The 56,721-nt window shown below is 61.4% G+C and carries 52 protein-coding genes (1 of these 52 only partly in view); 38 read left to right on the top strand and 14 right to left on the bottom strand.

From position 1 onward, the window contains the following. Positions 1-253: 253 nt before the first annotated feature. The 5 genes from rpsP to PSAKL28_RS20980 all read left to right on the top strand — a co-directional run bounded on the left by rpsP (position 254) and on the right by PSAKL28_RS20980 (position 2,698). Positions 254-505 (top strand): 30S ribosomal protein S16, encoded by a 252-nt coding sequence (rpsP, locus tag PSAKL28_RS21000; RefSeq protein ID WP_038614163.1) that lies wholly within the window; start codon positions 254-256, stop codon positions 503-505. Between the two features lie 5 nt (positions 506-510). Then, positions 511-1,047 carry a ribosome maturation factor RimM gene (gene rimM / locus PSAKL28_RS20995; RefSeq protein ID WP_038614161.1) on the top strand — a complete coding sequence of 179 codons (537 nt, stop codon included), beginning with the start codon at positions 511-513 and terminating at the stop codon, positions 1,045-1,047. 3 nt (positions 1,048-1,050) lie between these two features. Continuing rightward, a complete protein-coding gene (trmD, locus tag PSAKL28_RS20990; protein WP_038614159.1) occupies positions 1,051-1,803 on the top strand; it encodes a tRNA (guanosine(37)-N1)-methyltransferase TrmD in 753 nt (250 codons plus the stop codon). Positions 1,804-1,845: 42 nt separating this feature from the next. Continuing rightward, positions 1,846-2,196, top strand: a complete 351-nt coding sequence (gene rplS, locus PSAKL28_RS20985; RefSeq protein ID WP_010220244.1) for a 50S ribosomal protein L19 — start codon at positions 1,846-1,848, stop codon at positions 2,194-2,196. Between the two features lie 94 nt (positions 2,197-2,290). Then, a complete protein-coding gene (locus tag PSAKL28_RS20980; protein WP_038616912.1) occupies positions 2,291-2,698 on the top strand; it encodes an acyl-CoA thioesterase in 408 nt (135 codons plus the stop codon). A 70-nt stretch (positions 2,699-2,768) separates the two neighbouring features. Here PSAKL28_RS20980 and PSAKL28_RS20975 read toward each other — a convergent pair whose 3' ends face one another. Then, the gene (locus tag PSAKL28_RS20975; protein WP_038614156.1) at positions 2,769-4,571 is read right to left on the bottom strand and encodes a cation:proton antiporter; all 1,803 of its coding nucleotides are present in this window, start codon (positions 4,569-4,571) and stop codon (positions 2,769-2,771) included. A 76-nt stretch (positions 4,572-4,647) separates the two neighbouring features. On the opposite strand from PSAKL28_RS20975, the gene xerD reads away from it, so the two are divergent. The 6 genes from xerD to PSAKL28_RS20945 all read left to right on the top strand — a co-directional run bounded on the left by xerD (position 4,648) and on the right by PSAKL28_RS20945 (position 13,883). Continuing rightward, on the top strand, positions 4,648-5,544 hold the full coding sequence (gene xerD, locus PSAKL28_RS20970) for a site-specific tyrosine recombinase XerD (protein ID WP_038614153.1): 897 nt from the start codon (positions 4,648-4,650) through the stop codon (positions 5,542-5,544). Positions 5,545-5,688: 144 nt separating this feature from the next. After that, positions 5,689-6,423 (top strand): bifunctional protein-disulfide isomerase/oxidoreductase DsbC, encoded by a 735-nt coding sequence (gene dsbC, locus PSAKL28_RS20965; protein WP_038614151.1) that lies wholly within the window; start codon positions 5,689-5,691, stop codon positions 6,421-6,423. Positions 6,424-6,504: 81 nt separating this feature from the next. After that, on the top strand, positions 6,505-7,809 hold the full coding sequence (locus PSAKL28_RS20960) for a homoserine dehydrogenase (RefSeq protein WP_038614148.1): 1,305 nt from the start codon (positions 6,505-6,507) through the stop codon (positions 7,807-7,809). Positions 7,810-7,836: 27 nt separating this feature from the next. Then, on the top strand, positions 7,837-9,246 hold the full coding sequence (gene thrC, locus PSAKL28_RS20955) for a threonine synthase (RefSeq protein WP_038614147.1): 1,410 nt from the start codon (positions 7,837-7,839) through the stop codon (positions 9,244-9,246). An 87-nt stretch (positions 9,247-9,333) separates the two neighbouring features. Continuing rightward, positions 9,334-12,936 (top strand): ATP-binding protein, encoded by a 3,603-nt coding sequence (locus PSAKL28_RS20950; RefSeq protein WP_051939506.1) that lies wholly within the window; start codon positions 9,334-9,336, stop codon positions 12,934-12,936. Positions 12,937-13,022: 86 nt separating this feature from the next. Beyond that, positions 13,023-13,883: an EAL domain-containing protein gene (locus PSAKL28_RS20945; protein WP_051939504.1), complete on the top strand. Its 861-nt coding sequence runs from the start codon at positions 13,023-13,025 to the stop codon at positions 13,881-13,883. Here the strand turns inward: PSAKL28_RS20945 and istB are convergent. Together istB and istA are read right to left on the bottom strand one after the other, a co-directional pair. Next, a complete protein-coding gene (gene istB / locus PSAKL28_RS20940; protein WP_003290589.1) occupies positions 13,880-14,635 on the bottom strand; it encodes an IS21-like element ISPpu7 family helper ATPase IstB in 756 nt (251 codons plus the stop codon). The genes PSAKL28_RS20945 and istB overlap by 4 nt on opposite strands. Positions 14,636-14,652: 17 nt before the next feature. Beyond that, on the bottom strand, positions 14,653-16,167 hold the full coding sequence (istA, locus tag PSAKL28_RS20935) for an IS21-like element IS1491 family transposase (RefSeq protein ID WP_019364253.1): 1,515 nt from the start codon (positions 16,165-16,167) through the stop codon (positions 14,653-14,655). Positions 16,168-16,295: 128 nt separating this feature from the next. On the opposite strand from istA, the gene PSAKL28_RS20930 reads away from it, so the two are divergent. After that, on the top strand, positions 16,296-16,871 hold the full coding sequence (locus tag PSAKL28_RS20930; protein WP_084589132.1) for an EAL domain-containing protein: 576 nt from the start codon (positions 16,296-16,298) through the stop codon (positions 16,869-16,871). An 8-nt stretch (positions 16,872-16,879) separates the two neighbouring features. Here PSAKL28_RS20930 and PSAKL28_RS20925 read toward each other — a convergent pair whose 3' ends face one another. From PSAKL28_RS20925 to PSAKL28_RS20915, 3 genes are read right to left on the bottom strand one after another with little or no spacing between them, the layout of a single operon-like run. Further along, positions 16,880-17,542 (bottom strand): response regulator, encoded by a 663-nt coding sequence (locus PSAKL28_RS20925; RefSeq protein WP_257011822.1) that lies wholly within the window; start codon positions 17,540-17,542, stop codon positions 16,880-16,882. Between the two features lie 43 nt (positions 17,543-17,585). Continuing rightward, a complete protein-coding gene (locus PSAKL28_RS20920) occupies positions 17,586-18,473 on the bottom strand; it encodes a TIGR02285 family protein (protein ID WP_038614140.1) in 888 nt (295 codons plus the stop codon). A gap of 47 nt (positions 18,474-18,520) precedes the next feature. Further along, a complete protein-coding gene (locus PSAKL28_RS20915) occupies positions 18,521-19,720 on the bottom strand; it encodes a CaiB/BaiF CoA transferase family protein (protein ID WP_038614137.1) in 1,200 nt (399 codons plus the stop codon). Positions 19,721-19,850: 130 nt separating this feature from the next. Between PSAKL28_RS20915 and PSAKL28_RS20910 the strand changes: the two genes are divergently transcribed. The 3 genes from PSAKL28_RS20910 to PSAKL28_RS20900 all read left to right on the top strand — a co-directional run bounded on the left by PSAKL28_RS20910 (position 19,851) and on the right by PSAKL28_RS20900 (position 23,444). Further along, complete coding sequence (locus tag PSAKL28_RS20910; protein ID WP_038614134.1) at positions 19,851-20,393, top strand: YaeQ family protein; 543 nt, start codon at positions 19,851-19,853, stop codon at positions 20,391-20,393. A 117-nt stretch (positions 20,394-20,510) separates the two neighbouring features. Then, positions 20,511-22,220, top strand: a complete 1,710-nt coding sequence (gene recJ / locus PSAKL28_RS20905) for a single-stranded-DNA-specific exonuclease RecJ (protein WP_038614132.1) — start codon at positions 20,511-20,513, stop codon at positions 22,218-22,220. A gap of 117 nt (positions 22,221-22,337) precedes the next feature. After that, positions 22,338-23,444: an NADH:flavin oxidoreductase/NADH oxidase gene (locus PSAKL28_RS20900; RefSeq protein WP_038614130.1), complete on the top strand. Its 1,107-nt coding sequence runs from the start codon at positions 22,338-22,340 to the stop codon at positions 23,442-23,444. A 107-nt stretch (positions 23,445-23,551) separates the two neighbouring features. Here PSAKL28_RS20900 and PSAKL28_RS20895 read toward each other — a convergent pair whose 3' ends face one another. From PSAKL28_RS20895 to ydcS, 6 genes are all read right to left on the bottom strand, one after another. Further along, entirely contained in the window at positions 23,552-25,414 is a 1,863-nt protein-coding gene (locus PSAKL28_RS20895; protein WP_038614128.1) for an NAD(P)-binding protein, read from the bottom strand. Positions 25,415-25,427: 13 nt separating this feature from the next. Then, positions 25,428-26,852: a gamma-aminobutyraldehyde dehydrogenase gene (locus tag PSAKL28_RS20890; protein ID WP_038614125.1), complete on the bottom strand. Its 1,425-nt coding sequence runs from the start codon at positions 26,850-26,852 to the stop codon at positions 25,428-25,430. 19 nt (positions 26,853-26,871) lie between these two features. Further along, positions 26,872-27,678 carry an ABC transporter permease gene (locus PSAKL28_RS20885; protein WP_038614123.1) on the bottom strand — a complete coding sequence of 269 codons (807 nt, stop codon included), beginning with the start codon at positions 27,676-27,678 and terminating at the stop codon, positions 26,872-26,874. Further along, entirely contained in the window at positions 27,668-28,582 is a 915-nt protein-coding gene (locus PSAKL28_RS20880; RefSeq protein ID WP_038614120.1) for an ABC transporter permease, read from the bottom strand. The genes PSAKL28_RS20885 and PSAKL28_RS20880 overlap by 11 nt, the downstream gene beginning before the upstream one ends. Position 28,583: 1 nt before the next feature. After that, entirely contained in the window at positions 28,584-29,624 is a 1,041-nt protein-coding gene (locus tag PSAKL28_RS20875; protein WP_038614118.1) for an ABC transporter ATP-binding protein, read from the bottom strand. 92 nt (positions 29,625-29,716) lie between these two features. Continuing rightward, the gene (gene ydcS, locus PSAKL28_RS20870) at positions 29,717-30,868 is read right to left on the bottom strand and encodes a putative ABC transporter substrate-binding protein YdcS (protein WP_038614116.1); all 1,152 of its coding nucleotides are present in this window, start codon (positions 30,866-30,868) and stop codon (positions 29,717-29,719) included. A gap of 215 nt (positions 30,869-31,083) precedes the next feature. On the opposite strand from ydcS, the gene PSAKL28_RS20865 reads away from it, so the two are divergent. From PSAKL28_RS20865 to PSAKL28_RS20790, 16 genes are all read left to right on the top strand, one after another. Further along, positions 31,084-31,812 (top strand): tellurite resistance TerB family protein, encoded by a 729-nt coding sequence (locus tag PSAKL28_RS20865; RefSeq protein WP_038614114.1) that lies wholly within the window; start codon positions 31,084-31,086, stop codon positions 31,810-31,812. A gap of 189 nt (positions 31,813-32,001) precedes the next feature. After that, positions 32,002-33,564, top strand: a complete 1,563-nt coding sequence (locus PSAKL28_RS20860; RefSeq protein ID WP_442604624.1) for a methyl-accepting chemotaxis protein — start codon at positions 32,002-32,004, stop codon at positions 33,562-33,564. A gap of 7 nt (positions 33,565-33,571) precedes the next feature. Beyond that, entirely contained in the window at positions 33,572-34,108 is a 537-nt protein-coding gene (locus PSAKL28_RS20855) for a chemotaxis protein CheW (protein ID WP_038614110.1), read from the top strand. Beyond that, the gene (locus PSAKL28_RS20850; protein ID WP_038614108.1) at positions 34,105-35,373 is read left to right on the top strand and encodes a CheR family methyltransferase; all 1,269 of its coding nucleotides are present in this window, start codon (positions 34,105-34,107) and stop codon (positions 35,371-35,373) included. Before PSAKL28_RS20855 ends, PSAKL28_RS20850 begins: the two co-directional genes overlap by 4 nt. Beyond that, the gene (locus PSAKL28_RS20845; RefSeq protein ID WP_038614106.1) at positions 35,370-36,032 is read left to right on the top strand and encodes a chemotaxis protein CheW; all 663 of its coding nucleotides are present in this window, start codon (positions 35,370-35,372) and stop codon (positions 36,030-36,032) included. The genes PSAKL28_RS20850 and PSAKL28_RS20845 overlap by 4 nt, the downstream gene beginning before the upstream one ends. After that, entirely contained in the window at positions 36,029-38,314 is a 2,286-nt protein-coding gene (locus tag PSAKL28_RS20840; protein WP_038614104.1) for a hybrid sensor histidine kinase/response regulator, read from the top strand. The genes PSAKL28_RS20845 and PSAKL28_RS20840 overlap by 4 nt, the downstream gene beginning before the upstream one ends. Next, entirely contained in the window at positions 38,311-39,324 is a 1,014-nt protein-coding gene (locus tag PSAKL28_RS20835) for a chemotaxis response regulator protein-glutamate methylesterase (protein ID WP_038614102.1), read from the top strand. Before PSAKL28_RS20840 ends, PSAKL28_RS20835 begins: the two co-directional genes overlap by 4 nt. Before the next feature lie 51 nt (positions 39,325-39,375). Beyond that, entirely contained in the window at positions 39,376-40,380 is a 1,005-nt protein-coding gene (locus tag PSAKL28_RS20830; RefSeq protein WP_038614100.1) for a response regulator, read from the top strand. A 1,034-nt stretch (positions 40,381-41,414) separates the two neighbouring features. Next, positions 41,415-41,816, top strand: coding sequence for a hypothetical protein (locus PSAKL28_RS20825; protein WP_038614098.1), 402 nt, complete (start codon positions 41,415-41,417; stop codon positions 41,814-41,816). 410 nt (positions 41,817-42,226) lie between these two features. Then, positions 42,227-43,322 (top strand): peptide chain release factor 2 gene (gene prfB / locus PSAKL28_RS27525; RefSeq protein ID WP_096335686.1). Its coding sequence is split into 2 segments (ribosomal slippage): positions 42,227-42,298 and positions 42,300-43,322, totalling 1,095 coding nucleotides; the frame shifts between segments, so codons are not numbered across the junction. Positions 43,323-43,407: 85 nt separating this feature from the next. Beyond that, complete coding sequence (gene lysS / locus PSAKL28_RS20815; RefSeq protein ID WP_038614096.1) at positions 43,408-44,910, top strand: lysine--tRNA ligase; 1,503 nt, start codon at positions 43,408-43,410, stop codon at positions 44,908-44,910. A gap of 101 nt (positions 44,911-45,011) precedes the next feature. Further along, on the top strand, positions 45,012-45,716 hold the full coding sequence (locus tag PSAKL28_RS20810; protein WP_038614093.1) for a TetR/AcrR family transcriptional regulator: 705 nt from the start codon (positions 45,012-45,014) through the stop codon (positions 45,714-45,716). Between the two features lie 28 nt (positions 45,717-45,744). Beyond that, positions 45,745-46,290 carry a hypothetical protein gene (locus PSAKL28_RS20805; protein WP_038614091.1) on the top strand — a complete coding sequence of 182 codons (546 nt, stop codon included), beginning with the start codon at positions 45,745-45,747 and terminating at the stop codon, positions 46,288-46,290. 24 nt (positions 46,291-46,314) lie between these two features. Continuing rightward, positions 46,315-47,592 carry a flavohemoglobin expression-modulating QEGLA motif protein gene (locus PSAKL28_RS20800; protein WP_038614088.1) on the top strand — a complete coding sequence of 426 codons (1,278 nt, stop codon included), beginning with the start codon at positions 46,315-46,317 and terminating at the stop codon, positions 47,590-47,592. Then, positions 47,564-48,487 carry an alpha/beta hydrolase gene (locus PSAKL28_RS20795; protein ID WP_038614086.1) on the top strand — a complete coding sequence of 308 codons (924 nt, stop codon included), beginning with the start codon at positions 47,564-47,566 and terminating at the stop codon, positions 48,485-48,487. Before PSAKL28_RS20800 ends, PSAKL28_RS20795 begins: the two co-directional genes overlap by 29 nt. Beyond that, positions 48,484-48,813: a PA3694 family proteiin gene (locus PSAKL28_RS20790; RefSeq protein WP_038614083.1), complete on the top strand. Its 330-nt coding sequence runs from the start codon at positions 48,484-48,486 to the stop codon at positions 48,811-48,813. The genes PSAKL28_RS20795 and PSAKL28_RS20790 overlap by 4 nt, the downstream gene beginning before the upstream one ends. A gap of 70 nt (positions 48,814-48,883) precedes the next feature. Here PSAKL28_RS20790 and PSAKL28_RS20785 read toward each other — a convergent pair whose 3' ends face one another. Beyond that, positions 48,884-49,216 (bottom strand): hypothetical protein, encoded by a 333-nt coding sequence (locus PSAKL28_RS20785; RefSeq protein WP_038614081.1) that lies wholly within the window; start codon positions 49,214-49,216, stop codon positions 48,884-48,886. 135 nt (positions 49,217-49,351) lie between these two features. On the opposite strand from PSAKL28_RS20785, the gene ppc reads away from it, so the two are divergent. From ppc to PSAKL28_RS20755, 6 genes are all read left to right on the top strand, one after another. Beyond that, complete coding sequence (gene ppc, locus PSAKL28_RS20780) at positions 49,352-51,979, top strand: phosphoenolpyruvate carboxylase (protein ID WP_038614078.1); 2,628 nt, start codon at positions 49,352-49,354, stop codon at positions 51,977-51,979. A 253-nt stretch (positions 51,980-52,232) separates the two neighbouring features. Further along, on the top strand, positions 52,233-52,883 hold the full coding sequence (gene adk / locus PSAKL28_RS20775) for an adenylate kinase (RefSeq protein WP_038614076.1): 651 nt from the start codon (positions 52,233-52,235) through the stop codon (positions 52,881-52,883). An 87-nt stretch (positions 52,884-52,970) separates the two neighbouring features. Next, entirely contained in the window at positions 52,971-53,645 is a 675-nt protein-coding gene (gene tsaB / locus PSAKL28_RS20770; protein ID WP_038614073.1) for a tRNA (adenosine(37)-N6)-threonylcarbamoyltransferase complex dimerization subunit type 1 TsaB, read from the top strand. Positions 53,646-53,775: 130 nt separating this feature from the next. Beyond that, positions 53,776-54,063 carry a hypothetical protein gene (locus PSAKL28_RS20765; protein WP_038614070.1) on the top strand — a complete coding sequence of 96 codons (288 nt, stop codon included), beginning with the start codon at positions 53,776-53,778 and terminating at the stop codon, positions 54,061-54,063. 3 nt (positions 54,064-54,066) lie between these two features. Continuing rightward, entirely contained in the window at positions 54,067-54,936 is an 870-nt protein-coding gene (locus tag PSAKL28_RS20760) for a DUF72 domain-containing protein (RefSeq protein WP_038614066.1), read from the top strand. Positions 54,937-54,969: 33 nt separating this feature from the next. Beyond that, a complete protein-coding gene (locus PSAKL28_RS20755; RefSeq protein ID WP_038614063.1) occupies positions 54,970-55,800 on the top strand; it encodes an isocitrate lyase/PEP mutase family protein in 831 nt (276 codons plus the stop codon). Between the two features lie 17 nt (positions 55,801-55,817). On the opposite strand, the gene PSAKL28_RS20750 is transcribed toward PSAKL28_RS20755, so the two are convergent. Continuing rightward, positions 55,818-56,438, bottom strand: coding sequence for a hypothetical protein (locus PSAKL28_RS20750; protein WP_038614060.1), 621 nt, complete (start codon positions 56,436-56,438; stop codon positions 55,818-55,820). A 98-nt stretch (positions 56,439-56,536) separates the two neighbouring features. On the opposite strand from PSAKL28_RS20750, the gene PSAKL28_RS20745 reads away from it, so the two are divergent. Then, on the top strand, positions 56,537-56,721 hold the 5' portion of the coding sequence (locus PSAKL28_RS20745; protein ID WP_038614058.1) for a class I SAM-dependent methyltransferase. It continues 595 nt past the right edge of the window; 185 of the gene's 780 nt are visible here — the first part of the coding sequence; the start codon lies at positions 56,537-56,539; its stop codon lies off the right edge, out of view.

Below are 56,721 nucleotides of genomic sequence, written 5' to 3'. Positions count from 1 at the left end.
TGCGATTTTTCTGACAAAACGCAATCGCGGGGCAAGCCCGCTCCCACCGAAGTGAACACCTTAGCCCATCGGGCGGGACACTGTTGCCTTATATAAGGCAGCGTTATTCGCAAATCTGCAGGCAGGCCTATTTGCCCCGGTAAAAAGGCATTTGCAAAAGTCCGGATATTCCTTGAGAATATGCGGCCTTTCGGGCACCCGTGTGCCCGCTGTGCATTATGATTTGCAGCACCGACTACAGGAACGATGTTCAATGCTAACCATCCGTCTTGCCCGTGGTGGCTCTAAAAAGCGCCCATTTTACACCCTGACCGTGACCGACTCGCGTAACCCGGTTACCGGTTCGCACATCGAGCAGGTTGGTTTCTTCAACCCTATCGCTCGTGGTCAGGAAGTTCGTCTGTCCGTTAAAGAAGACCGCGTTGCTCACTGGCTGAGCGTTGGCGCACAGCCGTCCGAGCGCGTTGCTCAACTGCTGAAACAAGCTGCCAAGGCTGCTGCCTGAGCACGATGAGCGCGACGCCAGAAAAAGCTGATGACTTGATCGTTGTCGGCAAGATTTTTTCGGTTCACGGCGTTCGCGGCGAGGTGAAGGTCTTTTCCTTTACCGATCCGATTGAAAACCTGTTGGATTACCGTAACTGGACGCTTCGGCACGAAGGGAAGGTAAAACAGGTCGAGCTGGTCAGTGGCCGTTCCACTCAAAAGGACCTGGTCGCCAAGCTCAAAGGCCTCGACGATCGTGATGAAGCACGTCTTCTGAGCGGTTATGAGATTTGTATCTCGCGTAGCCTTTTGCCCAACCTGCCTAGCGACGAGTACTACTGGTACCAGTTGGTAGGTCTGAAAGTCATCAACCAGGACGAACAGCTGTTCGGCAAGGTTGATCACCTGTTGGAGACCGGCGCGAACGATGTAATGGTGGTCAAGCCCTGCGCGGGCAGCCTGGATGATCGTGAACGCCTGTTGCCCTATACAGAGCAATGCGTGTTGAAGATCGACCTGGTTGCAGGCGAGATGAGGGTGGAATGGGATGCGGACTTCTAAGCAATGGCCAGCCTGCGCGTAGATGTCATTACGTTGTTCCCCGAGATGTTCTCGGCCATCAGTGAGTACGGCATTACCAGCCGCGCGGTGAAACAGGGGTTGTTGCAACTGACCTGCTGGAATCCGCGGGACTACACCACAGATCGTCACCATACGGTGGATGATCGGCCGTTTGGCGGTGGTCCGGGCATGGTGATGAAGATCAAGCCTCTGGAAGACGCCCTGGTACATGCCAGGCAGGCAACCGGAGAGGCGGCGAAGGTGATTTACCTGAGCCCGCAAGGCCGCAAGCTGACTCAGTCGGCGGTCAAAGACCTGGCGAAGCACGAATCGTTGATTCTGATAGCCGGTCGTTACGAAGGCATTGACGAGCGTTTTATTGAAGCTCATGTCGATGAAGAGTGGTCGATTGGCGACTATGTCCTGTCTGGTGGCGAGCTACCGGCGATGGTCCTGATTGATGCGGTTACGCGACTGCTGCCCGGAGCTTTAGGGCATGCGGACTCGGCGGAGGAAGATTCCTTCACCGATGGTCTGCTTGATTGCCCGCACTACACCCGACCGGAGGTGTATGCGGATCAGCGTGTTCCCGACGTGTTGCTTAGTGGCAACCATGCACACATCCGGCGATGGCGTTTACAGCAGTCCCTTGGGCGGACCTATGAACGACGCGCCGATCTTCTGGAAAGTCGCTCACTTTCTGGAGAAGAGAAGAAGCTGCTCGAGGAGTATCTCCGAGAGCGGGACGATAGTTAACGTATCGATGGTAGATCCGACGATTTACCTTAGGAGCACAGCATGACCAACAAAATCATTCAGCAGATCGAAGCTGAGCAGATGTCCAAAGAGATCCCGACCTTTGCCCCGGGCGACACCATCGTCGTTCAGGTGAAAGTGAAGGAAGGCGATCGTTCGCGTCTGCAGGCTTTCGAAGGCGTTGTAATCGCCAAGCGTAACCGTGGTCTGAACAGCGCTTTCACTGTTCGCAAGATCTCCAACGGTGTTGGTGTAGAGCGTACTTTCCAGACCTACAGCCCGCAAATCGACAGCCTGGCCGTGAAACGTCGTGGTGACGTGCGTAAAGCCAAGCTGTACTACCTGCGCGACCTGTCCGGTAAAGCCGCTCGCATCAAGGAAAAACTGTCCTGATGACAGTTTGACCGGCGGCTGCAGCCGCCATGCGAAAAAAGCAGCCTTCGGGCTGCTTTTTTGTTGTCTGCAATTTGTCCCAGATGTGAAGTTTATGAGCCCCAGAGAGCAGGAAATCGAACGCCGCACCGAACTGTCGGTGACCCGTGTCACCAAAGCGGTGTTCCCGTCCACCACCAACCACCACAACACCCTGTTTGGCGGAACCGCCCTGGCCTGGATGGACGAAGTGTCGTTCATCGCCGCCACGCGCTTCTGCCGTTTGCCGCTGGTGACCGTGTCTACCGACCGGATCGACTTCAAGCACCCGATTGCCGCTGGTTCCATTGTCGAGCTGGTCGGTCGGGTGGCTGCGGTCGGCAATACCAGTCTCAAGGTCGAAGTCGAGGTGTTTGTCGAAAGCATGAGTTGCGACAGCCGCGAGAAGGCCATTCACGGCTTGTTCAGCTTTGTTGCCATCGATGACGACAAGCGGCCGGTGCCGGTTCTACCCGGATTCTGAACAATTTATCGCGGGGCAAGCCCGCTCCCACTGGTGAGGTGATGCCGGTGGGAGCGGGCTTGCCCCGCGATCAGCTTCGCTCCGGCTGAATCAACGCCACCACCGTCCACCCAGCCCCCGGCTTGAGTACACTGTCCGGTCCGAACACATGCACCCAGCCACTGGCGTCCCGGGCAAACAGCAAGGTCGCCCGCTCGCCATGCAGGGCCTGATAGTCCTCCCAGCCAAAGGTCTCGGTCAGGTGGGTGCTGTACAGCTCGGCGCCCTGATGTAGCTGGTTGGCCAGTTGCACGTATGTCAGGGCCTGGGTGCCGAGGACGTGCCCGCGATGTTCATCGCTGGCGCGATGCTTGTCACTGCGCCGTGCCTCCAGGCCGCTGGCCAGCACGAACAGGCGCGCGTGGCCAAAGTCATGACGAAAACGTGCGCAGGCCAGGGTGTTCAGTTCTCCTGAAGGCGAAAGCCCGAGCAAGTGACCGAGGCCAACCAGGTCCAGGTGGGCGTCGGCATGCTGTGACGCCGGGTTGCCAAAGTAGGTCGGCAGCCCCTCCATGCGCGCGGCACGGATGTTTTCCCAGCTCGAATCGGTCAACAGCACCCGGCAGTCGAGTTGTTGCAGCGCCTTGGCAATGATCCGTGCAGGTGGGTTGGCACCGACGATCAGAAAGCCGCTGGGGGCGGGCTCGGCCACTTTCAGCAGGCGGGCCAGTGGCCGCGCCGTAGCGCTTTGCAGCACCACGGTGCCGATGATCACGGCAAAGGTCAGCGGCACCAGCAGCAGGGCGCCTTGGTGGCCGGCCTCGTGCAGGCGGATGGCAAAGATCGCCGACACCGCTGCCGCGACGATCCCGCGAGGGGCGATCCAGCTCAGCAAGGCCCGTTCCCGCCAGTTCAACTGCGAGCCCCAGGTCGACAGTGCGACGTTCAGCGGCCGGGCAATCAGCTGGATCACCAGCAACAGTGCCAGTACCGCTGGCCCTAGACCGATCAGGGCATGCAGGTCCAGCCGTGCGGCGAGGAGGATGAACAGCCCGGAAATCAGCAGCACGCTCAGGTTTTCCTTGAAGTGCAGGATCTGCCGGACATCCACGCCTTTCATGTTGGCCAGCCACATGCCCATGATGGTTACCGCCAGCAAGCCGGATTCGTGCATCACCTGATTGGCAGCAATGAAAATGCCCAGCACTGCAGCCAGCGACGCCAGGTTGTGCAGGTACTCGGGCAGCCATTGCTGGCGCATGACCTGCCCCAGTATCCAGCCGCCGGCGGCGCCGAACGCACTGCCGCAGAGGATCACCCCGGCAAAGGTTATCAGGCTCTGGCTCAGGCCGTTGCCCGCTGCACTGGCAATGATGAAGCTGTACACCACCACCGCCAGCAGGGCGCCGATGGGGTCGATGACGATGCCTTCCCAGCGCAGGATGTTGGCAATCGTCGATTTCGGTCGCACCACGCGCAACATCGGCACAATGACGGTGGGGCCGGTAACCAGGGTCAAGGTGCCGAACAAGGTCGCCAGCATCCAGTCGAAGTCGAGCAGCCAATGGGTGGCCAGGGTGATGATGAGCCAGGTAGACAGCGCGCCAAGGGTGACCATGCGCCGGACCACCGTACCGATCTCGCGCCATTGCGACAGGTGCAGGGTCAGGCTGCCTTCGAACAGGATCAGCGCCACGGCCAGCGACACCAGGGGCATCAGTAGCGGGCCGAACATCGCTTGCGGGTCAAGCCAGCCGAGGATCGGTCCGGCGAGAATGCCGCTGAGCAGGAGAAAGAGGATGGCCGGCAGTTTCAGGCGCCAGGCCAGCCACTGGCAGGCAAGGGCAGCGCCTCCGATGCCACCGAAGGTCAGCAATATCTGTTGCTCGCTCATTCCAATTCCCTATGCCGTCCGTGTTGTGGAAGACTAGCGGCAATTTTTCGTTTCTGTCTTTTGCCTTCGAGTTGTCATGCCCGCACTAGAGCATCCTCTGATCGACCAGTTCCTCGATGCCCTGTGGCTGGAAAAAGGCCTGGCCGACAATACCCGCGAGTCGTACCGCAGTGATCTGGCGCTGTTCAATGGCTGGCTTCAGGAGCACGGCGTGGCATTGCCTGATGCCGGGCGCGAGATGATTCATGATCACTTGGCGTGGCGCCTGGATCAAGGCTACAAACCGCGATCGACCGCGCGCTTTCTCTCTGGTATGCGTGGCTTCTATCGCTATTTGCTGAGGGAAAAGCTGATTGCTGTCGATCCGACCTTGCAGGTCGACATGCCACAGTTGGGCCGGCCGCTGCCCAAATCCCTGTCGGAAGAAGACGTGGAGGCGTTGCTGCAGGCGCCAGACCTGGGCGAGCCGATCGGTCAGCGCGACCGGGCCATGCTCGAAGTCCTCTATGCCTGCGGCTTGCGGGTCACCGAGCTGGTGAGCCTGACCCTGGATCAGGTCAACCTGCGCCAGGGGGTGTTGCGGGTGATGGGCAAAGGCAGCAAGGAGCGCCTGGTACCCATGGGCGAAGAAGCGGTGGTATGGATCGAGCGCTATCTGCGCGACGGGCGCAACGAGCTGCTCGGCGGGCGTCCGAGTGATGTGCTGTTTCCCAGCTTGCGCGGCGAGCAGATGACCCGGCAGACCTTCTGGCACCGGATCAAACATCAGGCTCAGGCCGCCGGCATCAGTAAAAGCCTGTCGCCGCACACCTTGCGCCATGCGTTTGCTACGCATCTGCTCAATCACGGTGCCGACTTGCGGGTGGTACAGATGCTGCTGGGTCACAGTGATCTGTCGACCACACAGATCTACACCCATGTCGCCCGGGCACGCTTGCAGGAACTGCACGCCAGGCATCACCCACGCGGCTGATCGCGTAGCGCTTGTATCGCCGGGGGCGGTCTGGGCGGGCATGATGTGGTAGGCTTGGACGGTTTGCATCAAGGGCCCTACGACCACCGTCCTTTCAGGACGTGCGTTGCTTGCCTGGCCCTTTGCCCGCCTTCAGGAGTTCCCATGCGCGTGACCCAGATTATCGCCACCGCCGCCCTGGCGCTGGTCAGCACTTTTGCCGCTGCCGCCGACAACGCCGAGCAGGCGATCCGCAAGACCCTGCAGTCCCTGGAAATCGGTGTGCCGGTCGAGAGCGTTGTCTCAAGCCCGTTGAACGGTCTGTACGAAGTCAAGCTGGAAGGCGGCCGTGTACTGTACGCCAGCGCCGACGGCCAGTTCGTCGTGCAGGGCTATCTGTTCCAGATCCAGAACGGCAAGCCGGTCAACCTGACGGAAAAAACCGAGCGTCAGGCCATCGCCAAGAGCATCAATGCTATTCCAGCCGCGGAGATGGTGGTTTATCCTGCCAAGGGCGAAACCAAATCGCACATCACTGTGTTTACCGACACGACCTGCCCGTACTGCCACAAGCTGCACGCCGAAGTTCCTGAGTTAAACCGCCGCGGTATTGAAGTGCGCTACGTTGCCTTCCCGCGCCAGGGCCTCGGCTCCCCGGGCGACGAACAACTGCAAGCTGTCTGGTGTTCCAGCGACCGCAAGGCCGCGCTGGACAAGATGATCGACGGCAAAGAAATCAAGGCTGCCAAGTGTGCCAACCCGGTCAGCAAACAATTCCAGCTGGGCCAGTCGATTGGTGTCAACGGGACCCCGGCCATCGTCCTTGAGGACGGTCAGGTGATCCCGGGTTATCAACCGGCGCCGCAGGTTGCCAAGCTGGCGTTGGCCGGCGGTAAATAATTCAACAAGCGAGCCGTCACCATGGGGAGACGGCTGTTATCACGGACGGCTTCGCGTCGTTCGTTCAATGGGGAGTTCACAGTGAAACCGGTCAAAGTAGGCATCTGTGGGTTGGGGACCGTCGGTGGCGGTACCTTCAATGTACTTCAGCGTAACGCCGAGGAAATCGCCCGCCGCGCCGGGCGTGGTATCGAAGTGGCACAGATTGCCATGCGTTCGCCAAACCCGAATTGCCAGATTACCGGTACCCCCATTACCGCTGATGTATTCGAGGTCGCAACGAACCCGGAAATCGACATTGTCATCGAACTGATCGGCGGTTACACCGTGGCCCGCGAGCTGGTGCTCAAGGCCATCGACAGTGGCAAGCATGTGGTCACCGCCAACAAGGCGCTGATCGCCGTGCATGGCAACGAGATTTTCGCCAAGGCGCGCGAGAAGGGCGTCATCGTCGCCTTCGAAGCAGCCGTGGCTGGCGGTATTCCGGTAATCAAGGCGATCCGCGAAGGATTGTCGGCCAACCGCATCAACTGGGTTGCCGGGATCATCAACGGTACCGGTAACTTCATCCTGACCGAAATGCGCGAGAAAGGCCGTACGTTCCCTGACGTGCTGGCCGAAGCCCAGGCGCTGGGCTATGCCGAAGCCGATCCGACCTTCGACGTCGAAGGCATCGATGCTGCGCACAAGCTGACCATCCTGGCCTCCATCGCCTTTGGTATTCCGCTGCAGTTCGACAAGGCTTACACCGAAGGCATCACCCAGCTGACCACCGCCGATGTGAACTACGCAGAAGCCCTCGGCTACCGTATCAAGCACCTCGGTGTGGCGCGCAGCACTGCCAACGGCATCGAGCTGCGCGTGCACCCGACGCTGATCCCGGCCGACCGCCTGATCGCCAACGTTAACGGCGTCATGAACGCGGTCATGGTCAACGGTGATGCCGCAGGTTCGACCCTGTTCTACGGCGCTGGCGCCGGCATGGAGCCTACCGCATCGTCGGTCGTCGCCGACCTGGTCGACGTGGTCCGCGCGATGACCTCCGATCCGGAAAACCGCGTACCGCACCTGGCCTTCCAGCCGGACTCGCTGTCGGCCCACCCGATCCTGCCGATCGAAGCCTGCGAATCGGCCTACTACCTGCGTATCCAGGCCAAGGATCACCCGGGCGTTCTGGCTCAGGTGGCAAGCATCCTTTCGGAGCGCGGTATCAACATCGAATCGATCATGCAGAAGGAAGTCGAGGAACAAGACGGCCTGGTGCCAATGATCCTGCTCACCCACAGTGTGCTCGAACAACGTATGAACGATGCCATTACCGCCCTGGAAGCCTTGCAGGATGTGGTCGGCAATGTCGTGCGTATCCGCGTCGAACAACTGAACTGAGCAGTCTTTGCGTTAGAGGATTAGGTCATGCGTTATATCAGTACCCGCGGCCAGGCACCGGCCCTGAATTTTGAAGACGTCCTGCTGGCCGGTCTGGCCAGCGATGGCGGCCTGTACGTGCCGGAAAACCTGCCGCGTTTCACCCAGGAAGAGATTGCTTCCTGGGCCGGCCTGCCATACCACGAGCTGGCCTTCCGGGTGATGCGCCCGTTCGTCACCGGCAGCATTGCCGATGCCGACTTCAAGAAGATTCTCGAAGAAACCTACGGCGAGTTCGCCCACGCCGCGGTCGCGCCGCTGCGTCAGCTAAACAGCAACGAATGGGTGCTGGAGCTGTTCCACGGCCCGACCCTGGCGTTCAAGGACTTTGCCCTGCAACTGCTGGGTCGTCTGCTGGACCATGTGCTGGTCAAGCGTGGCGAGCGTGTGGTGATCATCGGCGCCACCAGCGGTGACACCGGCTCAGCGGCGATCGAAGGCTGCCGTCGTTGCGACAACGTCGACATCTTCATCCTGCATCCGCACCAGCGTGTCTCGGAAGTGCAACGCCGGCAGATGACGACCATCTTCGGCGAAAACATCCATAACATCGCCATCGAAGGCAACTTCGACGACTGCCAGGAAATGGTCAAGGCCAGCTTTGCTGACCAGGGCTTCCTCAAGGGCACGCGCCTGGTAGCGGTCAACTCGATCAACTGGGCGCGGATCATGGCCCAGATCGTCTACTACTTCCACGCTGCCCTGCAGCTGGGTGGCCCGGCGCGTTCGGTAGCGTTCTCGGTTCCGACCGGCAACTTCGGCGACATCTTCGCCGGTTACCTGGCGCGCAACATGGGACTGCCGATCAGCCAGCTGATCGTCGCCACCAACCGCAACGACATCCTGCACCGCTTCATGAGCGGCAACCAGTACGTCAAGGAAACCCTGCACGCGACCCTGTCGCCGTCGATGGACATCATGGTCTCGTCCAACTTCGAGCGCCTGTTGTTCGACCTGCACGGTCGCAACGGCGCGGCAATTGCCGGGCTGATGGACAACTTCAAGCAGGGCGGTGGTTTCAGCGTCGAACAGGATCGCTGGACCGAAGCGCGCAAGCTCTTCGATTCGCTGGCGGTAGATGATGCGCAAACCTGCGAGACTATCGCCGAAGTCTTCGCCCAGACCGGCGAAGTGCTTGATCCGCACACCGCGATTGGCGTTAAAGCCGCCCGCGAGTGCCGCCGCAGCCTGGACACGCCGATGGTGGTGCTGGGCACCGCGCATCCGGTCAAATTCCCGGAAGCGGTGGAGAAGGCGGGTGTCGGCAAGGCGCTGGAGCTGCCGGCGCATCTGAGCGACCTGTTCGAACGCGAAGAGCGATGCATGGTTCTGGCCAATGATCTGAAGGCGGTGCAAGCCTTCGTCAGTCAGCATGGCAATCGCGGCAAGCCACTCTGAGCGGTCACCAGGCTCACAAAAAAGCCCGTCTTTGACGGGCTTTTCGTTTCTCAGCCGGCCAATGCCAGGCGCACCGATGGAGTACCGATGAGCAAACGACACCGCCGATCAGCGGGGTTCATGCTGGCTTGCCTGTTGTGGATTTTTGCCGGTAGCTGGGCGCAGGCCACACAGTTGCCCTTCACCCTGGTACCACCGTTCATCGAACTTGAGCCGATGCCGCTGAGTCAGGCGGAACAACAATGGCTCGGCCCTTCACGGGTGTTACGGGTGGGTATTTCCTTTGCCGATTATGAGCCAGTCGATATCACCATCGATCGCAACCGTTACCTGGGCATCAGCGCCGACTACCTGAGCCTGGTCACTCGCCGCCTGGGTGTCCGGACTCAGGTTCGGGCGTTCGCCAAACGCGAGGAAGCCATCGAGGCGCTGCATCAGGGCGAGATCGATGTGCTCACCAGTGCCAATGGATTCGAGCGTAGCGTGCCAGGCCTGGTGTTTACCGAGGATTACATTCCAGACCGTTCCATGGTGGTGGTGCGCGGCGGCGCGTCGGTCCCGCACGAATCACTGGCCGGGAAGAAGATTGTATTGCTCGACGGCTATGCCGATATCCAGGTGATGCAGCGGGTCTACCCCGAGAGCCAGGTAATCCTGGCGCCCAACCTCAGTAGTGCACTGGAAGCCCTCAACCAGGGTGAGGTCGATGCGTTCATCGGCAATGAAATCATCATCCGCGCCTACAATGCCTTGCGTCCTTATCTGGGATTGCAGGTTGTCGGTCCCAGCGCTTTGCCGCCAATAGGCTTTGCTTTTGCCGTGCGCGACCGGGACCGGCCATTACAGGAAATGCTCGACCGAGCCCTGGTCAGTCTTGACGATTCAGTGCGTCGTGAAATTCTACGCCGCTGGACTTCCGGGCTCGGTTCGGATGTGGATCATCATCGGGTTGCGCTGACCGCCCAGGAGCGTCAGTGGATTGCCCGCCATCCGACGGTGACCGTCGTCGGCAGCCAGTACCCCCCATACCTGTTTCTCAACCGCCAAGGTGACTGGGTCGGCCTCAACAGCGATGTGCTGGCAACGATTGCCCAGTTGACCGGACTGCAGTTCGTTTACACCCCCTCTACATCCATCGCCCAGAGTCTGGCGCTGCTCAAAAGTGCCCAGGCTGACATGAGTACTACCTTGAGCGACTCACCGGAGCGTCGGGAGTTCCTCTCCTTCACCCATTCCTTTGGTGGGCAGAGCTGGGTGTTCATTGTTCGCCAACCCCAGCTGGGCCTGGCCTCGCTGGATGAGCTGCGGGGGCAGACGCTGGCACTACCTGCCCAGCATGTGCTGGAGGCCAGCATTCGCCAGTCTCACCCCGACATCCACCTGTTGTTGGTGGACTCGCTGGAGCGCGCGCGCGAAATGGTGCGCAGCGGCGAGGCGCTGGCAACCATCGACAGTGAGGTCGGTGCCTACGGCGTGCTGAACAATGATCCAACCCTCAAAGTTGGACGGAGTGTCGAAAGCATGTGGGCGGCGGATCTGTTCTCCGTGCGACGCACTGCACCGGAGCTTGAGAGCATTCTGAACAAGGCTCTGGAAGCCTTCCCTGTCGCCGAGTTTCGTGCCCTGCGGATGAGATGGCTGGGCGCGCAATCACCACCGGCACCCGCCTGGCAACGAATTGCCCCTTGGGTCTACTGGGCGGTGGCCGGCGCGGTGCTGTTCGGCTTGGTCTCACTGGTCTGGAGCAGTCGCCTGCGGGCACAGATCCGCCAGCGTGAGAAGGCCGAGGAAGCCCTCAACGATCAGCTGGCCTTCAAGCGCGCATTGCTCGACGGCATCCCCAATCCGATCTATGTCCGTGATCTGGAAGGGCGCCTGATTACCTGCAACAAAAGCTACGAGCAGGCGTTTGCGTTGCGCCTGGAGGATGTCAAAGGGCAGCGCCTGACCGATATCGCCATGATTCCGCCTGAGCTGGCGACGCAGCTGCATGCTGACTATGTGAGCCTCTTGCAAGACCCGAAGCCGTTGTTCGTCGACCGTCGTATCGAATTCGAAGGGCAGTGCACGGATGCCTACCAGTGGACCGTGCCGTTCTACCGCGCCGATGGGCAACTGCAAGGGCTGCTCGGTGGCTGGATCGACATCACCGAACGCAAACGCCTGGAAGCTGATCTGGTGGAAGCGCGCGAGCAGGCGGAGCAGGCCAACCAGGCCAAAAGCACGTTTCTGGCGACGATGAGCCACGAAATTCGCACGCCCATCGCGGTGATTATCGGCTTGTTGGAGCTGGAGCGCGAAACCGCGCTGGCGCACGGCAAGGCGCCGTCGGCCGGGCTGGAGACAGCGCACCGCTCGGCCAGTGAGTTGATTGCCTTGATCGGTGACAGCCTGGACCTGGCCCGGATCGAGGCCGGTAGCCTGCAGTTGGCACCGCAGGCCACTGCACTGATGCCTTTTGTTGACGGTATTGTCAGCCAGTTCCGTAACCAGGCCCTGGCCCAAGGGCTGGACTTGCAATTGCAGGTAGCAGAAGACGCGCAAGGGGCCTATTGGTTTGATCCATTGCGACTGCGCCAGGTGCTGGTCAACTTGCTCGGCAACGCGCTCAAGTTCACTCATTTGGGGCAGGTCAGTGTTGCGGTCAGCCGAGCCGGGCTGGAATCGCCATCGGGTGTCGGCTTGCTGCTGTGTGTGCGCGACACGGGTATTGGCATCAGCGAACAACAGCAGGCGGAGCTGTTCACGCCGTTCACTCAGGCCAGTGCGCGGTCAGCTTCCGAATATGGCGGGTCTGGCCTGGGCCTGAGTATCTGTCGGCAACTGGTAGAGCTGATGGGCGGCACTATCAACCTGCAAAGTGTACCGGGCCACGGCACCGAGGTACGCGTGGCACTCACCCTGGAGCCGGTCACCCAGGCGCAAGATCAATCGGTGACCGTGGCCGCGCTGCGCCAGGTCAGCCCGGCACGACGTATTCTGGTGGTTGATGACCTGTCCGCCAGTCGTATGGTGCTCAGCCAGCAATTGACGTTTCTCGGGCATCAGGTGGTGGCGGTGGGCAGTGCTCAGGCGGCAATTAATGCCTGGCAAGCCGAGCGCTTCGATTTGCTGCTGACCGATTGCAACATGCCGGTGATGAGCGGCTATGCCCTGGCCCGCAGCATCCGCCGTTTTGAACGCATGCATCTGCGAGCGGAAATTGCCATCGTTGGATGTACCGCCAATGCGATGAAAGAAGAACGTGAGCGTTGTCTGGCGGCGGGGATGGACGAGTTGCTGGTCAAACCGGTTTCCCTTGACCGTCTGGCTGCCGTGATCGAGGCTCATGCACCACTGTTCAGCTTCAGGATGCAGGCATTGCAGCAGATGACCCAGGCCAATCCTCAGGTGATGCGGCGCATGCTGGAGGAACTGTACAAGAACCTCGGCGAGGAGCAGGTGTTGCTCAGTGAGGCGGTATCGAGGCAGGCGCTGGAGGCCGTCCGCGCCTCTTTGCACCGGCTTGAAGGCGTTGCCTGCCTGATTGATGCCTTGCCGTTGGCACAAGCGTGTGCGGCATTGTCCCGGGTATGCCGTGATCCGCTACCCAATGCGCTGGGGGCTGCCTGGGCTGCTCTGGAGCAGGTGATGTTGCACCTCAAGGCAGATATCGACAGGGAGTTGATAAAAATTCCGCAGGAACTTTAGGACTTGTCCGATAGGTTGCAGGGATACATTTGCCTAGAGTAGCGCCTGTGCTGTCGCACATGACTGCAACTGCGGGGTAATGCTCAATGCACTCACTCAAGGTTCTGATTCTCGAGGACCATCCCTTTCAACTGATGGCGTTGCATCAAATGCTCAACGCCAATGGCGTGTTTGATGTGCTGACCGCCGATTCTGTTGAGGCTGCCTGTCAGACCCTGTCGCGACGCGGCCGGGTCGATATCGCCATTTGCGACCTGCAGATGGACGGTGCGGACGGACTGGCATTGATTCGGCACCTGGCCGAGCATCAATTGGCGGCAGCGTTGGTGATCCTCAGCGGGGCCGAGTCCTGTGTGATCGACAGCGTGGGCGCGCTGGCCCGCAATTTGGGCCTAAACGTGCTGGGCTGTATCGAAAAGCCCGCCACCAGCCTGGTCCTGCATCAGTTGCTGCGCCGCTACCTGGAACAAGACCATGGTGAACTGCCGGTTGCCGGACCGCCGCAGTACCCGCAATTGCTCAGCCTGACGGCGGCAGAGCTGGCCGCCAGCCAGGAGCAGTGGGTGGCGCACTATCAACCCAAGGTCTGTTTTGACGGCAAGCTGGTGGGTGTTGAAGCACTGGTACGCTGGCAGCATCCCAGCCTGGGTATTCTGTCGCCTGCGCAGTTTTTTCCGCTCATCGAGGGCACCGAGCTGTTTGATGTGCTGAGTTGGCACGTCCTTGACCAGGCCCTGGCATTCAGCGCGCAGTTCCAGTCGCGCACAGGAAAAGCCTTGCCGGTCGCGGTGAACATCGCCCCGCATCTACTCCAGTGCGGATTCCACGCCATCCGGCCACCCAGTCCGCTCTCATCTGGCCAGGCATTCCAGGGCCATCTGGCCACCTGTTCCACGGCCATCCGGCCGGGCAGTCGGAGCGCAGCGACGCAGGGGTGGCATTGTTAGTCCGGGTTGGCTGGCGTCGTCAATTTCTGCGTCCGTTTGCGCATTGATTCACCCTTCAGATTGATCCGGTAAGCGTTGTGCACCAGGCGGTCGAGGATAGCGTCGGCCAGGGTCGGATCGCCGATCAGTTCGTGCCAGTTGTCCACCGGCATCTGGCTGGTAACGATGGTCGAGCGCTGGCCGTAGCGGTCGTCCAGTAGCTCCAGCATGTCGCGCCGCTGTTCGGCGGTGAACGGGGCCAAGCCCCAGTCATCGAGGATCAGCAGGTCGGTCTTGGCGTAGCTGCTCATCAGCTTGGCGAAGCGCCCGTCGCCATGGGCCAGACCCAGTTCTTCCAGCAAACGCGGCAAGCGCAGGTAACGCACGCTGTAGCCTTCTCGGCAGGCCTGGTGGGCCAGGGCGCAGGCCAGCCAGGTTTTACCGACACCGGTGGGGCCGCCGATGATCAGGTTGAGGCCGTCGCGTAGCCACTGGCCGCCGCTCAGTTGCAGGATCAGCGCCTTATCCAGCCCGCGCGGGCTGCGGTAGTCGATGTCTTCGAGGCAGGCGTTGTGCTTGAGCCGGGCCTGGCGCAGGCGGCTGCTCAGGCGCTTGTCGTCGCGTTCAGTCAGCTCGCGGTCGACCAGCAGGCCGAGGCGTTCCTCGAAGCTCAGGCTGTCGATGTCCGGGGTTTTCAGTTGTTCGTTCAGCGCCTTGAGCATGCCGTGCAGGCGCAGGGTTTGCAGCTTGTCCAGGGTCGGATGGGGCAGCATGGTGGGATTCCTTGTGTTCAGTGGTAGTAGCCGGGGCCGCGCAGGTTGGCGTGGTCGTCCGGCAGCAGGGGCAGGTGCTGCTGGGCCAGCGGCAGGTTCTCCAGCCCCTGGCGCAGGATCGATTCGAGGCTCTTGTAGCTGCACGTGCCGAGGCTGATGGCGCGACGGCAGGCCAACTCCAGGCGCACTTCGCCGTGGGTTTTGCCCAGGCGCAGGATGCCCAGGCAGGCCCGGTAGCCCTGCTGCGGATGGATGCGCCGTTCGAGGATGTGCCGGATCACGCCGGCGGTGTTCGGCCCGGTCTGCTCGGCCCAGCGGATCAGCCGTTGTGGCGTCCACTCGGCATGCTCGCGATGGCTCTTGGGCATGTGCTCGGCCTGCGTGCTGTGCCGGCCCTTGTGCATTGAGCGCAGGTGGCTGGCCACTCGCTGGTTGGCGTGGAAACACTCGACGGTGCGCGCCGTCAGGCGCACCTCCAGCTGCTTCTTCACCAGTTGATACGGCACCGAGTAGTAATGCCCATCGACCTCGACGTGGTAGTCGATGTGCACCCGCGCTTTCTTCCACTCGGCGTAGACGTAGGGTTGCTCCGGCAGGGGGCGCAGCGCCGGACGATCCAGGCTGTCGAAGGCCGTCTGGCGCGAGCCCGGCAGCTTCTTGAACGGGCGTTGGTTGAGCCGCTCCAGCAACACGGAGATGGCGCTGTTGAGTTCGTCCAAGGAGAAGAACTGACGGTTGCGCAGGGCCGCGAGGATCCAACGCTCGACCACCTGCACGCCGACTTCGGCCTTGGCCTTGTCGCGCGGTTTGCGTGCCCGCGCCGGCACCACCGCCACTCCGTAGTGCTCGGCAAGGTCGCGGTAGCTGGGGTTGATGTCCGGCTCGTAACGATGGGCCTTGCTCACCGCGCTGCGCAGGTTGTCCGGCACCACGATCTCCGGCACGCCGCCGAGGAAGGCGAAGCAACGGGTATGCGAGCCTAGCCAGTCCGGCAGCTGCTGCGACCAGGTGGCTTCGGCGAAGGTGTAGCTGGACGCGCCGAGCACCGCGACGAACACCTGCGCCTGGCGGATCTCGCCGCTGTGGCGGTCGATAACCGGCACCGTCTGGCCGGCATAGTCGACGAACAGCTTCTCGCCGACGCGGTGCTCCTGACGCATCACCACGTCCAGCTTGCCCTGCCAGGCCCGGTAGTGCTCACAGAACCAGCTGTACTGAAAGCCCTGCGGCTGGCTCAGGCGGTACTCCTGCCAGAGCAGCGCCAGGGTCACCCCGGGGCGGCGCAGTTCGGCATGCACCCATGCCCAATCGGGTAAAGGCCGCTTCTCGCTGGCAACCGCCGGGGCCGGCGGGAACAGTTGCTGCTCCAACTCGGCATCGGACAACGAACAGGGCCAACTGAGACCACTGGCGGCAAAACGATTGAGGTAGTCGCCGACGGTGACACGACCGACCTGCACGCTGACCGCAATCTGGCGAGCTGATAGTCCGACCTCGAACTTGAGACGTAGTACTTCGCGAATCTTACGCATGGATAAACGCTCCACGACGACCTCTCTGCTTCGAAAAAGAGGTCGATGGTAGTGAAGAAATCCTGCGTAGCTGCCTGCCCGGTTGAGTGGCCGGATGGCCGTGGAATCAGTGGCCGGATGCGCGTGGAATGGGTGGCCGGATCAGCGTGGAATCGGTGGTCAGATGCTCATGGAATGGGTGGCCAGATGACCGTGGAATCCGCATACTCCAGCGCGATGACTTCCACGATCAGGTCAAGGCGGCACTGGAGCGCCACACCGTAGCGGCCAGTGCCTTGACCCTGGAAATTGTCGAAACCGCCGGCAATACCCTCACCAACCAGCAACTCGAAGGCCTGCTGCACTTGCGCATTCTCGGTTGCCAGTTGTCCATCGACGATTTTGGAATGGGGGTTTCCAACGTGCAGCGCTTGCTGGAGCTGCCGTTCAGCGAGTTGAAACTGCCCAGCGAGTTTGTCCGCGGCATGGCCCATGATGGCCGCAAGGCCGCGGTGGTGGCGGGAGCCCTGATGATGGCGCGACGCATGAGCCTGAACGTGGTGGTCGAAGGGGTGGAGACGGCTGACGATCTGCTGGCAATCAAGGATCTCGGGCATCCGGTCATGCAGGGTTATTTCATCGCCCGGCCAATGCCGGGGGCTGAGCTGATCGACTGGATCGACGCGCGCAACAGTGCTGGCTGCAAGCAACGGGCCTATGCCTGAGCATTCAATCAGGACAGGCCGTGTTCCTGCAGGTAGAGAAAGAGCGCGGCATCGTTGGCCACTCCCAGTTTGCGCATGGCACTGATTTTCTGGGTGCTGACCGTCTGTTTGCTGCGGTTGAGCAACGTTGCGATCTGGCTCACCGTGTGGCCGACGGCGAGCAGGCGGGTAACCTCAAGTTCCTTGGGTGAGAGGGGGTCCTGTACGCCAATCTGGTCTTCACGTACCGCGCCATCTTGCAGCAACAGGTGCTCAACCGAGGCTGCCAGGTAGGTTTTGCCTTGTGACAGGCAACTGATTGCCTGGGGTAGCTCATCAGCCAGGCTGCCCTTGCTTAGCAAGCCGCTTATACCCAGGGCGAGCATTGCCCGGAACAGTCCGGCGTTGTTGAGCATGGTCACGACCAGGATCGGCAGGTGCGGGAAGTGCCGGCGAATCTGCTCCAGCAGCTTCAGGCCATCGTTCTGCTGCCCGACCGGCATCATGAAATCAGTCACCAGCACATCGCACTCCAGCCCTTGCAGATGGGCCAGCAGTTCATTCGGGCTACCGGCTTGGGCAACCACCGTCACTCCCGGTATCTGGTCAAGGACGGCCTGCAAGCCGATACGAAAGATCGGGTGATCGTCAGCCAGGACGATACGCAATGGCGGCAAAGGGGAAGTACTCAAAACAGGCTCCGGTTGTCCAGCGTCAGGGGTTCTAGTCGCCTGTTCAAGGTGGGTCAAGGAAAAACTGTCGACTGTCCTGTAGATAGAGTTCGCGCGATTGCGGATCCAGCCACTGCGCATACAGTTGTGGCAGGGTATCGCGGCGCAAGGATTTGAGCAGCTGGTCGATATGGCCGATGGCCTCGCGTCCCAGTGGCGTGTCGGCACAGCCGACGTGGATGAACTGGTAGCGTGCCACGCCCTGGATCGGATAGAACCTGTAGTCGTCTGTTGTCCATCCTTGCTGCTGGATCAGGTATCGGGCCTCCGGCCAGTAGCCAAGCAGCAGCTGCAAACGCTGGCGCTTTTGCATCTGCAACAGGTTGCTGACCGCATCATTGCCATAGTGACGGCTGAGCGTTTCGTCCGACAGGGTCTTGAGCAAGGCGTCGACCGGCGGGCTGTAGCTGCGTTCGGCAACTACGCCCAGTTTGAGCGAGGTGCCGGTGAGCAATGTGCGCAGGTCGATTTCCTGGTTTTTCAGGTAAGGCGACAGTAACGCCTGGTCTTGTTGGCGTACCACCAGGCCGCTACTGAGAATGCCCAGACTCGGTTGTGAAAAGTGCACATAGCGGGCGCGTTCGGGGGTCCAGAGCAGGGTGGGATCGCAAGTGAGGCGGCCTTCTTGCAGCATCTGATTGCCACGCGCGCGATTGACCCGCATGACGCTGTGGTCGTATTCAGGCATTTTCTCGATCAGCATGGGCAACAACTGATCCACGACCCCCTGACCTTTGCCGGTGCCTTCGAAGACGGTCAACGGCGGCAAGTCGCGCAGCACCCAAAGCAATCGCTCCTTGGCCCAGGCAACCCCGGGCATGCTCGCACCCAACAGGGTACACAACATCAAGGTCAGCAGCGTGCGGCAACGCGGACGCTTGCGATCGGTCATGTACGAGTCTCCACCGTCGGGCCGGTAACAGGGTTAGAGGCGATGCTTTACACCGCGCCCTGCGCGCGCAGGCGGGCAATGTCCGGTGCGTCGTAACCCAGCTCACCCAGCAATTGCTCGGTATGCGCACCCAGTTCTGGTCCGACCCATTCGCTGGAGCCTGGCGTTTCCGACAGCTTGGGCACGATCCCGGGCATCTTGAACGGCTTGCCGTCGGGGAGTTTGGCTTGCAGGAACATCTCGCGGGCCAGAAACTGCGGGTCGCTGAACATGTCTTCGGCACTGAAGATGCGGCTCGCCGGGACCTGGGCAACGTTGAGCACCTGCATCAGTGTATCCAGCGGCACACTGCGGGCCCAGCGGTCGATGACCGCGTACAGCTCGTCGCGGCGCAGATCGCGGCCATCGTTGCTGGCCAGCGCTGGATCATCGGCCAGGTCCTGGCGACCGATGGCCTGCATGAAGCGTTTGAAGATCGCATCGCCGTTAGCGCCGATCTGTACATGCTTGCCATCGGCGCTGGTGTGAATCGAGGAAGGGGTGATGCCGGGCATGATGTTGCCGGTACGTTCACGAATGAAGCCGAACACGTCGAACTCGGGCACCATGCTCTCCATCATTGCGAAAATTGCCTCGTACAAGGCGACATCCACCACTTGGCCCGCACCGCCATTGACTTCGCGATGACGCAAAGCCATCAAGGCGCCGATCACACCCCAGAGCGCGGCAATGGAATCGCCGATGGAAATGCCGGTGCGTACCGGTGGACGATCCTCGAAGCCGGTGATGTAACGCAGCCCGCCCATCGATTCACCGACTGCGCCAAAGCCCGGCTGATCCTTCATCGGCCCGGTCTGGCCGAAGCCGGACAAGCGCACCATGACCAGCTTCGGGTTGAGGCTGTGCAAGGTGTCCCAGCCCAGGCCGAGTTTTTCCAGCACACCGGGACGGAAGTTCTCGATAAGAATGTCGGCGTCGGCCAGCAGCTTTTTCAGGATCTCGATGCCTTCGGCATGCTTGAGGTTGAGGGTCAGCGACTGTTTGTTGCGGGCCTGGACGAACCACCACAGCGACGTGCCCTCGTACAGCTTGCGCCATTTGCGCAGCGGGTCGCCGCCATCGGGCGACTCGACCTTGATCACCTGGGCACCGAATTCGGCGCAGATGCGCGAGGCAAACGGGCCGGCGATCAAGGTGCCGAGTTCGATGACTTTGAGGCCGGCGAGGGGTTTGCTGGGCGTAGGCATGAGGCATCCGTAGCAGCTGGGCAGAGCCCCCGTTTTTATCATAGCTGGGCGCGCCCAGATACTGCCGCGGCGCAAGGAACATGCGGATCGGTTAGACTGGGCGACTTTCCTTGCCGCAAGAAGCCCGTCCATGGCCCAGCCTTCCACCACCTACAAGTTTGAACTGAACCTCACCGATCTCGACCGCGGCGTGTACGAAAGCGTCAAGCAGACCATCGCCCGTCACCCTTCGGAAACCGAGGAGCGCATGGCCGTAAGGCTGCTGGCCTACGCCCTGTGGTACAACGAGCAACTGAGCTTTGGTCGGGGTCTGTCGGATGTGGACGAAGCTGCCCTATGGGAAAAAAGCCTGGACGACCGCATCCTGCACTGGATTGAAGTCGGTCAACCGGACGCCGAACGCCTGACCTGGTGCTCGCGCCGCACCGAGCGCACCAGCCTGCTGGCCTATGGCAGCCTGCGCGTATGGGAGAACAAGGTTGTCCCGGCGGTCAAGAACCTCAAGAACCTGAACATCGCTGCCGTACCGCAGGAAGTGCTTGAAACCCTGGCCACCGACATGCCGCGTGCGATCAAGTGGGACGTGATGATCAGTGAAGGCACGATCTTCGTCACTGATGACCGCGGTCAGCATGAAGTGCAGCTACAGTGGCTGCTCGGCGAGCGCGGCTGACATCTGACCTGGATTTCGCGGGGCAAGCCCGCTCCCACCGTGGACACCCCTGTGGGAGCGGGCTTGCCCCGCGATGCGCTGTTCTCCACTTACCCCTAGAGAAACCCTGACCGCCCCATGCGTATCGAACCACGCCCCCTGCCGGACACCTTGCCGTTCCTTGGCGACCTGCCACCGTTGCTGACCCGCTTGTACGCCGCCCGTGGTGTGCACAGTGCGGCGGAACTGGACAAAAGCCTGGCACGCCTGCTGCCTTACCAGCAGCTCAAAGGTATCGACGCGGCGGTAGACCTGCTGGTCGAGGCCCTGGCCCAGCGCCAGCGCATCCTGATCGTTGGCGACTTCGATGCCGATGGCGCGACCGCCAGCACTGTAGGGGTATTGGGTCTGCGTCTGTTGGGGGCGGCGCATGTCGATTATCTGGTGCCCAATCGTTTCGAATATGGTTACGGCCTGACCCCGGAAATCGTTCAGGTTGCCTTGGAACGCCAGCCGCAACTGTTGATTACCGTGGACAACGGCATTTCCAGCGTAGAAGGTGTGGCCGCAGCCAAAGCTGCCGGGCTTAAGGTGCTGGTCACCGATCACCACCTGCCAGGTCATGAACTGCCGGCAGCCGATGCCATCGTCAATCCCAACCAGCCCGGCTGCGAGTTTCCGAGCAAGGCGCTGGCCGGGGTCGGGGTGATTTTCTACGTGCTGATGGCCTTGCGCGCACGCTTGCGCAGCCTCGGGCACTACGACAACGCACCGCAACCGAATATCGGCGAACTGCTCGATCTGGTCGCCCTGGGCAGTGTTGCTGACGTCGTGCCCCTGGACGCCAACAACCGCATCCTCGTACATCAAGGCCTTGAGCGGATCAGGGCAGGGCGGGCCCGGCCCGGGCTCAAGGCCATCCTTGAGGTGGCGCGGCGCGATCATGCACGCACCACCTCCACCGACCTCGGCTTCATCCTCGGCCCGCGCCTGAACGCCGCCGGTCGTCTGGACGACATGAGCCTGGGCATCGAATGCCTGCTCAGTGACGACCCCAACCTGGCACGGGAGATGGCCGGGCAACTGGATGAGCTGAACCAGGACCGCAAGTCGATCGAGCAGGGTATGCAGCGTGAAGCCCTGGCCCAGCTCAAGGATCTGCCCCTGGAGTCGATGCCGTTCGGCCTATGCCTGTTCGAGCCGGACTGGCACCAGGGGGTGATCGGTATCCTTGCCTCACGCCTTAAGGAGCGTTACCACCGGCCTACCATCGCCTTTGCTGATGCGGGCGAAGGCATGCTCAAGGGCTCGGCCCGTTCGGTGCCGGGCTTTCACATTCGCGACGCCCTGGATGCCGTGGCGGCACAGCATCCGCAACTGATCAGCAAGTTCGGTGGCCATGCCATGGCTGCCGGCCTGTCCTTGCCTGTCGACAACTTCCCGGCGTTTGCCCAGGCTTTTGATGAAGAAGTGCGTAGGCAGTTGCGCGAAGACGACTTGACCGGTCGCCTGCTCTCCGATGGCAGTTTGGCGGTCGAAGAGTTTCACCTGGAACTGGCGCGTGCCCTGCGTCACGCCGGGCCGTGGGGCCAGCACTTCCCCGAGCCGCTGTTTCACGGGGTGTTCCAGTTGGTCGAACAACGGGTGGTGGGCGAGCGGCACCTGAAAGTGGTGCTCAAGAGCGAATGCGGCTCGGTCAAGCTCGATGGCATCGCCTTTGGCGTCGATCGTGAGGTCTGGCCCAACCCGACGGTGCGTTGGGTCGAGCTGGCGTACAAGCTCGACGTCAACGAGTTCCGCGGTCAGGAAAGTGTGCAGTTGATGATCGCGCATATCGAGCCGCGCTGAACTCAAGGGGCAAAGTGGTCTAGGCTCAGAATGATTGGTCGAAGAACCTGCGGGGAAGATTCTGTGGTCGGCCGGTCAACCATCTGGAGCCTTACCACTTGATTTGAGAGGTGCCCCATGAGTCTGCTGCTTGCACCCTATACCCTGCGCCACCTGACCCTGCCCAACCGTATTGCCGTTTCTCCCATGTGCCAATACTCCAGTGTCGATGGCCTGGCCAATGACTGGCACCTGGTCCACCTGGGCAGCCGCGCGGTGGGCGGTGCCGGGCTAATCTTCACCGAGGCTACGGCGGTTACTGCCGACGGACGCATCACCGCCCAGGATCTCGGGCTGTGGGATGACGCGCAGATCCCGCCACTGCAGCGTATTACCCGTTTCATCATTGCCCAGGGTGCCGTTCCCGGCATTCAACTGGCGCATGCCGGACGCAAGGCCAGTACCTATCGGCCCTGGCTGGGCAAGCAGGGCAGCGTCAAGCCCGCAGACGGCGGCTGGGTACCGATCGGTCCGTCAAAAATCGCCTTCGATCCGCAGCACACCGCGCCTGTCGAGATGAGCAAAGCGCAGATCGATGAAGTGATCCAGGCCTTCGTCGACGCCGCGCAGCGTGCATTGACAGCAGGTTTCAAGGTGGTTGAAGTGCATGCGGCGCATGGCTATCTGCTGCATCAGTTTCTGTCGCCGTTGAGCAACCAGCGACGTGATGAATACGGCAGCAATTTCGAAAATCGCATTCGCCTGACCTTGCAGGTGACTGAGGCGGTGCGGGAAGTCTGGCCGGAGGAGTTGCCGGTGTTCGTGCGGCTATCGGCTACCGACTGGGTTGAAGATGGCTGGAACCCGGATGAAACGGTGGAGTTGGCCAAGCGCTTGCGTAAATTGGGTGTGGACCTGATCGATGTGTCCTCCGGCGGCACGTCGGTGAACGCCGAGATTCCTACCGGGCCTGGGTACCAGACACAGTTTGCCGCCAAGGTGCGCGAAGAGTCGGGGATTGCCACCGGGACGGTCGGGATGATTACTGACCCGATGCAGGCTGAAACCATCTTGCGTACCGCGCAGGCCGATATCATCTTCCTGGCGCGCGAACTGTTGCGTGATCCCTATTGGCCGCTGCACGCCGATGATGACCTGGGCGGCAACAAGGCAACCTGGCCGGCTCAGTACCAGCGAGCGACCAGTCGTGAACAGCCGATTCATGAGTCGGATTTACGTGATTGATACGGCCCCTCTGTAGGAGCGGATTCATCCGCGATGGGGCGCGCAGCGGCCCCGTAGATGGGCCTGCTGCGCAGGCCATCGCGGATGAATCCGCTCCTACAACTGAATCAGGTCAGCTCTCCAACAGCCCGCCATGCCTCATCAATCGCCGCATGCGCATACGCACTCCAGGCCGCATCGGAGTTGGCAATGCTGACTTTGCCCACAGGTTTGCGTGCCAGTTCCATCCACTGTTCGGTCTGATCAGGATCGTCGTACAGGGTGTTGGTAAAGCAGGCATAACCATGCGGCCAACGATTGACGGTGATCGCCAGGATGTCCTGGTTGTGGTCGAAACCGCCAGGCCCGAGCATGCGCTGCAGCTGTTCACGCAACTGGCTTTCCAGCGTTTCAAATGGCGTGCCATATAGCCGCCCGCGTCCGGCGCGCGCCTGGTCACGGCTGTTCATGCCGCTATCAGGGCTGGTCGGTACGTAGACCATGTGCAGGCCGATAGGCTGTGCCGGGTCGCGTGGATGTTCGTAGCCACCCATGCTTACCGGGTAGTCCAGTTTGATCCGGCTATAGGGTTGCGTGGCGGCGTAGATTTCATGCACGCCAAGCTTCTGGAAAGCCTGCCAGTTGCGCACGATGACCTTGGTGTACACCAGCGGAAACTTCACATTCTGGCTCAGGGCAAGCGCCTGCTCGGCCGACAGGTCGCGCAGCAGGTACGGGATCATCATGTTGTAGCAAGCCAGAACGCAGTGCTTGCCGCGGACCTGAGCCAATTGTCCGCCGCGGCTGTAGCCGATGTTCACCGCGCCCTTGTGGTTGCGCACGCTGACTGCAGTGCTGTTCAAGCGCAGGCGCACCGGCTGCCCGCCGCGGTCGAGCTGGCTGTAGTCGAAGTCGGCCAGGACGATGTCTTCCATGTCCTTGCCCTGTGCCACCGGCGGAATCAGGCTGCGCACCAGCAGGCGTGCCAGCGAGGCGTTGCCATCGGGAAAGTGATAGATGTAGGGCTCTTCCATTTCCGCCTGGGCTTCTTCGCTGATCGGCTCCAGATTCATCGTGCTAAAACCGGGAAAACCGACGTAGTAGGCATCCGCAGCGGCCACAGTATCGATGCTCAGGGCCATGAAGTCGTTGGTGCGGCCCTGGAAGTACTTCACCGCGGTGGGCGACAGGCCGACGTCCTTGAGCAGGAAGTCGCGGTAGCTGGTGCGTTCCAGGTAGGCGGTCTTGTCTTCCAGTGACTTGCCTGCCAGGTAATCCCTGGGGGCTTCGTGCAGGTCGATCAAGGCCTTGCGGTCGCTTTCGGGCAGGGGGAAATCGTTGATGAAGTCGCGGATCGAGCGGGCATTGAGCTGCCCGGGGGCAATGTCGTCGGCGACCATGGGGGTCGGGTCGCCGGTCACCAGTTTGTCTTCGCCGAAGGTTTCTTTATCGAAGAACACGCCGCGCGACAGGCCCAGGCCTGGGTAGAAACTGCGATCGAAGGCCGTTTCAAACCGCTTGATATCCACCCCGAGCTTTTTCAGCAGGCCGTTGACCTCGGCGCTGTACAGGTGCTTGGGGGACTGGAAGGCTTCGCTACCGCCGTAGCCGATAATCATCCGCCCACCAGCACTGAACTCGTTGCGCTTGGCGTGACCGCCAAAGTCGTCGTGGTTTTCGAGGATGAGGATTTTCGCCTCCGGGTGCTTTTCCCGATAGAAAAACGCCGCCGCCAGCCCGCTGATGCCACCACCGACCACCACCAGGTCGTATTCCTCTTTGATCGGCAAGGCGTCGGTGGCGAAGCTCTTTTTCTCCCAGCCCATCTGGTGTACGACTTCAAAGGCGCCGACATGGCTGCCACGCAGGCCGGTCAACGCTGGCGGGTAGTAGCGCCCGCTTTCGGCCGCTTGCAGCAGTTGCAGGCGGGTCAGCCCCGCTGCGATGCCGATAGCGACGCCATTGATGAAGTCGCGACGGGTTATTTCCATGGGTTTCCTTACCTTAGTGTTTGAACATCACATGCCGGATGCAGGTGTAGTCTTCCAGCCCGTACACGGACATATCCTTGCCATAGCCAGAGAGTTTCTGGCCGCCGTGGGGCATTTCGCTGACCAGCATAAAGTGCGTGTTTACCCAGGTACAGCCGTACTGCAGGCGCGCCGAGACGCGGTGGGCGCGGCCGACATCAGCGGTCCAGAGCGAGGAGGCCAGACCGTAGTCCGAGTCATTGGCCCAGGCCAGGGCTTGAGCCTCGTCGTCGAAACGGGTCACTGAAACCACCGGCCCGAACACTTCGCGGCGGACGATTTCGTCATCCTGTTGCGCATCGGCCAGCACCGTGGGCTCAAAGAAGAAGCCGTCACCGGCCACCGCCTTGCCACCGGTGATCAGGCGAATATGCGGCTGGGCGATGGCCCGTTCGACCATCGCCGCCACCCGGTCACGGTGCTGGGCGGTAATCAGTGGGCCCAGTTCGGTGGTCGGGTCGTTCTGCAGGCCGTGCTTGATACTGGCCACAGCCTTGCCGAGTTTCTCCACGAACTGCTCGTAGATGCCGCTCTGGGCATAGATGCGGCAGGCGGCGGTGCAGTCCTGGCCTGCGTTGTAGAAGCCGAAGGTGCGGATGCCTTCGACGGCGGCATCGATATCGGCATCGTCGAAAATGATCACCGGAGCCTTGCCGCCCAACTCCATGTGCATGCGCTTCACGCTGTCGGCGGTGCTGGCGATGATATTGGCGCCGGTGGCGATGGAACCGGTCAGTGACACCATGCGCACTTTCGGGTGGGTGACCAGCGGCGTGCCGACACTCGGTCCACGGCCAAAGAGGATATTCAGCACGCCGGCGGGAAACAGCTCGGCGGCCAGTTGCGCCAGGCGCAGGGCGGTGAGGGGTGTCTGTTCCGAAGGTTTGAGCACCACGGTGTTGCCAGCGGCCAGGGCCGGGGCGATCTTCCAGGCGACCATCATCAACGGGTAGTTCCACGGGGCGATGGAGGCGACTACACCAAGCGGGTCGCGGCGGATCATCGAGGTATGCCCCGGCAGGTATTCGCCGGCGGCCGAGCCGCCCGGGCAACGGCTGGCACCGGCGAAGAAGCGAAACACATCGGCAATTGCCGGGATCTCGTCGTTGAGCGCCGCCGCATAGGGTTTGCCACAGTTGTCCGACTCCAGCCGGGCCAGTTCCTTGCCATGCGCTTCGATGCTGTCCGCCAGTTTCAGCAACAGCAGCGAACGTTCCTTGGGTGTGGTCTGCGACCAGCTTTCGAAGGCACGGTCGGCGGCACGCACGGCGGCATCGACCTGGGACTCACTGGCTTCGTTGATCTCCACCAGCACGCTGCCCAGCGCCGGGTTGAGTACCGCCAGCGCGTTACCTTCGCCAGCAACCAGTTGGCCATTGATCAGCAGTCGGGTTTGCATGATTTACCTCCTCCTAATGTTATTTGCCGCTGCCGGCAACGCTTTCGCCGCCGCGGGTCAGGTAATAGGCGCCGAGGATCGGCAGCATGGTCACCAGCATCACCAGCATGGCGACCACATTGGTCACCGGTACATCACGCGGCCGGCTGAGCTGGTTGAGCAACCAGATCGGCAGGGTGCGTTCGTGGCCGGCGGTAAAGGTGGTGACGATGATTTCATCGAACGACAGGGCGAAGGCCAGCATGCCGCCTGCCAACAGGGCCGAGCCGAGGTTGGGCAGGATGATGTAACGGAAGGTCTGCCAGCCGTCGGCACCGAGGTCCATCGAGGCTTCGACCAGGCTGTGGGAAGTGCGGCGCAGGCGGGCGATGACGTTGTTGTAGACGATCACCACGCAGAACGTCGCGTGGCCAACGACGATGGTGAATACGCCAGGCTCGATGCCCAGAGTCTTGAACGCTGAAAGCAGGGCGATACCGGTGATGATCCCAGGCAGCGCAATCGGCAGGATCAGCATCAGCGAGATGCTTTCCTTGCCGAAGAAGCTGCGTCGGTACAGCGCTGCCGACGCCAGGGTGCCCAGCACCAGGGCGATCAGCGTGGCCAGGCAGGCGACCTGCGCCGACAGTTTGATCGCTTCGAGTACATCGGGCCGGGAAAACGCCACGCTGAACCACTTCAGGGTAAAGCCCTGGGGCGGGAAGCTGAACGCCGCATCCTGGGTGTTGAAGGCATACAGAAAGATGATCAGGATCGGGAAGTGCAGGAACACCAACCCACCCCAGGCCGCCAGGCGCAGGCCCCAGGACGCTTGTTCAGAGTGCATCGAAAGCCCCCAGGCGTTTGACCATGGACAGGTAGATGGCGATCAGCACGATCGGCACCAGGGTGAAGGCTGCGGCCATCGGCATGTTGCCGATCGCGCCTTGCTGGGCGTAGACCATGCTGCCAATGAAGTAGCCAGGAGGGCCAACCAGCTGCGGCACGATGAAGTCGCCCAGGGTCAGCGAGAAGGTGAAGATCGAGCCGGCGGCGATGCCCGGCACCGAGAGCGGCAGGATCACCTGCATGAAGGTTTGCCGGGGCTTGGCGCCGAGGTCCGCCGAAGCTTGCAGCAGCGATGGCGGCAAGCGCTCCAGCGCGGCCTGGATGGGCAGGATCATGAACGGCAGCCAGATGTAGACAAACACCAGAAAGCGCCCCAGGTGCGAGGTCGACAGGGTGCTGCCGCCGACCCCGGGAATGCCGAGAATGAACTGCAGCACAGGTTCCAGGCTGAGCTGCTGGACGAACCATTGAGCCACGCCGCCTTTGGCCAGCAGCAGGGTCCAGGCATAGGCTTTGACGATATAGCTGGCCCACATCGGCATCATCACCGCGATGTAGAAGAAGGCCTTGGTCTTGCCGCTGGTGTAGCGGGCCATGTAGTAGGCGATCGGAAACGCCAGGGTGGCGCTGGCGATCGATACGGCAATGGCCATGCCCAGCGTGCGCAGGATGATGTCGAAGTTCGACGGATTGAACAGGGCGGCGAAATTGGCCAGGGTCAATTCCGGGGTCACCGCCATGGTGAAATCGTCGAAAGTGTAGAAGCCCTGCCAGAGCAGGCTCAGCAACGAACCGAGATAGATCGCCCCGAACCAGATCAGGGGGGGTACCAGCAATAGCGCCAGATAAAGATTGGGGCGCCGGTAGAGCAGGTTGGAGAAGCGTCGCAGGGCCAGGCTCATCTTACTGGCCCCCGTTCAATACGGTTTCCTGCAGTGAGGTCATCGCTTCCCGTGCCCAGCGGGCCTGCAGGCGTTGGCCGGTCTGCCAGGGCGTGGCCTGCTGCTGCCATTGATTGTTGGCCTGGCTGACACAGAGCAGCTGGCCATTGTCGAGCTTCAGCTCGTAGCGGGTGGCGCTGCCCTGGTACTGGATATCGTGCAGCAGGCCGCTGACCTGGACTTCATCGCTGGTGGCAGGTTGCTCGCCCAGGCGAATGTGTTCCGGACGAATCGAGAAGGGCAACTGGCTGCCGTTCAACTGCGCCGCCAATTCACCGCGCAGTACGTTGGAGGTACCGACGAACTCGGCAACAAACGTGGTGGCTGGCTTCATGTAAAGATTGCGCGGCGTGTCGACCTGCTCAATGCGGCCGCGATTGAACACTGCGACCCGATCGGACATCGACAGTGCTTCGGTCTGGTCGTGGGTGACGAAAATGAAGGTGATGCCCAGCTGGCGCTGCAGTTTTTTCAGCTCGCCCTGCATCTGTTCGCGCAGCTTCAGATCCAGTGCGCCCAGGGGTTCGTCGAGCAGCAGCACACGCGGGCGATTGACCAGGGCGCGGGCCAGGGCCACACGCTGACGCTGACCGCCGGACAGTTGCGCCGGCTTGCGCTGTCCGTAACCGCCCAGGGCGACCATGCTCAGGGCTTCTTCGGCGCGGGTCAGGCGTTCCTGTTTGCCCACACCTTTGACTTTCAGGCCATAAGCGACGTTATCGAGCACATTCATGTGCGGGAACAGGGCGTAGTCCTGGAATACCGTGTTGACGTCGCGCTGATACGGCGGCAACCCGGCCGCTTCGGCACCGTGGATACGGATGGAACCGGCGCTGGGTTGCTCGAAGCCGGCAATCAGGCGCAGGCAGGTGGTTTTGCCTGAACCCGAGGGGCCGAGCATGGAGAAAAATTCGCCGTCATGGATGTCGATTGACACCCGGTCTACGGCCTTGACCTCGCCAAAACTGCGGGAAACATCGGTGAACTGGACTGCAAGGGTCATGTGCGGTGCTCCCGGTCTTTAAGCTAGATCGCGGGGCAAGCCCGCTCCCACCGTGGAGGGCTGTGGGAGCGGGCTTGCCCCGCGAAGAGGACCTAACGGCCACCCATGATTGCAATGTAATCCTGAGTCCAGCGGCTATATGGCACGAACTTGCCACCCTCGGCCTGCGGGGTTTTCCAGAAGGCGATCTTGTCGAAGTTGTCGAAGCCATTGGTCTTGCAGCCATCGGCGCCGAGCAACTCGCTGCCGGTACAGGCTGCCGGTACCGCCGGCAGCGAGCCGAACCAGGCCGCCACGTCGCCCTGGACCTTGGGTTGCAGCGACCAGTCCATCCATTTATAGGCACAGTTGGGGTGCTTGGCCTCGGCATGCAGCATGGTGGTATCGGCCCAGCCGGTGGCACCTTCCTTGGGAATGGTCGACGACACTGGCTGTTTGTCGGCCTTCAGGGTGTTGACCATATAGCCCCAGGAGCTGGAAGCGACCACGCCCTCGTTTTTCACATCGCTCATCTGCACAGTCGCGTCATGCCAGTAGCGATGGATCAGCGGCTGTTGCTGACGCAGCAGTTCCAGCACCGCCTTGTACTGGGTTTCGTTGAGTTCGTAGGGGTTCTGGATACCCAGCTCCGGCTTCGCCGATTTCAGGTACAGCGCCGCGTCGGCAATGTAGATCGGCCCGTCGTAAGCCTGTACCCGTCCTTTGTTCGGCTTGCCGTCCGGCAGGTTCTGCGGCTCGAAGACCACGCCCCAGCTGGTGGGTGCTTCCTTGAATACATTGGTGTTGTACAGCAATACGTTGGGGCCCCACTGGTAAGGGGTGCCGTACACCTGGTTGTTGACCACATACCAGGCGCCGTCCTTGAGCCGCGGGTCGAGGTTTTTCCAGTTCGGGATCAGCGCAGTATTGATCGGTTGCACGCGCTTGCCGGCGACCAGGCGCAGCGAGGCGTCTCCTGAGGCAGTGACCAGGTCGTAACCGCCCTTGGTCATCAAACTGACCATTTCATCGGACGTGGCGGCGGTCTTGACGCTGACCTTGCAACCGGTTTCCTTCTCGAAACCGCTGACCCAGTCGTAGGCCTTGTCACTTTCACCGCGCTCGATGTAGCCGGGCCAGGCAACGATATCCAGCTGGCCTTCGCCGGCGCCTACAGCTTTCAGCGGTTCAGCGGCCTGCAGGCTGGCGCTGGCCAGCAGGGCGGTGCTCAGGCTGCTGAGCAGGGCAATCTTGTTCACGAGCATGGTGTTCCCTCTTGTTCAAATTATGGTCGGGGCAGTCATGAAAGCGCTGGCATATCGCATTAAGCGTAGTGCTGATATTCGGATCTATTCCAGTTGCTCGAATAGCCATGTCGTTTTTTTACTTGTTGGGCAACATCTGGACGCAAATGCATTCAGCCAGGCTTCAGCTTGCGGCAGTACTCTTGGGGTTTATTTACCGTCCTTGGAGGTGCCCGATGAACACCCGTGGCTTGCTCGATCAACTGCTCAAATCCGGTCAGGACCTGCTGCAAAACCAGGCTGGCAAAAGTGCTGCCGGTAAAGCCGGCGCAACTGGCGGGCTTGGCGACCTGCTCGGTGGCAAAAGCGGCGGTGGCCTTGGCAGTCTGCTCTCCGGTGCCGGTGGCGGAGCCCTGGCTGCCGGGGCCATGGGCCTGTTGATGGGCAGTAAAAAAGCGCGCAAATACGGCGGTAAAGCCCTGACCTACGGTGGCTTGGCAGCGCTTGGCGTACTGGCGTACAAGGCCTACGGTAATTGGCAGGCCAAACAGGGCGCCACGGCGCCAGCTGAACCGCAGACCCTCGATCGCCTGCCACCTGCCCAGGTCGAACAGCACAGCCAGGCAATCCTCAAGGCCCTGGTGGCGGCGGCCAAGTCCGATGGCCACGTCGACGAGCGCGAACGGGCGTTGATCGAGGGCGAGTTCGTCAAGCTCTCCAACGATCAGGAACTGCAGCACTGGCTGCATGCAGAGCTCAACAAACCGCTGGACCCGGCCGATGTGGCGCGCGCTGCCCGCACGCCGGAAATGGCCGCCGAGATGTACATCGCCAGCGTCATGCTGGTTGACGAGGAGCATTTCATGGAGCGGGCCTATCTGGACGAACTGGCCCGTCAGCTCAAGCTCGATCCGGCGTTGAAAGTCGAGCTGGAAAATCAGGTGAAACAAGCCATCGGTCAATGATTACGGGCCAGTGGCCAGGATGATGCCAATTTGCGTCGATCCAGTCTGAAAGTCAGCCGCAAAAGCCCATAGTGCCTGGGCTATACTCTGCCCATTTTTCTGCTCGCGTAGAACACTTGAGGGCTGACTGTGAAAAACTGGACCTTGCGCCAACGGATCCTGGCGAGCTTCGCCGTGATTATCGCCATCATGCTGTTGATGGTGGTGGCGGCCTATTCGCGCCTGGTGACCATCGAGTCCGATGAGGAAGCGGTGCGGACCGACAGTATTCCCGGGGTTTACTACAGTTCGATGATCCGCAGTGCCTGGGTCGACAGTTATGTGTTGACCCAGCAACTGGTGGGTCTGAGCGGGCAGCGCGAGCTCACGGCATCCGACAAGGCGCAGTACAAGGACTTTGAAGATCGCCTCAAGCAGCACATGGCCAGCTATCAGGCGACTATCCAGAATCCCGACGACCAAGCCAACTTCGAAGAGTTCGGCCGCCTCGAAGATGTCTACACCAAGGCTATCGATAGGGTGCTTGAAGCCTATGTCCGCAAGGACTACGCCCAAGCCCAGCAATTGATTGGCGACGTACTGACTCCGGCCTGGGTTACTGGCCGCAAACACCTGAACAGTGTGATCGAGCGCAACCGGCATTCGGCCGAAGAGGCGGCCGACTCGATCGTCGGTGCGGTGATCACGGCCAAGGTCAGCATGATCATTTCCCTGGTTCTGGCGATTATTGCCGCTGCTATTTGTGGCTTGCTGCTGATGCGTGCCATCACCGCGCCCATGCAACGTATCGTGCATGCTCTGGACAAACTCAGTAGCGGTGACCTCAGTGTGCGCATGAACCTCGATCGCAAGGACGAGTTTGGCGCAGTGGAAACCGGTTTCAACGACATGATGGGCGAGCTGACCAACCTGGTGTCCCAGGCCCAGCGCTCTTCGGTGCAGGTGACCACATCGGTGACCGAGATCGCCGCCACCTCCAAGCAACAGCAGGCGACTGCCACCGAAACCGCCGCCACCACCACGGAAATCGGCGCCACCTCGCGGGAAATCGCAGCTACCTCCCGTGATCTGGTACGGACCATGACCGAAGTCACTTCGGCCGCCGACCAGGCGTCGATCCTCGCCGGCTCCGGCCAGCAAGGTCTGGCGCGCATGGAAGAGACCATGCATCAGGTGATGGGCGCAGCCGACCTGGTCAACAACAAGCTGGCGATCCTCAACGAGAAGGCGGGCAACATCAATCAGGTGGTGGTGACGATCGTCAAGGTCGCCGACCAGACCAACCTGCTTTCGCTCAATGCCGCCATCGAGGCGGAAAAGGCCGGCGAATATGGCCGCGGCTTTGCCGTGGTGGCGACTGAAGTGCGGCGTCTGGCCGACCAGACCGCGGTGGCCACCTATGACATCGAACAGATGGTCCGCGAGATCCAGTCGGCAGTGTCGGCCGGGGTCATGGGCATGGACAAGTTCTCTGAAGAAGTGCGCCGTGGCATGTTCGAAGTGCAGCAGGTCGGTGAGCAACTGAGCCAGATCATCCATCAGGTCCAGGCCCTGGCGCCGCGGGTGCTGATGGTCAATGAGGGGATGCAGGCCCAGGCCACCGGTGCCGAGCAGATCAACCACGCCCTGGCGCAACTGGGCGATGCCAGCAGCCAGACCGTGGAATCGCTGCGCCAGGCCAGTTTTGCCATCGATGAGTTGAGTCAGGTGGCGAGCGGCCTGCGTGGCGGTGTATCGCGGTTCAAAGTCTGACCTGCCGATGAGCGACCTTCAGCCCCGCAGCAGCCAGGACGCAAGCGCTCACGGGACCTTGCACCTGTTGTTCAGAATCGGTGAGCAGCGCTTTGCTCTCGACGCCCATGAGGTTGTCGAAGTGTTGCCGCGCCTGCCGCTCAAACCTATCGCGCAGACACCGGACTGGGTGGCCGGAGTGCTGGCGCATCGCGGTGCGCTGGTGCCGGTGATCGACGTCGGCGCCTTGAGTTTCGGCCTGCCGGCACCGGTGCGTACCAGCACCCGGCTGGTGCTGGTGCACTACCGGGTTGAACCGCTACGGCCAGGACTGTTGCTGGGTTTGATCCTTGAGCAGGCCACCGACACCTTGCGTTGCCTGCCCGAAGCGTTTCAGCCCTACGGTCTGGACAATCAGCAGGCACCTTACCTTGGGCCAGTGCGCGAAGACGCCCATGGGCTGGTGCAACGCATCAGTGTGCAGGACCTGCTCAGCGACTCAGTACGGGCGCTGCTGTATCCCTTGCCTGAGCAACAGGCAAGTGAGCGTCAGGAGCCACAATGAGCAACCAGCAGCGTTTTTTCCGTTTCTTGCAGGAGCGCATCGGCCTGGACGTCGCCTCGGTCGGCGCGCCGATGGTCGAGCGTGCGTTACGCCAGCGTTGCTCCGCACTGGGGGCCTACGACCTGGATGACTACTGGTTGCGCTTGCAGCAATCGACAGCGGAGCAACAGGCGCTTATCGAAGCGGTGATTGTTCCGGAAACCTGGTTCTTTCGATATCCAGAATCGTTCACGGCGCTGGCGGGCCTGGCCAGCAAGCGTCTGGCCGAGCTGGCCGGGGCGCGGCCGCTGCGTATCCTCAGCCTGCCGTGCTCCACCGGTGAAGAGCCTTATTCCATCGCCATGACCTTGCTTGACGCCGGCATTGCCGGGAACTCGTTCCGGGTCGATGGCATGGACATCAGCCCCCTGTCGATCAACCGGGCCGAGCAAGGGCTGTATGGGCGCAATTCCTTTCGTGGTTCGCACCTTGAGTTTCGCCAGCGGCATTTTGACGAAAGCGACGACGGCCACATCGTTCATGAGCGTGTGCGCCAGCAGGTCAAGTTGCAGGTGGGGAATGTGCTTGATCCGGCATTGAAGGCCCAGGCGGGCAGTTATGACTTTGTGTTCTGCCGCAATCTGCTGATCTATTTCGATCTGCCAACCCAGCAACGGGTGTTCGAAGTGCTCAAGCGTCTGATCCATGAGCAAGGCGTACTGTTCATCGGCCCGGCCGAGGGCAGCCTGCTGGCGCGGATGGGCATGCGCCCGTTGGGTATCGCTCAGTCCTTTGCCTATGTGCGCCAGGCTGAAAGCGAACCTGTGCTCAACAGCAAACCGCTGACGATGGCGCCACTCTCTGCAGCACCCGGCCCTTTATCGCGTCCATCGCCAGTGGCGGCGCCACCGCGCAAGTTCAATATCATTGCCGCGCCAACACCGATCGGGCCCGCGGTATCAGAAAGCAATGCTGAATTGCTGGCGCAGATTGCCCGCTTGGCCAATGCCGGTAGCAGCGCTGAAGCCCAGGCGGCGTGCGCGCGTTATCTGCAGCATTATCCGCCGCATGCCCAGGTGTTCTACTGGCTGGGTTTGCTCAGTGATATCGCGGGCGACACCGGCGAAGCGCTCAGCCATTACCGCAAGGCGTTGTACCTCGATCCGCAGCATGCTGACGCCTTGGCGCACCTGGCGGCCCTGCTGGCGTCCCAGGGTGATGTCGCTGGCGCCCGCCGCCTGCAGGAGCGCGCTGCACGACGGGCTGACCGGGAGTCTGAACAATGAGGGGAGAGCAACAGGTGCAAGTGGTTGCTGCGGATGCCGCCAGCATTGATGACTGCTGGAACCGGATCGGTGTGCGCGGTGACAAGAGCTGTCCGTTGCTGGCCGAACATATCCACTGCCGTAATTGCGATGTCTATGCCCGCGCCGCAACGCGTCTGCTGGACCGTTACTCGCTGTCTCAGGATGCCCATGAGCAGGCGCAGGTGCAGGAAGAGGGCGGCGGTCGTTCAATGCTCCTGTTCCGTCTGGGGGAGGAGTGGCTGGCGCTGGCGACCCGTTGCCTGGTCGAGGTCGCGCCGTTGCAACCGGTACATTCGTTGCCTCACCAACGTTCACGGGCCTTGCAGGGCGTCGTCAACGTGCGTGGCGCACTGGTGCCCTGTCTGTCACTGACCGACCTGCTGGATCTGGACGTACTCGGCACAGCCAGCACATCGGCGCGGGTCATGCCGCGCATGCTGATCATTGCTGCCGCCGGTGGTTCGGTGGTGGTGCGGGTGGATGAAGTGGATGGTATTCACGGCCTGGACCCCGAGCGCCTGGTGCATGACCAGGGCGAAACGCGCTTTACCGCCGCCGTGCTGCAGTGGCGTGGGCGCAGTGTACGGGTGCTGGATGAAGAACAAGTGCTGTCTGCTGTGAACCGGAGCCTTTCATGACCCCAGAGCAAATGCGCGATGCTTCGTTGCTCGAACTGTTCAGCCTGGAGGCCGAGGCCCAGACCCAGGTGCTCAGTGCCGGCCTGCTGGCGCTGGAGCGCAATCCGACCCAGGCCGATCAACTGGAAGCCTGCATGCGCGCGGCTCATTCGCTCAAGGGCGCAGCGCGGATTGTTGGCGTCGATGCCGGGGTCAGCGTTGCCCATGTCATGGAAGACTGCCTGGTCGGTGCACAGGAAGGCCGCTTGTTGCTGCGGGCGGAACATATCGATGCCTTGTTGCAAGGTACCGACCTGCTGATGCGAATCGCCACCCCAGGCGATGCGGCCATTGAACCTGCGGTACAGGCATTTCTCGTGCAGATGGCGGGACTGCTGGACCCGGCAGCTACAGCGACGATGAGCGCGCCGCCTGTGCCGATGCCAAGGGTTGAGCCTGAGCCGGTGATGGCTGAAGCGCTGATCGAGCCGGTACAAGCCGACGCCGAACCCGAGGCTCCTGTCCAGCGCAAGGGCAAGCGCGCCGCTGAAGGTGGCGAGCGGATCCTGCGGGTTACCGCCGAACGCTTGAACAGCCTGCTCGACCTGTCGAGCAAGGCGCTGGTCGAAACCCAGCGTTTCAAGCCGTATCTGGCCACCTTGCAGCGCCTCAAGCGCATGCACAGCCAAAGCGTTCGTGCCCTCGATGGTCTGAAAAACCAGCTGCAAGCCAGCGGCCAGAGCGCGGAAGTTCAGGAAGCCCTGGCTCAGGCCCAGCAACTGCTGGGACAAACCCAGCAGCTTCTGCTGCAACAGGCCGCCGATCTCGATGAGTTCGGTTGGCAGGCCAGTCAGCGCGCGCAATTGCTTTATGACACCGCCCTGGCCTGCCGCATGCGGCCCTTTGCCGATGTGCTCACCGGGCAAAGCCGGATGGTCCGCGACCTGGGGCGCTCGCTGGGCAAACAGGTGCGCCTGGAGATCGAAGGCGAAAAGACCCAGGTAGATCGCGATGTCCTGGAAAAACTTGAAGCACCGCTGACCCACTTGCTGCGCAATGCTGTCGACCACGGCATCGAGCTGCCTGAGCGACGGCTGCTGGCCGGCAAATCGCAGGAAGGGCATATCCGCTTGCGTGCATCGCATCAGGCTGGCCTGCTGGTGCTTGAGCTTAGCGATGACGGTGCTGGCGTGGATTTGCAGCGCTTGCGCCAGAGCATTATCGAGCGCCAGCTGTCGCCGGCCGAAACCGTGGCGCAGATGAGCGAAGCGGAGCTGCTGACCTTCCTGTTCCTGCCAGGCTTCAGCCTGCGTGACCAGGTCACCGAAGTTTCCGGGCGTGGCGTTGGTCTGGACGCGGTGCAGCATATGGTCCGTCAACTGCGCGGCTCGATCGTGTTGAGCCAGACCAGTGGCCAGGGCAGCAGTTTCCACCTGGAAGTGCCGCTGACCCTGTCGGTGGTGCGCAGCCTGGTGGTCGAGGTCGCTGCCGAGGCTTATGCCTTCCCCCTGGCGCACATAGAACGCACCCTGGAGCTGCCGACCGAAGCCATCGTGCAGATTGAGGGACGCCAGCATTTCTGGCATGAAGGCCGGCATATCGGCCTGGTCGCGGCCAGTCAATTGCTCAATCGCCCGCCGAGCCAGACCGACGGGCAAACGATCAAAGTGGTGGTCATCCGCGAGCGCGAGATGCTCTACGGTGTGGCGGTCGAGCGTCTGGTAGGCGAGCGGGTGCTGGTGGTGATGCCGCTCGACGCGCGGCTGGGCAAGATTCAGGATATTTCATCGGGTGCCCTGCTTGATGATGGCAGCGTTGTGCTGATCATCGACGTTGAAGACTTGTTGCGATCGGTCGATAAGCTCTTGAGCACCGGTCGCCTTGAGCGAATCGAGCGTGGTCAGCGTACTACCCGCGAGGCGACGCGCAAGCGCATCCTGGTGGTCGATGACTCGCTGACCGTACGCGAGTTGCAGCGCAAGCTGCTGAGCAACCGTGGCTATGAGGTGGCGGTCGCAGTCGATGGCATGGACGGTTGGAACGCCTTGCGCAGCGAGGATTTCGACCTGCTGATCACCGACATCGACATGCCGCGAATGGATGGCATCGAGCTGGTCACCTTGTTGCGTCGTGACAGCCGTCTGCAGACGTTGCCGGTGATGGTGGTCTCCTACAAGGACCGGGAAGAAGATCGCCGCCGTGGACTGGACGCTGGAGCCGACTACTATTTGGCCAAGGCCAGTTTCCACGATGACGCCTTGCTTGATGCCGTGGTTGAGTTGATCGGGGGAGCCCAGGGATGAAGATCGCTATCGTCAACGACATGCCCATGGCCGTGGAGGCGCTGCGCCGGGCGTTGGCGTTCGAACCCATGCACCAGGTGGTCTGGGTCGCCAGCAATGGCGCGGAGGCGGTGAAGCTGTGCGCCGAACAGACGCCGGACCTGATCCTGATGGATCTGATCATGCCGGTCATGGATGGCGTCGAGGCGACCCGGCGGATCATGGCCGAGACACCCTGCGCCATCGTGATTGTCACCGTGGACCGCCAGCAGAATGTCCACCGGGTGTTCGAAGCCATGGGCCATGGCGCGCTGGATGTGGTCGATACCCCGGCCCTGGGCGCTGGCGATCCCAAGGAAGCAGCCGCACCGCTGTTGCGCAAGATCCTCAATATCGGCTGGTTGATCGGCCAGCAGCGCAGCAACACGCCGCGGCCAATGGCTGCGCCTTTGCGTGAAGCGGCGCAACGGCAGGGGCTGGTGGCCATCGGCTCATCAGCGGGTGGGCCGGCGGCCCTGGAAGTCTTGCTCAAAGGCTTGCCGCAGGCGTTTCCCGCCGCCATCGTGCTGGTTCAGCACGTTGACCAGGTGTTCGCCGCGGGCATGGCCGAATGGCTCAGCAGTGCTTCGGGCTTACCGGTGCGCCTGGCCCGTGAAGGCGAGCCGCCGCAGCCCGGGCAGGTGTTGCTGGCAGGCACCAATCACCACATCCGCCTGCTCAAGAACGGCACCCTGGCCTACACCGCCGAGCCGGTAAACGAGATCTACCGGCCTTCGATCGACGTATTTTTTGAAAGCGTGGCCCGTTACTGGCGAGGTGACGCGGTTGGCGTGTTGCTGACCGGCATGGGACGCGATGGCGCCCAGGGCCTGAAGCTGATGCGCCAGCAGAACTTCCTGACCATTGCTCAGGACCAACACAGCAGCGCCGTCTATGGCATGCCCAAGGCCGCAGTCGCGATCGACGCGGCGATGGAGATTCGCCCGCTGGAACGGATCGCTGCGCGATTAATGGAAATATTTCCAAAATGACGATATGTATTGTGCCACGCCGGCCAGTCGGCAGTGACCAGGTGACAGCGCATGAATGATTTACCGCTCGACGGTTTCCCGACCACCAATGAAAACTCGGCAATGGTCCTGTTGGTCGACGATCAAGCCATGATCGGTGAAGCGGTGCGCCGTGGTCTGGCTTATGAAGAGAACATCGATTTTCACTTCTGTGCCGATCCCCATCAGGCCGTGGCCCAGGCGGTGCGGATCAAGCCGACAGTGATCCTGCAAGACCTGATCATGCCCGGCCTCGATGGTTTGACGCTGGTGCGCGAGTACCGTAACAACCCGGCAACCCGGGACATTCCGATCATCGTCCTGTCGACCAAGGAAGACCCGCTGGTCAAGAGCGCGGCCTTTGCAGCGGGCGCCAACGATTACCTGGTCAAGCTGCCGGATACCATCGAGCTGGTAGCACGCATTCGCTACCACTCGCGTTCCTACCTGACCTTGCTGCAACGCGATGAGGCCTACCGTGCCCTGCGCGTCAGCCAGCAGCAGCTGCTCGACACCAATCTGGTGTTGCAACGCCTGATGAACTCCGACGGCCTGACCGGGCTGTCGAACCGCCGTCATTTCGATGAGTATCTGGAACTGGAATGGCGTCGGGCGATGCGTGAGCAGGCCCAGCTATCGCTGCTGATGATCGATGTTGACTACTTTAAGGCATTCAACGATACCTTCGGACATCTGGCCGGCGACGAGGCGTTGCGCAAGGTCGCCGAAGCCATTCGTGGCTCCTGTGCCCGCCCCAGTGACCTGCCTGCCCGTTATGGCGGCGAAGAGTTCGCTCTGGTGCTCCCGAACACCTCGCCGGGCGGGGCGCGCCTGGTGGCGGAGAAGCTGCGCCAGAGCGTGGTTGCGATGAACATCGCCCACGATTTGCCGGTCGCCAACTCCTGCCTGACTGTGAGCATTGGCCTGGCCACTCTCACACCGGGCATCGGCAGTCATTGCCGGCAGCTGATCTCGGCGGCGGACAAAGGACTGTACCTGGCCAAGAACAGCGGGAGGAATCAGGTCGGGATCGCTTGAAGTCCCTCCTGGCTACCCATTTGCCGTGCACTGTCGTCCCTCTGGAGTGAAGTCGTTTGAATCGACCTTGACTTGGGGCGGCGTTGTAAAAGCAATTGGAGTGAGATGAACCAGTGAGGTTGAGAGTGTGGGCTATATCTGCACGCCAGGCCGATACAGTCTACCTCACCGATCTGCAAGTTATCAGGCGATTACTTTTACTTGGCGTCGCGGGTCTGATAACACAACGTCCCTGTCGTTATAAGCGGCATAAATTTTTACTTGAACGGTTAACAGCTCTCCAATGTTTGGGGGGTAGGGTAAAAAGGTACGTTACCGTTAATGTTGTTTTGTGGGTCAACGCTCACGCTTGTCCCGTATGAGCTATCGCCAATCAACAACACGCAAAGAATGTTGCTCAGGCCTTCTTGGTCGTCACAGTCGAGTCCAGGGTAATCATAAGCAACATCGACCGAGTTGAAAGTGCCTAGATCTTTAAGGCTGATGGTGCCTTTTTTTCTTGCTTGATTGTGAACGTGCCAATGGGTTTGCGTGGAGTGCACTCTGCTTCGTCGATGTCTTTCTGAGTTTGCTTGGATGTCATGGTGTGGTCTCATTCTTTAAAAATTGTGGATGTGCAGGTTTGGTAAGTTCTGCATGAATAGATAAATGCATTGGTATAACCTGCGCAACTGGCAAAAATGATAGGTATTTATTTGCTCTATGATTAAACGGACAGGGCCATGGGATTGGTGGAAATGTCAGGTCAGCGGTAGTCGCCTTAGGTGCGTACCGAGACTTAGCGATATGACAGGAGGGGCTGGGACCAGCACTACAGACTCGGTTGTACTCTCCGGCTTTTCTACCGATTACGCACGAGAGCTGCCCGCCCATGGAAATCCAACCGATCCTGAACACCATCAAGGACCTGACCGAGCGCTCCGAGTCCTGGTGCATTTCATTCGGGCGTACCTGATATTTTTGCTAGTAGCGGAGTCGATCAGGGAGGTGTTCAATACTCCGGGCTGCGCCATCACTTGCTAAGGGACTACACAATGTCAGACAAAAAACAGCTACCAAACGACAGCTCCGCCTTATCTATCGCTCAAGTACCGGAGGTTGTGCCGGTCATTGAATCGGTCGTGGATCTTGAGGGTAATTCGATTCCTAATAATGGCAGCACCTCCAGCCGTGGAATAACTCTGAAGGGGACGGGCACGGCGAACATGCTGATGCACCTCTTCTGGGGGCTGGCCGATGCTGGTGGCGGGGAGCCTGAATTCAGCAGTGGGGCCTTTAAGGTTGGAAAAGACGGAAACTGGAGCGTAACATCTAGCTTCGGTGCCCCTATACTCGGCAGCTACTTGTATAAGATGAAATCGAGTTATAGAAACCAGCTGGAGTCTGAGATCTGGAGGATTAATTACGTATCCACCTCCCCGGAGAAGGCTTCTTGATTTTGACAAAATGTCCAAGCCCACCCTGTTGAGGGGGCTGATGAAGTAGATGAGCTTTGCCGATGCCGAGTTCATTGACTGACAACATGCACTCCAGTGAAGTGGGCTGTATCGGTACTGGCGTACAGATACAGTCCATATTATCAGCGTCACCGTTTCAGCTCAGCCCATTCGCTTTACAGCACCGTTCCAGGTCAAAGCCGATTCAAACAACTACAGCCCGGAGGTATTCATTCGCTCTATGATTAAACGGCCAGGACCATGGCGCTGGTAGAACTTTCAGGTTAGCGACTGTCACCTTGGGCGCGCACCGAGACGTAGCGATATGATAGGTGGGGCTGGGAGCAGCACCGCAGACTCGGTTATACTCCCCGGCTTTTCTACCGATTACGCACGAGAGCTGCCCGCCCATGGAAATCCAACCGATCCTGAACACCATCAAGGACCTGACCGAGCGCTCCGAGTCCATTCGGGGGTATCTTTGACTACGATCAAAAGCATGAGCGCCTGATCGAAGTCAACCGCGAACTCGAAGACCCGAACGTCTGGAACAAACCTGAGTACGCCCAGGAACTGGGCCGTGAGCGCTCGGCGCTGGCACAGATCGTCGAGACCCTGGACGAGATGGCCAGCGGTCTGACCGACTCGCGCGAGCTGCTCGACATGGCCGTTGAAGAGGGCGACGAAAGCGCCGTCAACGATGTCGTCGAGATGCTCGAAGGCCTGGAAGAATCCCTGGCCAAGCTCGAGTTCCGTCGCATGTTCAGCGGCGAGATGGACATGAATAACGCCTACCTGGACATCCAGGCCGGTTCCGGCGGCACCGAAGCCCAGGACTGGGCCAACATCCTCCTGCGCATGTACCTGCGCTGGGCCGCCAAGCGTGGCTTCGACGCCACCATCATGGAGCTGTCCGAGGGTGAAGTCGCCGGCATCAAAGGCGCCACCGTGCACATCAAGGGCGAGTACGCCTTTGGCTGGCTGCGTACCGAGATCGGCGTGCACCGCCTGGTGCGCAAGAGTCCGTTCGACTCCGGCGCTCGTCGCCACACCTCGTTCTCGGCGGTGTTCGTGTCCCCCGAGATCGACGACAAAGTGGAAATCGAGATCAACCCGTCGGACCTGCGTATCGACACCTACCGCTCCTCGGGCGCCGGTGGTCAGCACGTAAACACCACCGACTCGGCGGTGCGTATCACCCACGTACCGACCAACACCGTGGTCAGCTGCCAGAACGAACGCTCCCAGCACGCCAACAAAGACACCGCGATGAAAATGCTGCGGGCCAAGTTGTACGAGCTGGAAATGCAGAAGCGCAACGCGGCGTCCCAGGCCCTGGAAGACAGCAAGTCGGACATCGGCTGGGGTCACCAGATCCGTTCGTACGTGCTCGACGCCTCGCGGATCAAGGACCTGCGCACCAACATCGAGCGCAGCGACTGCGACAAGGTGCTCGACGGTGATATCGACGAATACCTGGAAGCCAGCCTCAAACAGGGGCTGTAACCGCGACACCCGGTGGGAGCGGGCTTGCCCCGCGATCCCTGGCCACAGGCAAGGGACAATGAACTCTGATGGAAAATGTGACGACATGAGCGACCTCAAACTCGACCCGCAAGACCTGCAACAGGAAGAAAACACCCTGATCGCCCTGCGCAAGGAAAAGCTTGCCGCCGAGCGTGCCAAGGGTAATGCCTTCCCCAACGACTTCCGCCGTGACAGCTACTGCAACGACCTGCAGAAACAGTATGTCGACAAGACCAAGGAAGAGCTGGAAGCTGCAGCGATTCCGGTCAAGGTTGCCGGGCGCATCATGCTCAACCGTGGCTCGTTCATGGTGATCCAGGACATGACCGGACGCATCCAGGTCTATGTCAACCGCAAGACCCTGCCGGAAGAAACCCTGGCCGCGGTGAAAACCTGGGACCTGGGCGACATCATCGCCGCCGAAGGTACCCTGGCGCGTTCCGGCAAGGGTGACCTGTACGTCGAGATGACCAACGTGCGCCTGCTGACCAAGTCGCTGCGCCCGCTGCCCGACAAACACCACGGCCTGACCGATACCGAGCAGCGCTATCGCCAGCGTTACGTCGACCTGATGGTCAACGAAGAAGTGCGCGATACCTTCCGCGTGCGTTCGCAGGTCATCAACCATATCCGCAACTTCCTGATCAAGCGCGACTTCCTCGAAGTGGAAACGCCGATGCTGCAGACCATCCCCGGTGGTGCCGCAGCCAAGCCGTTCGAAACCCACCACAATGCCCTGGACATGGCCATGTTCCTGCGTATCGCGCCGGAGCTGTACCTCAAGCGTCTGGTGGTTGGTGGCTTTGAGAAAGTCTTCGAGATCAACCGCAACTTCCGTAACGAAGGCGTTTCGACCCGGCACAACCCCGAGTTCACCATGCTCGAGTTCTACCAGGCCTACGCTGACTACGAAGACAACATGGACCTCACCGAAGAGCTGTTCCGTGAACTGGCACAGCTGGTCCTGGGCAGCACCGACGTGCCGTACGGCGACAAGGTGTTCCACTTCGGCGAGCCGTTCGTACGCCTGTCGGTGTTCGACTCGATCCTCAAGTACAACCCTGAGTTGACCGCCGACGACCTGAACGACATCGACAAGGCCCGCGCTATCGCCAAGAAAGCCGGTGCCAAGGTCCTTGGCTTCGAAGGCCTGGGCAAGCTGCAGGTGATGATTTTCGAAGAGCTGGTCGAGCACAAGCTGGAGCAGCCGCACTTCATTACCCAGTACCCGTTCGAAGTTTCGCCGCTGGCCCGTCGCAACGACGAGAACCCGAACGTCACCGACCGCTTCGAGCTGTTCATCGGTGGTCGCGAAATCGCCAACGCCTACTCCGAGCTCAATGACGCGGAAGACCAGGCCGAGCGTTTCATGGCCCAGGTGGCGGACAAGGACGCTGGCGACGACGAAGCCATGCACTACGACGCCGACTTCGTCCGCGCCCTGGAATACGGCATGCCGCCAACCGCCGGTGAAGGTATCGGTATCGACCGTCTGGTGATGCTGCTGACCAACTCGCCATCGATTCGCGATGTGATCCTGTTCCCGCACATGCGTCCACAGGCCTGAGTGTTCTGAACAAGCCGCCTTCCGGGGCGGCTTTTTCATGCCTGTAGAAAATTATTCTTTCGAATCCACTTCATGGGGGTAGGTCAGCAGTGACTCCTGCAATGGCTCAACAAGGTGCCGCTGGCGTTGCCACGACGGTCGCCGAAAGCGTTCAGTACCAGGGCCGCAAGGCCAGCCGCCAGGGCAGCGAGCAGCGCCGCCAGGACATTCTCGACGCGGCCATGCGCATTGTCGTTCGCGAGGGTGTGCGTGGTGTGCGTCACCGCGCGGTGGCGACCGAGGCCGGGGTGCCGCTGTCGGCGACCACCTACTACTTCAAAGACATCGAAGACCTGCTCACCGATACCTTCGCTCAATATGTGGAGCGCAGTGCGGCCTACATGGCCAAATTGTGGGAGCACACCGAGGTGCTGCTGCGTCAGTTGCTCGCGCAGGGCGATCACAGCCCACAGTGCCGGGCGCGTCTGGCCGATGAAGTGGCGAAGATGATGGCCGACTATGTGCAGCGCCAGTTGCACAACCGTCGCGACTTCCTGATGGCCGAGCAGGCCTTTCGCCAGGAGGCGTTGCTGTGCCCGCGCCTGGCCGAACTGGTTAAGCTGCACGAGCAGATTCTGCTGCGTGGTGCCGGCCAGATGTTGCAGGTCGTGGGCTCGCGTCAGCCACAGCAGGATGCGCTGGTGTTGACGGCGATTATCGAGCAGATGGAATATCAGGGCCTGCTCGACGGCTCACGCGCCGATGCGCAAGCGCAGATGCTCGCTATCCTTACCCGGTACCTGCATCTGGTACTGGCCGCCGTGTGAGCCGCGACCCTATTTCAAGGAGAACCCGATGAAAGCCAGAAGTCTGCTGTTGGCGCTGTCGTTTTTGCTGCTTGGCGGTTGTCTGGTGACCTTCAATGAACCGATGCCGGCCAATGCGGCGGCTCCCAAGGCCCTGCTTGGCAAATGGACCAGCAAGGACGCCTGGGGCGAACCGCTGACCCTGCAGATAAGCCGCAGCGGCGGCGACGCCTACAAGGCGGTGGCCATCGGCAAGGACAAGAAACGTGATGAGTACGTCTTCACCGTGTCCCGACACGGCAACCGCTGGTACCTCTCGGCCGGCGTACCCAAGCGTCTGGGCGGCAACTTCCTGATCGGTGGCTTCGAAATTATCGAACGCAAGGAACTGGTGGTCTACAACCTCGACGTTGAACAGGTCAGCCAGGCCGTGAAGAAAAAAGAGCTCAGCGGGCGCACCTATGAGGTGTCGGAGGAAAACGGCGAAGGCGTGCTGATCGACAGTCCGGCCGAGCGTGTCCTGGCTTATCTGGACGACCCGGCCAACTCCGACCTGTTCATCGAAGTGGCGCGGTTCCAGCGGGCTGGCAAGTAATAGTCTCAATTCAAGGAGTGTAGGGTGGACGAGTACCAGCAGACGATACGTGCCCTGTCTGATCGCATTGTCCTGGCGCAAACGCCCATTCGCGTGCTCGATGCGGTGAAGTGGGACGACAGCATCCGCCAGGGTTTTCTCAAGGCCAAAGGCAAAGAGCCGCCAGCAGTCGATCGCGCCTATTATCAGGGGCGGCCGTTGTCGTTCGACTCCGGTGCGGTGAAGCTCGAGTTCCAGAACATCGAGCGCGACATCACCCGCCAGCTGGGCCAGTTCAACCCGGTCGGGCAGATCATGCGGCGCATGTGCAAGGAGTACCGCATGGTGGTGCGCATGCTCGAAGCGCGCGGCACCGAAGATTTCGGTCTGATCTCCCAGGAACTGTATGGCGCAGCGTCCGATGCCTTCCATGCCGGTGATCCGACCCTGGCCGACCTCGGCCTGATGCTTTCCGACTACCTGAACAACATCGACGGCCGCGGCGACCTCAAGGACGAACCGAAGAACCTCACCGCCAAACAGGCCGTGGAAATGCTCCAGGGCCGTTTGAACAAAGTGTTCAACGAAGCCGAGGACACCATCCGGGTGTTCGAGTCCGATGGTATCGTCGCCGATGCCGCGGCCGGGGCCGACTACATCAAGATCCGCGCCGACGCCATGTTCAACAGCCGCGATGTGCGCGCGCTGGAAGTCCATGAGGGGCTGGTGCATGTGGGCACTACCCTCAACGGCCTGAACCAGCCGATCTGCACCTTCCTGGCCAAGGGCCCGCCCTCGTCGACCGTGACCCAGGAGGGCCTGGCGATTCTCATGGAGGTCATTGCCTTTGCCTCCTACCCGAGTCGCCTGCGCAAGCTGACCAACCGCACCCGGGCCATTCACATGGTCGAGGAGGGCGCCGACTTCATGCAGGTCTACGAGTTCTTCCGCGCCCAGGGCTTCGGCATGCCGGAGAGTTATGGCAACGCCAGCCGGGTGTTCCGTGGCTCGGTACCCAATGGCTTGCCATTTACCAAGGACTTGTCCTACCTCAAGGGCTTCATCATGGTTTACAACTATATTCAGTTGGCCGTGCGCAAGGGCAAGCTCGAACAGATCCCCTTGCTGTTCTGCGGCAAGACCACCCTTGAGGACATGCGCACCTTGCGCCAACTGGTCGATGAAGGCCTGGTGGAACCACCCAAATACCTGCCGGAGCAGTTTCGCGACCTCAACGCGCTGTCGGCCTGGATGTGTTTTTCCAACTTCCTCAACCACCTGAGCCTGGACCGGATTGAAGCCGATTATTCGAACATTCTCTGAAGCAGGGCGCGGGTTTTTCGGCCTGCTGCTGGTGTTGCTGAGTCTGGGCGGTTGCAGTTCGCTGCTGTTCTACCCCGAGCCTGGCCAGCCGTTCACCCCGCAGAAGGCCAGGCTTGAGTACCGTGACCTGACGCTCACTGCAGCGGACGGCACGCGCCTGCACGGCTGGTGGTTGCCGGCCAAGGCCGGCGTCGAGGTCAAGGGCACGGTGCTGCACCTGCATGGCAACGGCGGCAACCTGGCCTGGCATCTGGGTGGCAGCTGGTGGCTGCCGGAGCAGGGCTATCAGGTGCTGTTGCTGGACTACCGGGGCTACGGGCTGTCCCAGGGCAAGCCAGCGTTGCCGCAGGTTTACCAGGACATTGCCGCAGCACTGGCGTGGCTGGATCAGGCGCCGGAAGTGCAGGGCAAGCCGCAAGTGCTGCTGGGGCAGAGCCTGGGCGGCGCCATGGCCATTCATTACCTGGCCCAGCATCCTGAGCAGGGCCAGCGCTTCAAGGCCCTGGTGTTCGATGGCGTACCGGCCAGCTACCGTCAGGTCGGACGTTTTGCCCTGAGCCATTCATGGCTGACCTGGCCATTCCAGGTGCCATTGTCGTGGCTGGTGCCCGATGGTGACAGTGCGATTCATTCGATTGCCCGGCTCAAATCATCACCGAAGCTGTTTTTCCACAGCATCGACGACCCGATCGTGCCTTTGGCCAACGGCATCCAGCTGTACCAGGCGGCCCCGCCGCCACGCGTGCTGCAACTGACCCGGGGCGGCCATGTGCAGACCTTTGCCGACCACACCTGGCGCCAGGTGATGCTGCGCTTTCTCGATGACCCGGAACATTTCAATGGGCTACGGCGTCTGGCCGAAGTCCCCAATTACCCTGACGAGACGTCACAATGAGTGAAGAACGCAACGCAATTCCCCTGATCATCACCGGTGTCTGCAGCATCATCGGTACGGTGGGCGCACTCTGGTATTACGGCTATCTGCATTTCGCCAAACCTGAAGATGCGCTGCTGCTATCTGATTTCACCATGCTCAAGACAGTGCCGGGGGAGGATTACAAGATCTCGCTGAAGCCGGCCAACCAGGTGGCCCAGTGCGTTGATGGTGTGCTGGTGATGTTCGATATGTCGCAGAAAGGGCTTACCGGGGTGCTGGTGGACAACAAGAAGCAGGCGGTGCGCTGTCTGGGCCAGGAAACGCCGCAGCAGGTTCAGGAGTAACAGCATCGCGGGGCAAGCCCGCTCCCACCGGGTGATCACCTGTGGGAGCGGGCTTGCCCCGCGATGGCCGTCAATGGCTCGATTTGCTCATGTCCTGCAGATAGCGGCGTGACAGGGCCAGGAAACGCGGAGTAGGGCCAATATCTTCATAGAGCGGATCGCCCTCTTCATCAGTGGCGATCACGTGCTGGCCCTGGATATAGGGAAAGCTCGCCTCCAGTTCTTCGAGGGCCGCCCCCAGCAGCTCGCCGAGCAGTTCTTCGGGGCGGCGCTTGGGGTACATTTCAGCCAGGGCGGCCAGACGCGCCGCCGACTCCACATCCAGATGCAGGACATGGCCGGTGGGGCTGAGGCGGCCTTTGGCGTTCTGTTCCCAGTGCCGGGCAAGTTCACGAATTTTCATGATCACCTCATCAATCCTCAGGGCTCTGATTTCAGCGTAGCTTCTGCGCCGCCTTTGGTCTGCCTTGAAAGCATGACCGGTAGTGGGGCACTCTGGGACCAGAGCGGTTTTCCAGGAATGCCGGAGACAAGGCTGATGACTGATATCGATGTGCGCTTGCGTGAAGATGTTCATTTGTTGGGCGAGTTGTTGGGGGACACCATTCGTGAGCAGCACGGCGAAGCGTTTCTGCAAACAATCGAAGACATCCGGCGTAGCGCCAAGGCTGATCGCAGCGGCGCTGCCGAACAGCTGAGCTCGACCCTCAACGACCTGGCTGAAGACGAACTGCTGCCGGTGGCGCGGGCCTTCAACCAGTTCCTCAACCTGGCCAACATCGCTGAACAGTACCAGCTGATTCGCCGCCGCGACGCAGGCCAGGCCGATCCTTTCGAAGCGCGGGTGTTGCCCGAACTTCTGGCCCGACTCAAGGCGGCCGGGCACAGTGACGATGCACTGGCGCGTCAGCTCGGCAAGCTGAGTATCGAGCTGGTTCTGACCGCCCACCCTACCGAAGTTGCACGCCGTACGCTGATCCAGAAGTACGATGCGATCGCCGCACAATTGGCCGCCCAGGATCATCGCGACCTGATTCCCGCCGAACGCGAGCAGATCCGCGAACGTCTGCAGCGGCTGATCGCCGAAGCCTGGCACACCGAGGAGATCCGCCGCACCCGGCCAACGCCGGTGGACGAGGCCAAGTGGGGCTTTGCGGTGATCGAGCATTCGCTCTGGCACGCCATTCCCCATCATCTGCGCAAAGTCGACAAGGCCCTGCATGAGGCTACCGGCCTGCACTTGCCGCTGGAGGCCGCGCCCATCCGTTTTGCCTCGTGGATGGGCGGTGATCGCGATGGCAACCCCAATGTCACCGCCCCGGTCACCCGCGAAGTGCTGTTGCTGGCGCGCTGGATGGCCGCTGACCTGTTTCTGCGCGATATCGATGCCCTGGCCTCCGAGTTGTCCATGCAGCAAGCCAGTGAGGCGCTAAGGGCCAAGGTGGGCGATTCTGCCGAACCTTACCGGGCGCTGCTCAAGCAGCTGCGTGATCGCCTGCGCGAAACCCGTGCCTGGGCGCACAGTGCCTTGCAGGCGCCGCAAACACCTTCGCCTTTGGTGTTGCAGCATAACCATGACCTGTTCGAGCCCTTGCACCTGTGTTTCGAGTCGCTGCACGCCTGTGGCATGGGCGTGATCGCCAATGGCCCGTTGCTTGACTGCCTGCGCCGGGCAGTGACGTTCGGCCTGTTTCTGGTGCGCCTGGACGTGCGTCAGGATGCCGCCCGGCATACCGCAGCGCTGAGCGAGATCACCGAGTACCTGGGGCTGGGACGTTACGCAGAGTGGGATGAAGACGCGCGTATCGCCTTCCTGCAACAGGAGCTCAACAGCCGGCGGCCGCTGCTGCCCGGCTACTTCAAGCCACAGGCTGACACCGCCGAGGTGCTCGCCACCTGTCGCGAGATCGCTGCCGCGCCTGCCGCGTCCCTGGGCTCCTATGTGATTTCCATGGCCGGTGCCGCTTCCGATGTGCTCGCCGTGCAGCTGCTGCTCAAGGAAGCCGGTGTTTTGCGGCCAATGCGCGTGGTGCCGCTGTTCGAAACCCTCGCAGACCTTGATAACGCAGGTCCGGTGATGGAGCGCCTGCTGGGCTTGCCGGGCTACCGCAGCGCCTTGCATGGCCCGCAGGAAGTGATGATCGGCTACTCCGACTCGGCTAAGGACGCTGGCACCACGGCGGCCGCCTGGGCCCAGTATCGCGCGCAGGAGACCCTGGTGCGGATCTGCCGCGAACAGGAGGTCGAGTTGCTGCTGTTCCACGGTCGCGGCGGCACCGTCGGACGTGGCGGCGGCCCGGCCCATGCGGCGATCCTGTCGCAACCACCGGGTTCGGTGGCGGGACGTTTCCGCACCACCGAACAGGGCGAGATGATCCGTTTCAAGTTCGGCCTGCCGGACATCGCCGAACAGAACCTCAACCTATACCTGGCAGCGGTGCTGGAGGCGACCTTGCTGCCGCCACCGCCGCCGCAGCCGGCCTGGCGCGCGTTGATGGACGAGTTGGCCGCCGATGGGGTCAAGGCTTACCGTGGGGTGGTGCGCGACAACCCTGAATTTGTCGAATATTTCCGCCAGTCCACCCCGGAGCAGGAGCTTGGACGCTTGCCCCTGGGCAGCCGCCCGGCCAAACGCCGTGCCGGCGGTATTGAAAGCCTGCGGGCGATTCCGTGGATTTTCGGCTGGACCCAGACCCGCCTGATGCTCCCGGCCTGGCTTGGCTGGGAGGCGGCACTGAACAACGCTTTGAGCCGCGGGCAGGGTGAATTGCTGGCCGAGATGCGCGAGCAGTGGCCATTCTTCCGCACCCGCATCGACATGCTGGAAATGGTGCTGGCCAAGGCCGATGCGGAAATCGCCCGCTCCTACGACGAACGTCTGGTGCAACCAGAACTGCGACCTTTGGGTGCACATTTGCGCGACCTATTGTCGCAGGCGTGCCGGGTAGTGCTGGGCCTGACCGGGCAGCCGGTGCTACTGGCGCACAGCCCGGAGACCCTGGAATTCATCCGTCTGCGCAACACCTACCTGGACCCGCTACATCTATTGCAGGCTGAGCTGCTGGCGCGATCGCGCAAGCGCGAAGCCGCTCTGGACAGCCCGCTGGAGCAGGCTCTGCTGGTCACTGTCGCGGGCATCGCGGCGGGCTTGCGCAATACCGGTTGAGATAAATCGCCGCACCGCCGAGGGGCTGCAAAGAGAGGGGAGAATGCTTGCAAAGCAATAGGTTGCGCTCGGCGCAACCTGTGCTTTGCAACGCTGATGTGTGCGGTTTTTTCCGACTTTCGACCGCTTGTGTGGCTTGAAGGCGCTGTGTATCTTGAGCAGCCTTCTGACCGATTTGTGGTCATGACCCAATTCCGGACTTGGCCCTCTGCGCCGACTCCATTGATTTGCTTACAAAAATGAGGAGCACAATATGCGCGTGATTCTGCTGGGAGCTCCCGGGGCCGGTAAAGGTACTCAGGCAAAGTTCATCACCGAAAAATTCGCCATTCCCCAGATCTCCACCGGTGACATGCTGCGCGCCGCGGTCAAGGCCGGCACCCCGCTGGGTCTGGAAGCCAAGGCGATCATGGACGCTGGCAAGCTGGTTTCCGACGAGCTGATCATCAACCTGGTCAAGGACCGCATCGCCCAGCCTGACTGCGCGAACGGCTTCCTGTTCGACGGTTTCCCGCGCACCATTCCTCAGGCTGAAGCCCTGGTGACTGCCGGTGTCGAGCTGGATGCCGTGGTTGAAATCGCCGTCGCCGACGAAGAAATCGTTCAGCGTATTGCCGGTCGCCGCGTTCACGAAGGTTCGGGCCGCGTCTACCACGTGGTCTACAACCCGCCGAAGGTTGAAGGTAAGGACGACGTAACCGGCGAGCCGCTGGTACAGCGTAAAGACGACACCGAAGAAACCGTGCGTCATCGCCTGGCGGTCTATCACGACCAGACCAAGCCACTGGTAGACTTCTACCAGAAGCTGTCGGCTGCCAATGGCGGCAAGCCGAAGTACGCGCATATCGAAGGCGTGGGCTCGGTGGATGCCATCACCACCAAGGTGCTGGCAGCCCTGAGCTGATTGCGACCCGATAGTGCAGACTACGGCCCGCTTGCGGGCCGTTGTTGTTTATAATGCCGCTCTTTTTTCTTTCGCCTGGATACACCGATGACCACCTTGCTGGCCCTGGATACCGCCACTGAAGCCTGCTCCGTTGCCTTGCTGCATGACGGCAAGGTTTCCAGCCATTACGAGGTGATCCCGCGCCTGCACGCACAGAAGCTGCTGCCGATGATCCAGCAACTGCTGGCCGACGCTGGCACCACCCTGGCGGCGGTCGATGCGATTGCCTTCGGGCGTGGGCCGGGGGCCTTCACCGGCGTGCGTATCGCCATCGGCGTGGTTCAGGGCCTGGCCTTTGCCCTTGAGCGCCCGGTGCTGCCGGTGTCCAACTTGGCGGTACTGGCCCAGCGTGCCTTGCGTGAGCAGGGCGTGAACCAGGTTGCGGCGGCCATCGATGCGCGCATGGATGAGGTGTACTGGGGCTGCTATCACAACGTCGACGGGGAAATGCGCCTGCTGGGCAGCGAAGCGGTGTTGCCACCCGAGCGCGCCGTTCTGCCTGAGGGCGCCAGCGGCGAATGGTATGGCGCCGGCACAGGTTGGGGCTACGCTGAGCGTATCCCGGTGCTGCTCAGCGGTCAGGATGCCAGCCTTCTGCCGCATGCTCAGGACCTGCTGAGCCTGGCCACCTACGCCTGGCAACGCGGTGAGGCCATCGCTGCCGACCAGGCCCAGCCGGTGTACCTGCGCGACAATGTGGCGACCCCGAAAGCGCGCTGAGTGCTGTTCGTCGGTTATTCCCAGGTCAGATAAAACCTTTTGCCCGAACTGTGGTCCAGTTATCAATCGGGCATTAGCGCAGGCGCTCAGGTGCTGCTAAATTGCCATCATTGCTCCTGAGAAGATCGCCATGCGCATAGACGGTTTTTCCTCACAGTCCTATCCGATCAAACGGGCCCCGCGCAGAGCACCGGTTCGCAGTGATGATGTGGACGAGGATCTGCCGGGCGAATTCGAAGTGCAGCCCCAGGCCAGCACTGGCCAGGCCCGTAGCGGCGGATTGCCTGCGCGTCAGCAGGACATGATCTTTCCCCGGGCCCGGAACAAACGCACCGCCCAGGCCCTGACCAGCTACCTGACCACCGCAGGTTTTGTCGACTGGGAGATGGAAGTGCTGGGGTTGGACCTGTACATTTGATGGATGAGTCTGTCCACGCTTCCCTATTTTCTCGGTTGTCCCTCCTGGAGTGAAAACGCCTGGCGCGAGTACCTGTACCCGGCGCACGCCAGATCCAGCGAGTTTCTCGGTCTCTACAGCCAGGTCTTCAATGCGGTAGAAGGCAACACCACCTTTTATGCCCGACCGGCGCCGGCGACTATCGAGCGCTGGGCGCAGATCATGCCTGCGCACTTTCGATTCACCGCCAAGTTCCCCGGCGATATCAGCCACGGCGGTGACCTGCGCGAGCAGCTGGCCGCGGCGCAGACTTTCATTGACCTGCTCAAGCCGCTGGGTGCACGGGTGGCGCCCTATTGGCTGCAATTGCCGGCCACATTCGGCCCGGCGCGGATAGGCGAGCTGGTCGCCTTTCTGGATGAAGTCGATGTGCCTGTCGCCGTCGAAGTGCGCAACCGTGCATTCTTCGCCAAGGGCGATGAAGAGCGCCTGCTCAATCGCTTGCTGCAGGGGCGTGGCGTCGAGCGCATCTGCCTGGATCCGCGCGCGCTGTTCAGCTGTACTTCGGATGATCCGGGCGTGCTCCATGCCCAGTCGAAAAAGCCGCGGGTGCCGCCGCGCCCGACCGCCTTCAGTCAGCATCCGCAAGTGCGCTTTATCGGCCACCCGGAACTGGCGGCCAACGAACCCTTTCTGATGCCATGGATAGACAAAGTGGCGGCGTGGATCGAGGAAGGGCGCAGCCCCTACGTTTTCCTGCATACTGCCGATAATCGCCTGGCCGCTGCCCTGGCGCAGCGTTTTCATCAAGGATTGATGGAGCGTCTGCCGGGATTGCCGGCCTTGCCTGAACTGGACAGGGCACCTGAGGCCGAACAGCTCGGCCTGCTCTGAACGCGTCCTGCCGCCTGCCCGGGAGTCGTGATCATGGATGTGCAAACCCTGCGTGCCGAAGCCTTCAAAGCCCTGCATGAGCGCGATCGTGCGTTCGTCATTGCCAACCCCTGGGACGCCGGCTCCGCCAAGCTGCTGGCCAGCCTCGGTTTCGAGGCGCTGGCCACCACCAGTGCCGGCCTGGCGTTCTCCCTGGGGCGACCGGACGCCGAAGGTGCCATGACCCTGGAAGAAACCCTGGTTAATGTCCGTGCCATTGTCGATGCCACGGCGCTGCCGGTGGCGGCCGATCTGGAGAACGGTTTCAGCGATGATCCCAAAGGCTGCGCCGAAGCGATTGTGCAGGGCGCGCAGGCGGGTCTGGTAGGCGGTTCCATCGAGGATGCCAGCGGCAATCCCGATGAGCCGATCTACAGCTTCCATCACGCCGTGGAGCGGGTCGAAGCGGCGGTGGCCGCCGCGCGTAGTCTGGACTTCCCCTTCATGCTCTGTGCCCGCGCAGAAAACCTGCTGCATGGGCGCATGGATCTGGATGACACCATCGCCCGCCTGCAGGCTTTTGCCGAAGCCGGAGCAGATGTCCTGTATGCCCCGGGATTACGCACGGCAGATGAAATCCGCGCGGTGGTCCAGGCCGTCGCGCCCAAACCTGTGAATGTGCTGATGGGCATGAGTGGCGTGAATTTGAGCGTCAATCAGTTGCAGGACCTGGGCGTGCGGCGCATCAGTGTCGGCTCGTCGCTGATGCGTGCAGCCTACGGCGCGTTTTACCGGGGCGCCGAGGAAGTCCTGGGCCAGGGCACCTTTACCTATGGCGAACAGGCAATGCCATTCGATCAGTTGAATCAGCTGTTCCGGCGTTGATCGCTTGCTGCTTAGGCTCAGGCAGCAATGCGTACGTTGTTCAGCACCACCGGGCGGGCCCAGCGGGTGTCGAAGTCGAGTGCCGATTGCTGGGCGACCAGAGTCGGTTCGTCAAAGGGTTCAGGTGCCTTGTCCAGCAGTTCCATCTCGAACTCGGCGATTGGCAGGTACAGTGCTTTGGGTGCCGGTCCTGGCCCGGGCTCCGGCAGCGGATGGCCCTGGTTCATGACCACCGGGCGAACCCAGGTATTGCTGATATCCAGCTGGCGCTGTTGCTCGATCAGTTCGACGTCGCTGAAAGGTGGCGCGAGCTTTTCCAGCAGTTGCGGTTCGAACTCGGCAATCGGCAGGAACAAGGGTTCGGGTGGGGCGATCTCGGTGTCCTGAACGTTGCACAGGCGCTGCGTATGAATCTGCGCCAGAACCCGGCTAGCGCCCAGGGGCTCGCCAGTGGCCTTGTCGAATTGCTCGGCGACGACGCCGTCCGCTTGTGTTCCTTCAGCCTGTTGCTCGGCCAGGGCGCGGGCAAAAAAATCCTGCCACAGGTGGCTGACGCCGCCCAGTGCCTGGGTATTGTGCCGGCCATAATCGCCAACGGGCGATAAGTAACCTGAGCTGAGCTGAAGAATGTCGGTCATGGCAGTCGCGGGCCGTGAAGGTCTGGCAAAATAGCGAATACTTCGTATATCGGCCGTGGCCGGCGATCATTTAATTTTTTTGAGTACAGGATTTGAAGGTGGAGCAACTGGCGGACGGCGGTATCCGGGTCGAGGCACTGACAGCCGATTATCAGGCCAAGGCTCAAGAGTGGGCGCAGCGCCTGGAACTGCCTGTGGCGGACGATAACGCGGCTTTCGCCGTGCAGGTCGGCGAAAGCGGCCTGCAGATCCAGCAGCTCGGTCCGCAGGCGCCCGGCCCGGT

Origin of the sequence: Pseudomonas alkylphenolica (assembly GCF_000746525.1) — a bacterium.
GTDB lineage: Bacteria > Pseudomonadota > Gammaproteobacteria > Pseudomonadales > Pseudomonadaceae > Aquipseudomonas > Aquipseudomonas alkylphenolica.
Note: the sequence above shows the minus strand (reverse complement) of the source record. Positions and strands in the feature narration are given on the sequence as shown.

Coding starts and splice junctions, on each gene's coding strand:
- PSAKL28_RS20920 (WP_038614140.1), bottom strand. CDS start 18,473: ATGACCGATCGCAAGCGTCCGCGTTGCCGCACGCTGCTGACCTTGATG.
- tsaB (WP_038614073.1), top strand. CDS start 52,971: ATGACCACCTTGCTGGCCCTGGATACCGCCACTGAAGCCTGCTCCGTT.
- rplS (WP_010220244.1), top strand. CDS start 1,846: ATGACCAACAAAATCATTCAGCAGATCGAAGCTGAGCAGATGTCCAAA.
- rimM (WP_038614161.1), top strand. CDS start 511: ATGAGCGCGACGCCAGAAAAAGCTGATGACTTGATCGTTGTCGGCAAG.
- PSAKL28_RS20750 (WP_038614060.1), bottom strand. CDS start 56,438: ATGACCGACATTCTTCAGCTCAGCTCAGGTTACTTATCGCCCGTTGGC.
- PSAKL28_RS20825 (WP_038614098.1), top strand. CDS start 41,415: ATGTCAGACAAAAAACAGCTACCAAACGACAGCTCCGCCTTATCTATC.
- ppc (WP_038614078.1), top strand. CDS start 49,352: ATGACTGATATCGATGTGCGCTTGCGTGAAGATGTTCATTTGTTGGGC.
- PSAKL28_RS20885 (WP_038614123.1), bottom strand. CDS start 27,678: ATGCACTCTGAACAAGCGTCCTGGGGCCTGCGCCTGGCGGCCTGGGGT.
- trmD (WP_038614159.1), top strand. CDS start 1,051: ATGGCCAGCCTGCGCGTAGATGTCATTACGTTGTTCCCCGAGATGTTC.
- PSAKL28_RS20830 (WP_038614100.1), top strand. CDS start 39,376: ATGAATGATTTACCGCTCGACGGTTTCCCGACCACCAATGAAAACTCG.
- PSAKL28_RS20790 (WP_038614083.1), top strand. CDS start 48,484: ATGAGTGAAGAACGCAACGCAATTCCCCTGATCATCACCGGTGTCTGC.
- PSAKL28_RS20845 (WP_038614106.1), top strand. CDS start 35,370: ATGAGGGGAGAGCAACAGGTGCAAGTGGTTGCTGCGGATGCCGCCAGC.
- PSAKL28_RS20930 (WP_084589132.1), top strand. CDS start 16,296: ATGGGTGGCCGGATCAGCGTGGAATCGGTGGTCAGATGCTCATGGAAT.
- PSAKL28_RS20975 (WP_038614156.1), bottom strand. CDS start 4,571: ATGAGCGAGCAACAGATATTGCTGACCTTCGGTGGCATCGGAGGCGCT.
- PSAKL28_RS20880 (WP_038614120.1), bottom strand. CDS start 28,582: ATGAGCCTGGCCCTGCGACGCTTCTCCAACCTGCTCTACCGGCGCCCC.
- adk (WP_038614076.1), top strand. CDS start 52,233: ATGCGCGTGATTCTGCTGGGAGCTCCCGGGGCCGGTAAAGGTACTCAG.
- istB (WP_003290589.1), bottom strand. CDS start 14,635: ATGCTGCCCCATCCGACCCTGGACAAGCTGCAAACCCTGCGCCTGCAC.
- PSAKL28_RS20945 (WP_051939504.1), top strand. CDS start 13,023: ATGCACTCACTCAAGGTTCTGATTCTCGAGGACCATCCCTTTCAACTG.
- ydcS (WP_038614116.1), bottom strand. CDS start 30,868: ATGCTCGTGAACAAGATTGCCCTGCTCAGCAGCCTGAGCACCGCCCTG.
- PSAKL28_RS20850 (WP_038614108.1), top strand. CDS start 34,105: ATGAGCAACCAGCAGCGTTTTTTCCGTTTCTTGCAGGAGCGCATCGGC.
- PSAKL28_RS20760 (WP_038614066.1), top strand. CDS start 54,067: ATGAGTCTGTCCACGCTTCCCTATTTTCTCGGTTGTCCCTCCTGGAGT.
- PSAKL28_RS20865 (WP_038614114.1), top strand. CDS start 31,084: ATGAACACCCGTGGCTTGCTCGATCAACTGCTCAAATCCGGTCAGGAC.
- PSAKL28_RS20755 (WP_038614063.1), top strand. CDS start 54,970: ATGGATGTGCAAACCCTGCGTGCCGAAGCCTTCAAAGCCCTGCATGAG.
- PSAKL28_RS20915 (WP_038614137.1), bottom strand. CDS start 19,720: ATGCCTACGCCCAGCAAACCCCTCGCCGGCCTCAAAGTCATCGAACTC.
- PSAKL28_RS20785 (WP_038614081.1), bottom strand. CDS start 49,216: ATGAAAATTCGTGAACTTGCCCGGCACTGGGAACAGAACGCCAAAGGC.
- PSAKL28_RS20980 (WP_038616912.1), top strand. CDS start 2,291: ATGAGCCCCAGAGAGCAGGAAATCGAACGCCGCACCGAACTGTCGGTG.
- PSAKL28_RS20900 (WP_038614130.1), top strand. CDS start 22,338: ATGAGTCTGCTGCTTGCACCCTATACCCTGCGCCACCTGACCCTGCCC.
- PSAKL28_RS20765 (WP_038614070.1), top strand. CDS start 53,776: ATGCGCATAGACGGTTTTTCCTCACAGTCCTATCCGATCAAACGGGCC.
- PSAKL28_RS20875 (WP_038614118.1), bottom strand. CDS start 29,624: ATGACCCTTGCAGTCCAGTTCACCGATGTTTCCCGCAGTTTTGGCGAG.
- PSAKL28_RS20805 (WP_038614091.1), top strand. CDS start 45,745: ATGAAAGCCAGAAGTCTGCTGTTGGCGCTGTCGTTTTTGCTGCTTGGC.
- PSAKL28_RS20840 (WP_038614104.1), top strand. CDS start 36,029: ATGACCCCAGAGCAAATGCGCGATGCTTCGTTGCTCGAACTGTTCAGC.
- PSAKL28_RS20895 (WP_038614128.1), bottom strand. CDS start 25,414: ATGGAAATAACCCGTCGCGACTTCATCAATGGCGTCGCTATCGGCATC.
- PSAKL28_RS20950 (WP_051939506.1), top strand. CDS start 9,334: ATGAGCAAACGACACCGCCGATCAGCGGGGTTCATGCTGGCTTGCCTG.
- dsbC (WP_038614151.1), top strand. CDS start 5,689: ATGCGCGTGACCCAGATTATCGCCACCGCCGCCCTGGCGCTGGTCAGC.
- lysS (WP_038614096.1), top strand. CDS start 43,408: ATGAGCGACCTCAAACTCGACCCGCAAGACCTGCAACAGGAAGAAAAC.
- istA (WP_019364253.1), bottom strand. CDS start 16,167: ATGCGTAAGATTCGCGAAGTACTACGTCTCAAGTTCGAGGTCGGACTA.
- PSAKL28_RS20810 (WP_038614093.1), top strand. CDS start 45,012: ATGGCTCAACAAGGTGCCGCTGGCGTTGCCACGACGGTCGCCGAAAGC.
- xerD (WP_038614153.1), top strand. CDS start 4,648: ATGCCCGCACTAGAGCATCCTCTGATCGACCAGTTCCTCGATGCCCTG.
- PSAKL28_RS20855 (WP_038614110.1), top strand. CDS start 33,572: ATGAGCGACCTTCAGCCCCGCAGCAGCCAGGACGCAAGCGCTCACGGG.
- PSAKL28_RS20835 (WP_038614102.1), top strand. CDS start 38,311: ATGAAGATCGCTATCGTCAACGACATGCCCATGGCCGTGGAGGCGCTG.
- recJ (WP_038614132.1), top strand. CDS start 20,511: ATGCGTATCGAACCACGCCCCCTGCCGGACACCTTGCCGTTCCTTGGC.
- PSAKL28_RS20860 (WP_442604624.1), top strand. CDS start 32,002: ATGCTGTTGATGGTGGTGGCGGCCTATTCGCGCCTGGTGACCATCGAG.
- PSAKL28_RS20890 (WP_038614125.1), bottom strand. CDS start 26,852: ATGCAAACCCGACTGCTGATCAATGGCCAACTGGTTGCTGGCGAAGGT.
- thrC (WP_038614147.1), top strand. CDS start 7,837: ATGCGTTATATCAGTACCCGCGGCCAGGCACCGGCCCTGAATTTTGAA.
- PSAKL28_RS20910 (WP_038614134.1), top strand. CDS start 19,851: ATGGCCCAGCCTTCCACCACCTACAAGTTTGAACTGAACCTCACCGAT.
- rpsP (WP_038614163.1), top strand. CDS start 254: ATGCTAACCATCCGTCTTGCCCGTGGTGGCTCTAAAAAGCGCCCATTT.